The organism is Streptococcus oralis (genome assembly GCF_001578705.1).
In the GTDB taxonomy this organism is placed as follows: domain Bacteria; phylum Bacillota; class Bacilli; order Lactobacillales; family Streptococcaceae; genus Streptococcus; species Streptococcus oralis_J.
Genome location: NZ_KQ969037.1, coordinates 21,100 through 78,770, shown reverse-complemented (window position 1 = coordinate 78,770; position 57,671 = coordinate 21,100). Strand labels below are relative to the sequence as shown.

Genomic DNA, 57,671 nt, shown 5'->3' with positions numbered 1-57,671 from the left:
CTTGTCTCAATGTCGCAACGTTTTTAAAAAGATAGGCATCTAAGCCAGCAGCTTTACCTGCCTCTACATCAATATTTCTGTCACCAATGACCAAACCAGATGTAATATGATATTTATCACGTAAATAAATCATGGACTCAGGATCTGGTTTTCGTTTGAAGCCTGAACTGGCAGTCACTACTTCTGTGAAGTAGTTCGCTATCTGAGTCTTTGCAAGAAGTTCTAGAACTTGGTCATTTCGATGAGAAACTAAGAAATGACGGCCACCCTTGTCATAAATGTCTTTGAGTAGTTCTGGAATTCCCTCAAACAAAACTGGATACTCTAGCTCACGCGCTTCATTTTCTTTGTAGTTTTCTAAAAAATTCTCGATGTCTGGGGCAAACTTCTCAATGGCAAAAGCTGTCGAAACCTTCAAGGCTTCGTAAACACGGTCGTGCTCTTGCTCTATTCCGTATTGGGCTAAGGTTTCTACAAAGGCTGCTGTAGAAGTCTCATAATTATCCAATAGGGTACCACCTAAATCCCATATGTAGTCGTGATATTTCATACCCTTCATTATACCATTTTTTTATGAAAAAAGCGATGATTTCCTAGATTTTTCCAAGCAAAAACGAGAGCCGAACTCTCGTCTTACTGTTGATTTCCAAAGACATCTCGATAGAGCATGCCGACTCGTAAACTTTCAGCATCTCCTCCCAATTGCTCTACCAACTCATAGGCAAAGGCAAGTGCGGTTGACGGTCCTCGGCTAGTTGTTAGATTACCATCTACAACCACTGTTTGCTTTTGATAAATTCCGTCAGTAATTTGCTCCTGAACTCCGTCATAACAAGTAAAGTGCTTGTCTTTCAGGACACCTGCTTGATGGAGGGCGATTGGGGCTGCACAGATGGCAGCAATTTTCTTTTCTGCTTGATCAAAGGTTTTAATCTGTGAAATGAGGGCTTGATTGTCTCGTAGGTGAGCTGAGCCTGGCATGCCACCTGGAAGAACGACCAAGTCATAGTCGGACAAATCGCCATCAAAGATACGGTCGGCTTTTACCTGAATGTCATGCGACCCTGTCACCTGCTCTTCAAATCCTACCATATCACAAGAAATGTTTGCTCGACGCAAGACATCGACTACTGTCAAGGCTTCAATTTCTTCAAAACCCTGGGCTAAAATAACTGCTACTTTTGCCATAGTGGCCTCCTTATTTGATTTGTTTTAGGACGACTTTCTTTCGTTTGAATGGAACTTTTCCACTTTTCTCCTCCGCTAGGTTGGTCTGGTAACTCATAGATAAGAGGAGACCGACACCAATGAGGTTGCTAATAATTGCGGAGCCCCCTTGAGAGATAAAAGGTAGAGGAATCCCTGTCAAAGGAAGTAAGCCTGTCACGGCACCGATATTTTCAAAGATATGGAAGAGCAACATCATGATAAATCCAGTCGAAATGTAGGTGTAGAACTGGTTATTTGACCTGAGAGTAATCTTCAACATCCGATAGATGAGAAGTAAGTACAGGGCAACGACAAAGACCGAACCAATAAAGCCAAAGTCTTCAGCAATTACTGTGAAAATCATATCACTCTCACGTACTGGAATGAGGAGATTGGACACATTGAAACCTTGCCCAAACAAGCCACCACTTCCAATCGCAATTTGTCCCTGCGCCTGTTGGTAAGTCGTTGTTTGCGCGAAGTCAAAGGGATTGAGCCAAGCCAAGATGCGGTTGATCTGGTAAGTTGGCATCCCAATCTGATGTAAGAAGGCACGTCCATCCTTGCTTATAAAGATGGCCATGAAGCCTGCAACTGCAGTCACTCCTGTCGCAAAAACAGGAATGATAATCTTCCATGAAACACCTGAAAGGAGAACCATGCCTGCAAAAATAGCTACAAAGACCAAGGCAGTCCCTAAGTCACTTTGTAGTGCTAAGAGGATCAAGACTGGGATGGTAAAGGCAATCATCCAACCAATCAATAGGAAATCCAAGGGAATAGTTCGTCGCCATTCCTTGTGTTTTTGAGTGAATTGTACGATGACTCGAGCCAACATCAAGATATAGGAAATCTTCATGAACTCCGATGGCTGAAAGAGTGTCGTTCCACCAATTGATACCCAGTTTTTGGCACCTGTAGAAGCTACCAAACTCGGATTGTAGAAAACAAGAGGTAGGACCATCAAAGCTAGCCCTAGACCATAAAGATAGGGAGTCACCTTCCATAAAAACTCGGTATTGAAGAACATGACCACAAAACCAATGACAAGGCCCAAGGAAATCCAGGCAATTTGCTGGCCTAGTATTGGTAACACATTATTTGGATAGTCATGACTAACTGCTATATAAATGGCCACTACTCCAATCACCAGTAAACAAAACACTGGTAGGAGAAGGCTATAATCGACTCGAGAGTCGAAGGAACGTTTCATATTTTTTACCTCTTCTCTTTCTTGGATTTTTCTTTCATTCTATTGCGACGGAATTGGAGAAAATCAGCTACAGCAGGCTCTAGCCGTTCTCTAGAAAGAACCTGAACAGCCCTTTCTTTTGACAAGGCCTGAGCGATTTGTTTGCCGTAACGCTTGCTGACGACACGGCTGTCTAAGATTAGAGCAATCGAACCTTGGTCAGATCGTCTAACAGTACGACCCAGGGCTTGTTTTAACCGAATGATAGCCATCGGCAACTGATAATCATAGAAAGGATTTTTCCCTTCTTGGCGCAGTTCTTGGTTTAATTTTTTGGTTAAAGGTTCTTGGGGATTTTGGAAAGGCAATCTCGGAATTACTTGGATTACAAATGGATGGGTAGAAAAGTCAACTCCTTCCCAGAAACTACCTGTTCCAAGCAAGATTTGGCGTTCACCTTTTTCAAAACGTTTCTTCAGTTGGCTTGGTTCCCCATTTTTATACTGAGCTAGATGCGGTTGGTCGAGCAAGTCTGAAACTGCCAGCAACATCTCTTTTGAGGTAAACAAGACCAGTATGGGTTCTTGAAAGACTTGTAACCTTCGGATAACAGAAGCCACTTCACTAGCATAGTCAACAGGTGAAACTTCTGTCACAAGAGGAAAATCATCGACTAGAAAGACTTCTTGTTGCTCCTGCTTTACTACATCAAGCCTAACAAGTGGAGCATCTGGAAATCCCAATAAATCTGCTAAGGAAACCCGATTGCTGATTTCAAGAGTGGCCGATACTCCTAGGAGCCTGCAATCTTCTGGCAATAAGTCTGCTAGTATAAAGCGGCCTTTTTTACTTGAACAAATCAAGACATCCTTGCTCGATTTCTCTGCTGTAGCAAGCCAAAATTCACGGTCCGAGGTGAAAAAGTTTGCAATCTCTCTATACTCTGGGAGAGCTAACTCCGAAAAATGCTGGCGCAAGTGTTCGAGAGAATCCAACCACTTTCCATTCTTAAGACCTGATTGATACTGCTCCATCAAGTAACGACATTCAAAACCTATACTCTCAAGCAAGCGTTTCTGAATCAAATCTTCTTCTGACTCTATGGACTTATCAAGCTGGGTTACAAGTTCCTCAAGGCGATAAGCCTGCTGGGCCAGATTTTCAAGAGCTAGCAACATTTTTTGAGCTTCATCCAAAATTACCAAACGGTTGTCGACAAACTCTGGATTGTCTTCCAAACGAGTGACCAGATAGGCATGATTGGTTAAGAGAACGCGACTGGTCTTGGCCTTTTCCTGCCCTCGTTTCCAAAAATCCTCTGTAGCAAATAAGCTTTTCTTTGAAAGCTTGCCATCGTGGACTAGTTCTGGCAGAAAGTGTTGATAGCGATAAAGTTGCCCGATTTCGTCCAAGTCACCAGTCTCTGTCTCCGTTAGCCAGATGAGCAGTTGCATTTTAAAGCGTGTGAAAAGACGATTGGACTCAGATCGATGGAAAACTCGGTGAAAGGCATCCAGTTTCAAGTAATTTTGAGGCCCCTTGAGACTATGAATCTCCATATGGAAGACCTCTTTTAGGCGTTGACCTTCTTCTTGCATGATCTGATTTTGAAGAATTTTGGTCGGAACACTCACTAGGATACCTGCTTGACTCTCCAAATTCAAAGCTGGGAGGAGATAACCATAAGTCTTGCCCAGTCCCGTTTGAGCTTGGATAAAGGAAGTCTGGTGTTCTTCCAGTAATTGCTCAATCTTCTCCGCAAATTCCAACTGTTGCGGTCGCTCCTCTAGCCCCAATAAAGAAATATTTTTAGCAAAATCTTTGGATAACTTTCGTGGGACTAAGGCTTTGCTTTCCTTTCTCAGGAAAAGCCCATGAAGTTCCATCAAGTCTGGCGAAGATAAGAGAGATTGTTGCTGATAGACCTCCTCAATCACCAGATAACTTTCATAGAGAAGGTTGTCTGCAAGGTCTAACAAGCTTTCTAAAAGCCCTTTAGGTAGCTCAAAAAGTTTTTGACGCATGTAAAGCAAGAGTTCAGCTGTTGCCTGAGCATCTGACAGGGCAGTATGGGCATGTTCCAGCTCAATGCCCAACTCTTGACAAAGGATACCTAAGTTATACTTTTCAAACTGAGGATACAGAACTTGGGCAAGCTCAACTGTATCCACTCGCGGTGTACGCAATTCATATCCTTCAAAAAAGAGAAATTCTGCAAGAAGGTTAGCATCAAACTGTACATTGTGCGCAACAAAAATACCGTCCTTAACCAATTCAAAAATTTTTCCGGCCACCTGAGAAAATTCTGGTGCCGCAGCCAAACGCTGATCGGTCAGACCCGTTAATTCTTTGATATGAGAATCCAAGGGTTCGTGGGGATTGACATCGGTCGCATACTGATCGATGATGTCACCATCCTCAATCACCACAATGCCTACTTGAATAATTTTTGCCTTGCTTCCGGTGCTGGTCGCCTCTAAATCAACGACCACATACCGATCATTTCTCGCATTCATCATTAAAAATTATATCAAAAAAAGCATGATTTGACACCCCTCAACTTTGATAACAATCTCGCTTTAATTGCGAATTTGAGTAAAAACCAAGACCTTAAAAGTTAGAATTTCAAGCAAGTTCAGCAGTTGGTCGCTGGTTCTGAGGTATTTGAAAACTTTATCAACAAAGCTACATCAACATAAAAAGACAACCAAAATATTAGCTGCCTTTTTGAGATATTTTTTTCATTGCTTTCGAAAGAGCTTTACTAATTTCGGTAGGCAAGACAAGGTAGTTTTCTTGAGCAAGTTCTTGCGCGATAGCTGAATGAAGATGAGTCGCTACCACCACTCTCTCATAGAGACTGACTTGGTGAAACTGACCTGCAAAACCTGCAATCATCCCAGCAAGTGTATCTCCCATCCCACCAGTTGCTTGATAGGGGCCTCCGACTTCTAATTGATAATATTCAGGCTGACCGGCTTGCCAGATACGAGTCGCTGGACCTTTCTCAACTAAAATCGTCCCTTGAGGAAAAGAAGTCAAAGCACTAGCTGTTGTACCTTCGTTTTGTTTTTCAATCGTAATTCCAGACAGTTTTTCCCACTCCTTTTGGTGGGGAGTTAGGATAAGCTGGCTAGAAGGAAATGACAGACTTATCCTAGCGAGAATAGTCAAGGCACCTCCGTCTACAATCAAAATCTGATTCTGTCTTAAGCTAGCAAAGACCTGTTTGACTAGTTCTTCTCCAAAAGTATCGTCTCGTAAACCAGGTCCCAATAAGACAACTTCTGCCCTCTCCAATTGCTCTTTTAACAATTGCTGATCTTGAAGAGAGAAGGCCATAGCCTCAGGTAAATGACTGTATAGAGCAAGGATATTTTCCCTATCTGTTCCAACGGTCACCAATCCTGCACCACTTTTTACAGCTGCCAAGGCAGCCATGATGATGGCTCCACCATAAGGATAGGTCCCACCAAGCAAGAGCAGACGGCCATAGTCTCCTTTATGACTGGTACGAGAACGTTCAATAATGACTTTTTCTAGTAAGGCTTGATCAATCACTTTCATCGTTTTTTCCTCTCTATTCATTATACTATAAAGTTTATTGACCTTGCATCTTAAACATAAATCTCTTCCTTCATATAGAAAAAGAGGGGACAAAGCCCCTCTACGAAATATCTCTTTTTTCAAAGTCAATTAATTTCTTTTTTACTTTTTGCGACAAAGATAGCAGATAGAGCTAGTCCAACACTTGCCAATAAAATAGCTGTTTCTGACTGTTTCTCACCAGTTTCTGGCAATCTCTTGTCTTCTTTGGCAATTTGAACTGGTGCTCCTGGAGTCTGAGTTTTTTCTAACGAACTTAGCTTGAACTCTGGTTTCTCTACTGTCGGTGCTGCCTGGTCGCCTACTGTTGATAAGGGACCTGTGTAAGCTGGGAGCTCATGTTTCAAGGCCATAACGGAGTTGACTCCGCCCTGGAACTCTGGTTTTTCTACTGTAGGTGCGGATTGGTCACCTACTGTTGATAATGGGCCTGTGTACTCTGGAAGCTCATGTACCAAGGCTTCAACTGCATTGACACCACCTTGGAACTCAGGTTTCTCAACTGTCGGTGCCGCTTGGTCTCCGGCTGTTCCAAGTGGGCCTGTGTATTCTGGTACCTCATGCACTGCCGCTTCAACCGCATTGACACCACCTGTGAACTCAGGAACTTCAAGCACGGGTGCTGGTTCTTCACCCTTGCTTGATTGAACAGCTTCTTCCGTTAATTCTTGATAGAAGCTCGCCAATTCATAAAACTCAGCCTTGCCACCTTCCCAGACTAATTTGACGTCTAGAAGAGAGCCACCATTTCGGATAGCGAAGGTTTGGAGACTAGATGTAATGGCACCGAGGTCTGTCCAACTGTCTTGACCATCCTTGAGTGTTCTAGCAAGAACACGTGCCTTAGCTCCTTCAGGAAGACTGGAAACGAGACGAAGGTGGTTGGCATTGGTTGGCTCAGATAAGTGATAAACTAACTCGCCCTTGTCTTTTTCAGACTTGTAGCTGGTCAAGACTTTGCCGTCTACAAGATTATTATAAAGATTGCCTTGGCTTTCGCCACCATTTCCTTCTACAGTTGGATCATTGATTGGTTTGACAAATTCGCCATCGTTGATGACCAATTCTGTAAAGCCTACAAAACGAGCATCATAGTCTGCAGTATAGAGAACACGGAGATAGTTGGCTTTGACTGGTGTCGTCAATTCACCTTCGATGTAACGATTTCCTGGCATCTTAGAATCATGTGTCCAACCATCTGTCAGAGAATCATCGTGTTGGCTGTTGGCCACACCATCTCCCACTGTCACAACATCTGTCCAAGTTTTACCGTCTTGGCTGACTTGGATCTTACCATCACGAAGGTAGTTTTGAGTTCCGTCTTGGATATAGGCTCTGATCTTCTTGATGGTACGTTCGCTACCAAGCTTCAAGGTTACGTGGCCATCTTTATGGGCATAGTCTGAAAACTCAACGAAGTTATTGTAAACACCGTCAAATAGTTGATCTAGGTTGTTTAGTTTACGAACATCATTGCTGCCGTATGTTGGATGAATGCCCATAGTTGTAGATTCTAGTTTGGTTGGTTGCACTTCTTTGGTAGTTACTAGGAGTGAAGTAGATGGAACAGCCTGTTCTTTGTCTGTTTTATTCACAAGACGAACGTAACGTACCAAGTGGGTCGCTACAGATCTATCAGTCAACTGGCTAGCTGGTGTCCATTCTTGCGCATTTACAGAGTATTCTAGGCTGAGTGCTGAGTTAGCCTGACCTTGGAGCTGGATGCTCTTGACTTGATGGATACGATCAAGCTTCATACCTAGATAGCTATGAGCAGGGAGTTTGGTTCCAGCTGGAATTTGAAGCTCGTAACTGCCCAAGCTATCCACTACCGGCGTTTCCTTCAAGGCATCAATGTTGGTGTCTGTTAAGTCAAGATTTGGACTATCGACATCTACTGTAAATTCCGCAATTCTCCACCACTTATTTAAGGTTTGTGTATTGCGAATGCGAACAAAACGAGTTGTAAATTCTTGCACAATATCAGAAGTTCGTTGCCCTGATAAATTTTGAAGCGTTGTCCAATTTGTACCATCTGCAGAATATTCGATGACACCAGATGCTAGTTTGTCTCGTTCCCCTTGCATCAGATGAACTCGTTTTACTTTGTGCAGTCCACCTAAGTCCATTTGTACCCAGGCTTGCGCTGGTGTGACATTGGTCTGATCAACATGTGCCATCATGGATTCTGTGTTTTCTCGACCATCTTGCATCTGAACAACACTTGTTCCATATTTGTAAACAAGGTTTGGACTTAAACTAATAGTGCCCCTAACCTTCTTACTACCCAATTCTAGGGGTCTGTTAACAGCAATTTCACGCATGGCAAGCCAAGCATTATCCTTCTTAGCTGTTGCTATCATACGAACAGCTTGAGCTGTGATATCGAGGTCATTAAATTCCAGAATACGTTCTCTACCAGTATAAGCGGGGCTCGTTATGGCTACCCATTCTCCATGTTCATTTTGATATTCAACAAGAGCATTACTAAAGGTATAATTATCGGCCGTATTAGTACCCGTAGCGAAACCTAATTTGTGTATTTTAATTGCCTTATTAAAGCGCAAGCCTACATAATCGCCTCTCTCAATCACAATGGTTGTTTTGGCAATCACATGTGTATCAAAGTCACCATCTGTGACTTCTTTCAATCCGCCTTCTATTCCAGCACGATTCGTAATAAATGTTGTCACAAATTTATCTGGATTCAACATTGCTTGGATATGTAAGGCTAAGTATTCTTTGAGATTATTGATAAATGGTCGAATATGTTGGACACCAAATTCTGCGTATTCATAATGGTCAACGTAAAAGAAGGCATACTTAACTGACTGGTCATAATGTTTGACTCCGGCCTGATAATACTCCCACACCTTGGCATCATTCTTTTCAGTAAGACCTTCTGTAGCTGTTAGGAAAGCTTCAAGCGCGTTCATTTGATCTACTGTATTCTCTAACCAATAGTGAATTTGTTCGATTAATTTCTGATCACCTTTTTCTTTAAGTAATAGAGCATTGGCTTTCAAACCAGCAAAAATTTCCCTCAACTCTTTTCTTTCAGTATCCAGATTTTGACTAGATTTGAGTTTGTTATAGAATTCTGTCAATTTTGGAGCCAATTCTACAGACTCTTCTAATTTAGTGACATGGGGAGGTCTATTTTGATTGCGCATGTGTTTTCCGAGTTCTCGAAAAGCCTTCGAAACACTGCTTTCTTCAAAATGATCATTAACTACATAGTTAAAGGCCATATCGTTGATTTGTTCTGCTTCTTCTACACTTCTCCATTGTTTCCATCCATACTGAGCCATATCAAAAAGTGCCACTTTAGATGCTTCAGATTGTTGCATTGGATTTAGCATAATTCCTTGTGCAAGTGATAAATCAACATTTGGATGTAAGAATTTTTCACCACCTCCAAGAATTAGGTGGGGTTTTGTATTATCATTACATGGCCAGTTAATCCAGAACTGAATTGGACGGTAAGTCTTACCACCTTCTGTTAAATTTTTCTTTAAGTTCGTTAAGAATGTTTGGTCAACAGCCCCCCAGACCTTTCCACCAGTAAGAGTTAAATGGACATTTTCAGGAAGATGTTCATTCAAGGTTCGAAGTTCAGCTTCAGTTCCTTGCCCCATGTACCAGGCAGGAACAAAAATCATATCTTTACGGAGACCACTGTATGTTGTTTGTTTTTCAGTCAACCAATTTGTGATATCCTTCATCAAGCGAACATAACTATGGTAACCACCAACTGGGCTTGGTGCATCATCTGCAAGCACACCAAATTCACGCACTCCCACGTCCAACAACTGAGTAAACTTAGCCTTTATGGTTGCAAGATCAGCCTGGTAATGCGCTTCATTGCCAAAGCGGATACGATTGTTCATAAATGGATGGATGGTCCAAACATAACGTGTTTTCGTTTGATTACCGACACGTGCAAGTTCTCGGATTTCAGCCAGTTTTTCTTCTGGGTAAAGTTCACGCCATTTCTTATTGTGGTATGGATCATCTTTTGGTGCGAAATAGTATTGAGTTAACTTCAATTCACTTCCATAACGCATCAATTCTTTACGATTTTCATTAGACCATGGATTTCCATAGTAACCTTCGATAAACCCACGGTTCTTGATTTCAGCGTAATCTTCCACTGTCACATTGCGAAGGACTGGCACTTGACTTTCCTTGAGCATATGTTTCAAGGTTGTCAAACCATAAAAGACCGCATCTGTGTCTTTTCCGACGATGGAGATAGAGTTGTCCTTGATGGTCAGAGCATAAGCATCAATTTTGTCAAAGAGACCCGCGGAAACCTTGGACAAGTTTTGTTCTGCTTGTGAACCTTGTCCATGCACTCCAAGATAGATATTAGTTGCGCCAGAAACGGCCGTTTTACTAGTTTTGTAAGATACTTGATTGTCCTGCAAAACGCTCTTCAAGCGATTGCGAGTATAGATATCGAGTTGATCGCCCATTACCAGATTGACTTGCTTACGAAGGGCTGTGACACCTTCTCCATAAGTCACTTTTTGTGGAGTTGGAAAGACCTTGTACTCTTTTTTGAGATAGTCTGAGCTCTTGCTGGCAGCTTCAATACTGGCTTCGCTAGCTGGTTTGCTTGCCGTAAATTGATTGGCCAATTCAACTGTTCCATCACCTGTTTGCTCTACTTTTGGAGTTTCAGGTGTAATTGGTTGACTAGGTTTAGCGATTTCTTTATCATTTTGTCCTCCACTCATGGCTTCAGACGGCTTTGTTTCATTCTCTGGAATTCCAGGTGCTTCAGCTGGTTTAAGATTATTTGTCGAATCAGTAGAACCAATCGTTCCTGTAGTTTCTCCATTTCCAACTGTCGAGCTAGCTTCCTTCCCAGCATTTTCTTCTGCTTTCTTCAAAACTGCTGCAAGTTCATCAGGTAACTTTTCCAATGGCTGAGCTTGAGTTATAGTTCCCTCTTTATCTCCTACACTACCTGTTTCTGCTGCCTCTACTAAATTAACACCAAAGATACTGGCACCAATCATAATAGAAGCTACTCCAATAGCGAATTTACGAATACTGTAATGACAACGTTTATTGAAAAAATTTTTATCCATCTTTATCTTATCTCCTTTCATCCAAACACGAAAGTAAACGATTCCATTTTTACTAGTAAAGACGGAGAGGCCTAATCGGTCCTCTCCATCTCTTCAACTCATTTATCGATGTGATTTTTTATCATCGACCAAGCTATACCAATAGGATAGCATTAGACGCACAAACTAATCCTCTTTTCGTTTTGCAGTTAACAGGGCTGCTGACAAGGCCAAGCTAACACCTGCCAAGAAAATGGCTGTTTCAGATTCTCCCTCACCTGTTTCTGGTAATCTATTTTGCTCTTCTTTTACTACTGAAACATTTGGTTTTATAGTCTGGTCATGAGCTAATAGCTCTACTGGATAATCTGGTTTTTCAAGAACAGGCGCTTCCTCATTTCCTACCGTGGCTAGAACACCATGATACTCTGGAAGTTTATGTTCTAGAGCCATTACAGCATTAACGCCACCCTTAAATTCAGGTTTCTCAACGCTTGGTGCCGCTTGATCTCCTACAGTAGCAAGAGTTCCTGTGTATTCTGGAACTTCGTTTACTGCTGCTTCTACAAAGTTAGCACCTCCTTTGAATTCTGGAACTTCATTGACTGCTGCTTCTACAAAGTTAGCACCTCCTTTGAATTCTGGAACTTCATTGACTGGAGCTGGCTCCTCGCCTTTACTACTTGAAATAGATGCTTTCACTCCTACTTCAACAATGCGATCCTGAGCCTTTCTTTCTTCAGAATGAACAAGATTTCTAGTAGTACCCAAAACTTGAATATAATCAACTTTTTCTCCATCTTGTCCTTCAGAAACGATACGACGTTGACCTTGAGCAAGTTCAGGGTTTTCACGAATAACTTCTTTAAACGGAAGCGGAGTCTTTTCAATTTCCAAACTTGGAGTTTCTGCTACTAAGTTCTTAACGCCTTCTGTTGGTGTTGTTTGGAAGGTAGACTTAAAGTGTAAACGATATTCTTTCACCAGATTTCCATCTTTGGAAACAAGACGAACTAGTGTTGGAAGATTGGCATTTCCAGAATCCACAACTGTAACAACTCCATGTCCACTAGTTGTTGCAGTGACTTTTGGTTTTGAACCCATTGTTGTTAGAGTATAATCTGTCACATTTGGATCAAAGTTTTCCAATGCTTTTCCGTCGATCGAAATAGTCGCTGATGGTGTTTCCACTTCTGATCCCTTGCCTGCAGAGTAGGCTGTAAATTCTACAAGTGCAAGACCATTGGTGGTAGCCTTACGAGTCATGCGCGCACGAATAGCTGTCGTTTGAACCGGTTCAAAGTTAAACTCGATTGGTTTACCAGCTACTAATTCTCCAGAAGCTTTGTAAGAAATTGGTGCCCAATTTTCTGCCTTGTTAAATGGATGATCGGCATTTTCTTCGTAACGAGAAATCGTACTTGGTTCTGTAAAAGCAGGACCAATATATCTTTCTAGAACCATTTTCTCTGGAGCATCTGTGCCACTATCTTTAAAGAACTGAATGGCTACTTTCCCAATAGATTGAGAAGCAATTTTTCCATCCTTCTTAAAGAGTAATCCAACAGAAGTTTCTTGATTTTTCGGAGTACGAGACCAGTTTGTCCAACGTCCATCTTCATTGTATTTTCCATCATTGATATAGAAAATTCGATCATGTGAAGCTGCTTGAGTATCGTTCGTTGTCGAAGCAAAGGCTTTAGAATCAGTTTCATTGTTGCTTGGATTTTCTGAAATGACTTGATTGCCTTTAGAAACAACTGTCACCTGCATTTTAGTCGTTAGATTTGTACCAATGACATGACCGGTAACTTCAAATGTTCCCTCATGCTCTGTCGCATGTTCAGGAATAGCATCCCACTTCACTGCAAGTTTATCTGTAGTCCAATTAGTTGAAGTTGGATAATAAACACTTACTTCTGAAGGAAGTTGAAGATTGTCTCCAACATTCAAGATTTTAGCACTGTTTTCTGCAGCAAGAGGTTGACTAGTTTCTCTCTCATCATTGCGGAAAATTCGATATTCTTTCAACACCGTACCATCTTCTGCTTTCAAGATGAGACGTGTTGCACCTTTTGGACTTGTTGCAGGAACAACTGTTACCAAACCATTATTGCTAGCTGTTGCTATGATTTCTTTGCTAGATTGAGGAATATAGTAATCTGTCTTAGATGGATTAAAATGTTCAAGATCCTTGCCATCTACCTTGATAGAAATCTCTGAACTTGTTTCACTTAAGACCTTGTTTCCAAGCACAGTTAGCTCTGTCAGACCAACACCTGATGTTCCATCTGCTTTCTTCATACGAATACGAACAGCGTAGGTTTCGACCTTGTCAAATGTGAAGTGATTGGTTTGAGTTGCAGACAGCTGACTTGGAGCATGTAAGTTTTCAACTGCTTTCCAATTGTCTGGATTATTAAATGGATGATTGCTATCTCGTTGCGCATGACTGACATCACTTGGTAAATCTGGAATTTCTTTACCTACATAATATTCAACTACATATTCTTTTGGAAGACCAATTGCTCCATCAGTATAGAAATCAACCGACAAATTGTTGACAAAACGCTTCGTCAAGTCTCCTGAATTACCAAATAAGATAGAAGCCCAGTCATTATCAGTATTTGTTCTCCAAGTAGTCCATCTATTTTTAGCATCTGATGGCGTTCTTGATACAGTCAAATCGTTCAAGGTGTTGGCTGTGTCATCTCCTCCTGTATTGGATACAATGGCAGCTGGTAATTGTGAACCTGTCCATTGTTTAGAGATATTATTTCCAGCAACCACTTGACTAGACACTCGAACATGAGCTTTAGTTGTCAGATTGCTACCTACTAAACGACCATTGATTTCATAGACCCCTTCAGTTTGACTAAAGTTGGCTGGAACCTGATCCCAAACAACATCTTTGTAGATAGTTGTTCCGTTAGAATGGTAAGCCCGGACATTAGCTGGCAATTGAACCGTCTCACCCTTAGGTACTGTGAGACTGATTTCCTCAGCAACTTGCAATCCTTCAACCGTTACAGTCGCTTGAGCTTCAATATCTGTGCCTTCCACATGTCCTTTAAGCGTAAAGCTATGATAGTGCCCCAACTCTTTTTCATCTACCTTATCCCAAGCTACAGATACTTTGCGTGGCAAGCCCTTATCAAATTCTGCTCCAACTTCTTTAGGTAGATTCGGTTGCTGATTGATATCTGTAGAAACAGACACAGGATGAAGTTTCACAATCTTCTTGCTGACTTTATTTTCTTTAATCACCACTTCAGTGGTTACAGATTCTGTTTTCTCTGTTTGATTATCGATTCGAGGTGTCAAAGTCACTCTTCCCTTAGTATAGAGCAATAGATTCTGACCATTCACCTCAAGATGTCCCCCATCAGATGATTTAGCTTCTAAGTGAATATCTGAAGCCGAAAACTCTGTTTGCGAACCATCCTCATAACGACCAATGACGTGATAAGTTAATACTTGATCTTCAGTGGCAGTTTCTTTTCCTTCTACAACCACTTCCAAACGTTTCAAAGCAGGAGCTTCCTTCACAAACTGAATTAAGTAAGTTTGAACCAAGTCACCCTTTTGGTCACTCAAGAAGACAGAAGCCTGATAACCATTATCAGCAGAAGCTTGCTGAACAGTTACTTGATATCCGGTAGTCTGAGCTCCAACACTTGGAATAGTTGCAGTGTAAGGAAGGGATACACGGTAATAGGTCTTGCCAGACTCAAAATTCTCAAGAGCTTTATCCCCAACAGTAAGTCCTGTAATGCTACTTGTTGTTTCCTTACTACTTGCGATAAAGGTTGCAGTCACTTCACGGTCATCATCTACCAATTTACCAGTAGCCTCCGTACGTCCACCTTCCTTGTTCAAAGCAGCAGGGTCTTTCAAGGTCCAAGAAACAACATCAGTATCAATCAAGCTACCATCTGTCAGAATAGCTGTGACCGTTTTATCCAAATCAGCCGCATTCGTTCCAACTGGGACTGTAGCAACTTTTGGTAACCATCTATCTAAAGCAATCACTTTAACAAGTGCCTCAGCTTTAGTTTCCAAACCTTCTACACGTCCAGATACTTTTTTCTCACCTGCGCTTGTAAGCAAGTCAGATGGCATTTCCCAAGTTACAGTCTTTTCCTCAACACTACCGTCACTATAAATAGCTGTTACTGTTTGAGGTAATTCAGGATTTGTCGTCACATCAGTTGTTGCTTTTACAGGAGCAAAGGCTACAAAGTGACGATTTTCTTTCTTACCAGACACCGTTGCGACCGTTGCGCTATCAGATGTCAAACCAGCAGAATCTGCATAAAGAGTAAATTTACCTTCTTTTTCTGTTGATTTTACAATGACAACCCCTTTACCATTGAAAGCACGTCTTTGCCATGTTCCATCTGCTTGAGCTTTGTAGCGTTCACGACTAGCTTGTTCTCCATTATCCACACCAACGATTTGTCCCTGACCATGAAGATTGAAATGAACAAGATTGTTAGCTGTAGGAACCACATTACCATCGCCATCAACAATTTCATAATGGATGTAGGATAGGTCCTTTCCATCTGCAGTGATAACATGCTCTTCTTTAGTCAGACGAACTCTTGCTGGCTCCCCAGCAGTTGTCACACTATCACGCGCAATTTCGTTGCCATTTTCATCTCGAGCAATCGCAGTCAGTGTGCCTGGTTGGTATTTCACAAGCCACTCAAGATACAATTCACTTGGTTTAGCTCCCTCATGATATGGACGTCCATCTTCTGTCCTTTTCTTAGTAAATTCCTTTTTACCAAGCGACTCTCCATTTAAGAACAATTCGACGCTTGCAGCATTTGAGAAGGTACGAACCGGAACCTTTCCATCAATCAGCATCTTGCGATCCTTAAGGGTCTCTTCAGTCCAGTTCCAATGTGGTAAAATGCGAACAGTTGGCTTTTCTTTAGCACTATACCATTCACTACGGTAAAGGTAGAAATCATTCTTTGGTAAACCAGCTGTATCAATAATACCAAAGTAAGAGCTCTTGACAGGTGTACTATCTTGGTTATGCCATGGAGTCGGTTCTCCAATATAGTCAATTCCTGTCCAGATAAATTGTCCAGCATAGCCAGCACGATCACGGTCAAAAGTCCATGATTCAGTAGCTGTTCTTCCCCATCCAACACGGTCATTACCATAGTCAGATTGTTCATAGTGACGATTTGGACGATTGTCATGTCCAAGGATTTGAGCAGGGTTATAATAAGAATCACGCGTCCTAGTAGCTGAAGAAGTTTCAGAACCATAAATGAGCCAGTCTGGATGCGCTCTACGAACAGCATCATAATTACGTTCACCATAGTTCATACCGACAGCATCCATAATTTCTGCGAGTTGCAAGAAATCACCTGTCGCCGCACGACTAAATTTGTTTTCCCCCATGGTTACATAACGCTCAGTATCAATCGCTTTGATAACTGCCTTCAAGCGTTTAGCAGTTTCGATAGAACGAGGACTACCATTTGCCTCCTCTACCTCATTTCCAAGAGACCACATGACGATAGACGGATTGTTCTTATCACGTTCTACCATTGTTCTGAGATCAAAATCAGACCACTTCTCACCCTTCTTAGCCTCCGGATGAGTTGCATCTTGATCAAAGAACCGTCCATAGTCGTAAGTCTTCTTGCCACCATACCAAGTATCAAAAGCTTCCTCTTGAACCAAAAGACCTAAACTAGCTGCAGCATCAAGCAACTGAGGACTCGCTGGATTATGGGTTGTTCGAATAGAGTTAACCCCCATATCTTTCAAGAGTTTTAATTTACGATAGGTAGCCTTATAATTCTCTTCTGCCCCCAAGGCTCCATTGTCATGGTGAATACTTACTCCGTGGAATTTCATGCGTTCACCATTCAGAGAGAAACCTTCCTTAGCAGTCCAATTGAAATAACGGTAACCAAATGTATCTTCTGTTACATCAACTAGTTGACCTTCTTTATAAACCTTTGTTTTCAACACATACAGTTGAGGATGATAACTTTTTGTCGTCCAAAGAGTTGGTTTATTAACTAGGATTGTTTGTCTGAAATCTGCAGTTTCATTTTCTGCTAAATTCTTCGTTTCAGAGCGGACTAATTCTGAAACAACCTTACCTTCCTTAGTAAAAATTTGTTGTTCCACAAAGACTTTAGCAGCCTTCTTATCCGTATTTTTAATCTTACTTTGAACCTGTGTTTCAACATTCCCTTCTTTTTGCTCAGCAAGTTTTGGAGTAGTGATATGATTACCATTTTCGGCAACATGGACTTTATCACGATAACTAAGGGTTACATCACGATAAATCCCACTTCCTGAATACCAACGACTACTTGGTTGCTTATTGGTCACTTGAACAGTAATTGAATTTTCACTACCATCCTTGTTTAAAAATTCTGTGATATCATATGAAAAATGATTATAGCCACTTGGATAATGTCCGACAAATTTACCATTTACATAGACCTTTGAATCCATGTAAACCCCATCAAAATTGATACGAACATCCTTATTCTTGTCTGCTTCGTCTAATGTGAAAGTCTTACGATACCAAGCTGTTCCACCATTTAACTGCCCACCTTCATTACGAGCGGGAGACTTGTGATCAAAGTCAAAATAAATACTCCAATCATGAGGAAGATTCAATTTAGACCAATCATGAACATCCACATCTTTTTTTGAAAAATCTCCTTGGGCATTTAGTTTAAAATACCAATCTTTATTAAAATCTTGTTTTCGTTCCGATAATAGCTGTTTTTCCTTTTCAACTTCGGCTTTGTTTGACTCTCTAGACAGCACTTGCGATTTTTCAGAAGAAGGTTTAATCTCTGTGTCTGCTTTCACTTGGTCCTTTTCAGAAGTTTTTTTAGAATCCTCTTTCACTTCTGTTCCAGCTGTTACTGCAGATTCAACAGGCTTTGGATTTGCCTCTTCAGATTTCTGTTTGTTATCAGCCTTGTTTCCTTCTTCTACTTTATTTGGAGTTTCCCCTTTAGGACTAACCAATTCACGACTACTCTCGTTAGTAGGTGTAGTAGGTTCTGTATCCTTAGTCACTTTGTCTTCTGCCGATTCAGCTTTTGGTTTTACAAACTCACGCCCACCATTCTCATCAGCCTTTGCAATAGCAGCTACCACATCATCGGGAAGCTTATCTAAAGGTTGAGCTTGATGAACAGTTGTTTCTTCTGTTTTAGCATTGGATGAAGCCACCTCCTCAGCTTGTACAGCAGAAATACCAAATATACTAGCCCCAATCATTACAGATGCCGCACCTATTGCAAATTTACGAATGCTATAATGACAACGTTTATCAAAAAGTCTTTTGTTCATTAAAATCCTCATTTCTTTTCCTTGATACAAAGTAAGCGTTTACTTTGTTTTAAAAAATAACCTCCTTCTGAATACACAAACAAGTACCAAGTTTTATAATATATTTTATATATTAAATATATCAAAACGCACCTTAAATTGCAATTATTTTCCATTAATTTAACCCAATAAAATGATATATAAGAAGGGGTCATTTAAAAGGAATAGTTGCAATGAAAATAGCTTTCGATTCTAGACTCTTTCTACTACAAATTGAATTCCATTAATATCTTTTTCAAACTTCAAATTTATAGTTTATAGACTGCATTACTCTACATAAAAAGAAGGCGAACCTTGTTCTACCTCCTTCTACACTATTTTCCCTTAAATTCCGCAAAAGTCTGTAAGATTTTGGCTGCTACTGCTGGAGAAGGAGCTCCTTTTAGCTCTAACGTTTCATCTGCATATGGAGTAAGGCCAGCAAAGTCTCCTATCTGAACTGAATAAAGAGATGTCTTAAACAGTTCAATATCGTTTTGATCATTTCCAAAGGCGATGAAGTTTTCCCCACATAACGTTTCAACTGTTGTAGCCTTGTGAGTATCTAAGGGGTTGACATAAAGACACTTTTCATGCGCATGATAAGACAGATGAGCCTGCCCCAGTCTTTCTAACTGACCAAGAAGATCATCAAGCAAATCCTCGTGGTCGCCCATATAAACGACTATCTTAATCGGAGTCCCTAAGTCCTCGAGTTTCTGATGACGAGCTACCTTTAGGGGGTCCACACTGGAGAAAAATGGAATCTTCTCCACAATCTGACCACTATAGTCAAAGCAATCATCTACAAAGAAAGGGAGATTATAAGTCTGGCAATAATCCACTAGCGCCTGATAAACTTTAGCATCGAGATTCCTTTCGAAGATAGCCTTCCCCAGATGATAGGCTACGCCTCCATTCAACCCTATGACCAAGCGCTGACTGAGTTCGGAACCTAATAAACCCAAACAATCCCGATAAGAGCGAGCTGAGGCAAACACAAGCTCATGACCATAATCTTCAGCCTTTAAAAGAACCTGCTGAATCTCATCGTCTATGGTCATGTAGTCAAAAGATAGCGTTCCATCCAGATCAAATACGAATTTCATTTTCCTAGTCCTTGTTTAGTGTTCGAAACGCTGACTGATAGGTTTGCTCCATTAGCATGGTAATCGTCATAGGACCAACTCCACCAGGTACAGGTGTGATGTGACTAGCCAGTGGTGCAACAGCATCATAATCAACATCTCCACAAAGCTTGCCATTTTCATCTCGGTTCATCCCAACGTCAATGACAACCGCTCCTGGCTTGACAAAGTCAGCAGTCACAAACTTAGCGCGACCGATTGCAACCACAAGAATATCTGCCTTAGCAGCCACCTTGGCAAGATGATGGGTGCGTGAGTGGGTCAAGGTCACTGTTGCATTCTTAGCCAAAAGTAGCTGAGCCATCGGTTTTCCAACGATATTTGAACGACCGATAACAACCGCATTTTTACCTTCCAGGTCAATCCCATACTCATGAAACATCTCCATAATTCCTGCAGGTGTCGAAGGAATCATAACTGGATGACCAGACCAGAGGCGTCCCATGTTTAGGGGATGGAAACCATCCACGTCTTTTTCCGGGTCAATGGCTAATAAAACTGCCTCTTCATCGATATGTTTGGGTAAAGGTAACTGAACCAAAATCCCATGCCAAGCTGAATCTTGATTGTATTTAGCAATCAAGTCCAACAATTCCGCTTGGGTAATAGTCTCTGGAACTCGCACAACTTCACTACGGAAACCAGCAGCGAGAGCTGACCGTTCCTTGTTGCGAACGTAGACTTGGCTGGCAGGATTGTCCCCCACCAAAATCACCACCAATCCTGGAACTAGACCTGTTTCTTCTTTTAGTTTAGCAGTCTTTTCAGCCAACTGTCCTTGTAACTTAGCTGCAAGAGCCTTCCCATCAATAATCTGTGCCATATTTCTTCTCTTTTCTATCAAATATCTTCTATTATATCAAAAAATACCTTGCCATTCTAACACTTCTTGACTAATAGACCTTATAGTTTGAAACTATAAGAAAAAGCTCTTATCGAGCTTTTAGCGCCTATTTATCTTAAGCAAGTCTATCATGATTTCTTTTTGACCTTGGGAGCAGGCAAAACTTCGTACATATCCTTGATTAGTCTCGCTAGAAATGACTTGTCTTCAAGGTCTTCTAGTAAAATCATCTCCTTGGCTCCTTCATAAGGACGTTCAAGTCTTGTCTGGCCCAGTTGATCCATGATCACCTTCACAGGCTTCAATAACAAACGATTATCATAGATTCCCCCAATAATCTTCCCACGATAATAAAGGATATACTCTCCCATCATTGGACGATAACTTATCTCCCCTAGTTCCGATAGCTGTTCAAGAATAAAATCTAAATATTCTTTACTGGAAGCCATGATGCCTACTCCATTTCTTCTAAAAATGAGGTCTTACAAAACCTTACTCAAAAATCCTTGGTCCGTTGTTCTTGGGTTTGGTCAAAAATCTCCTCTGGCCTTCCATCTTCAACAACAACCCCATCCGCCATAAAGATAACACGGTCTGCTACCTCACGCGCAAAGCCCATTTCATGCGTCACAATCACCATAGTCATCCCTGACTTAGCGAGGTCTTGCATAACAGCTAGAACTTCTCCAACCATCTCAGGGTCTAGAGCTGAAGTCGGCTCATCAAAGAGCAAAACATCTGGCTCCATTGCCAGTCCACGCGCAATAGCAATCCGTTGTTGCTGGCCACCTGACAAACTCTGTGGATAGGCCGTTGCCTTATCTGGCAAGCCAACTTTTTCTAAAAGTTCCTGTGCTCTCTTTTCCGCAACTTCCTTGCTTTCACCTTTGGTCTTGATCGGAGACAAGGTGATATTTTCCAGCACTGTCATATTGGGAAAGAGGTTGAATTGTTGGAATACCATGCCCATCTTTTCACGCATAGCAAAAAGGTCATTTTTCTTATCAGTGATATCAACTCCTTCAAAGATAACCTTACCTTTACTCGCTTCTTCGAGAAGATTCATCGAGCGAAGGAGGGTTGATTTTCCGCTACCCGACGGACCAATAATCACCACGACTTCCCCTCTTTTGATCTCAAGGTCAATCCCTTTCAAGACTTCATTCTTCCCAAAAGACTTATGCAAGCCTTCGATTTTTATCAAGGTTTCTGTCATTATTTCTTGTCTCCTTGTCCAATGTAATTTTCAAATGCTTTCAAGGCTACTGTCAAAACAGAAGTCATAATCAAGTAATAAAAGGCTGCAAATAAAAGGGGAGTCAACGGTAAATAAGTTGTTGTTGCTACTGTCGTTGCTCCATTCCAAAGTTCCATGACTCCGATTGTTGACAAAAGCGAACTATCCTTGATAATGGTAATAAATTCATTTCCCAATGCTGGCAAAATATTTTTGATAGCCTGTGGCAAAATGACATAACGCATGGCATTTTTCGGACGAATACCAAGAGAGTAAGCGGCCTCTAACTGACCTTTAGGAACCGCATTGATCCCCGCACGAACAGTTTCTGAAACGTAAGCTCCACTGTTCATCGAGATAATCAGAATACCAGGAATCAAACGAGAAAGATCAACTCCTAAAATTCCCACTTGAATAGTGGGCGCATCGATATGCATGAGGGCAAATGCAATCATAATTTGCACCATCATCGGTGTTCCTCGGAAAATCCATACATAGACATTTGCAAACCAGACAAGAGGCTTAAAACGTGAGCGTTGAGCAAAGGCCAATAAGACACCTAGAATGGTACCGAAAAAGACTACCAGAATTGAAATCACTACAGTGATAAGAGCTCCGTAATTAAAATAAGGTAAATACTTTGGTAAAAAGGAAAAATTCATATAAACTCAGCTTTCTAAACATTAGATTGTATGATTATAACATAATCTGAATTAAAATACAAACCTTATTTCCTTTTTCCAACAAATATTTTTAAGGAAATGATAAATAGCAATAAATCTTAGTTTTTTCTAGTCAACTTCCCGTGGTTTATGGTAAAATAGTAACGATAAGAAATGGAGGAGAATCATAATGGAATCACATTTGGTTAGAATCATTAACCGCCTAGAAGCTATGACAAAAGATGGCGGAAATCTAAAACGTAATTTTGAACGTGAAGGTGTTGTTGTCGCAGAAGTTGCATACAGCTATGACGAAGAAAATGGATCACTCTTCACCCTTCGCGATGTTGAAGCGCGTGAAACCTATACCTTTGATAGCATTGACTTGATTGCAATGGAGATCTACGAACTCCTTTACTAATAAAAAAGCAGCAGGGAAAACCTGACTGATGAACGAGAATCCTTTTTGTCCCTGCAAATGGGATTTTTTCTTACCCTCATAAGCAAAGATTTTCTTAGAGAACTTCTCTCGAAATCTCCCTAACCCAATCTTTTTACTTGCTTTACACCTTAATCATGCTATAATGAGAGTATAAAACTTTGACTATTCTTGACCTTTTTCTTAGGCCAAGAATAAGAATGAAATGAGGTAGATGTATGCTCTGTCAAAACTGTAAAATAAACGACTCAACAATTCATCTGTATACCAATATCAATGGACAGCAAAAGCAAATTGATCTTTGTCAAAACTGCTATAAAATTATCAAAACAGATCCAAATAATACCCTCTTTAAAGGAATGACTGACTTAAACAATCGTGACTTTGATCCTTTCGGAGACTTTTTCAATGATTTGAACAATTTCAGACCTTCTTCTAATAACATCCCTCCCACTCAATCAGGTGGAGGAGATGGGGACAATGGGGGCTACGGGCCTCAAAACCGCGGTCCACTTCAAACACCTCCTAGCCAAGAAAGAGGACTCCTAGAGGAATATGGTATCAACATTACTGAGATTGCTCGTAGAGGAGATATTGACCCTGTTATCGGTCGAGATGAGGAGATTATCCGTGTTATCGAAATCCTCAACCGTCGAACCAAGAACAATCCTGTCCTTATCGGAGAACCGGGTGTCGGTAAAACTGCCGTTGTTGAAGGTCTAGCTCAAAAAATTGTCGATGGCGATGTTCCCCATAAACTCCAAGGCAAGCAGGTCATCCGTCTGGATGTGGTCAGTCTAGTTCAAGGAACAGGTATTCGAGGCCAATTTGAAGAGCGTATGCAAAAGCTCATGGAAGAAATCCGCAAACGCGAGGACATCATTCTCTTTATCGATGAAATCCATGAAATTGTTGGTGCAGGATCTGCTGGCGATGGCAATATGGATGCAGGAAATATCCTCAAACCTGCCCTTGCCCGTGGTGAATTGCAACTGGTCGGTGCCACTACTCTCAATGAATACCGTATCATTGAAAAAGATGCTGCTCTAGAGCGCCGTATGCAGCCTGTTAAGGTAGATGAACCAACTGTCGAAGAAACCATTACCATCCTCAAAGGGGTTCAAAAAAAATACGAAGACTACCATCACGTCAAGTATACTGATGCTGCTATCGAAGCTGCTGCAAATCTTTCCAACCGCTACATCCAAGACCGTTTCTTACCAGACAAGGCTATTGACCTGTTGGATGAAGCTGGTTCTAAGATGAATCTGACACTGAACTTTGTTGATCCCAAAGTGATTGACCAGCGTTTAATTGAAGCTGAGAATCTCAAAGCTCAAGCTACACGAGAGGAAGACTTTGAAAAAGCCGCCTACTTCCGTGATCAGATTGCCAAGTACAAGGAAATGCAGAAGAACAAGGTGACCGATCAGGATACTCCAATCATCAGCGAGAAAACCATTGAACATATCATTGAGCAGAAAACCAATATTCCTGTTGGAGAACTCAAAGAAAAAGAACAGTCTCAGCTCATCCATCTTGCAGAAGACCTCAAGGCCCATGTTATCGGACAAGACGAGGCTGTCGATAAGATTGCCAAAGCCATTCGTCGTAATCGTGTTGGACTTGGTACTCCAAACCGTCCAATCGGAAGTTTCCTCTTTGTCGGACCAACTGGAGTCGGTAAGACGGAACTTTCCAAACAACTAGCCATTGAACTTTTTGGTTCTGCTGATAGCATGATTCGCTTTGATATGAGTGAATATATGGAAAAACACAGCGTGGCTAAATTGGTCGGAGCCCCTCCAGGCTATGTCGGCTACGATGAAGCTGGTCAGTTAACGGAAAAAGTTCGTCGCAATCCCTACTCTCTCATCCTTCTCGATGAAGTTGAAAAAGCCCACCCAGATGTGATGCACATGTTCCTTCAAGTCTTAGACGATGGCCGTTTGACAGACGGGCAAGGACGTACAGTTAGCTTTAAGGATGCCATCATCATCATGACCTCAAATGCTGGGACCGGTAAGGCCGAAGCCAGCGTTGGTTTTGGAGCTACTCGTGAAGGTCGAACCAACTCTGTTCTCGGTGAACTCGGCAATTTCTTTAGCCCAGAATTTATGAACCGTTTTGACGGCATCATCGAGTTCAAAGCTCTCAGCAAGGACAACCTCCTCCAAATCGTCGAACTCATGCTAGCAGATGTTAACAAACGTCTTTCTAGCAACGACATCCACCTCGAAGTGACGGATAAAGTCAAAGAAAAATTAGTTGATCTAGGTTATGATCCAAAAATGGGGGCACGGCCACTCCGTCGTACCATTCAAGACCATATCGAGGACGCCATCACTGACTTCTACCTTGAAAATCCAAGCGAGAAAGACCTCAAGGCAGTCATGACAAGCAACGGCAAGATTCAAATCAAATCTACCAAAAAGACTGAAAAAACAGAAGAGGTTACTTCTGAAAAAGAAGATTAAAACGATCTAACAGGTGCAGGAAGTCTATCAATTTCTGCACCTTTTTTACTAAAATAACTGTAAATTCTTGACAGCTTGCCCCTCGTCCATTATGATAATAATAAAGATACTAGAGAATGAGGACAGTTCAATGGCAAACCCAACTTTTGGTGAAAAAAAAGAGAATGTGACCTACCAGCCTCGCTATGGTGTTTACGCAGTTATTCCTGATCCAGAAAAAAAACAAATTGTCTTAGTTCAAGCTCCCAATGGGGCTTGGTTCTTGCCAGGCGGAGAGATTGAAGCAGGCGAAGACCATCAAGAGGCACTGAAGAGAGAACTAATCGAAGAACTTGGCTTTACAGCTGAAATCGGAACCTATTATGGGCAAGCTGATGAGTATTTTTACTCTCGCCACCGTGATACCTACTACTACAATCCAGCTTATCTCTACGAAGCTATTTCTTTCGAAGAAGTACAAAAACCTTTAGAAAACTTTAATCATATTGCTTGGTTTTCTATTGACGAGGCAATAGAAAAACTCAAACGTGGTAGCCACAAATGGGGAATTGAAGCTTGGAAAATCCAGCATAGAATTGACTAAAATACACGATTTTATCCAAAAAGTGCTATAATAGAGTTAGAAAATCGGAGGAACTATTATGAAGCTTATCAACACGACTAATTCACACTCGCAACTTGTTAAAAGCCAATTAGAAAGTACTGACGCAACCCTTGTTGAGGTCTATTCTGCTGGAAACACAGATGTGATTTTCACACAAGCTCCGCTTCACTATGAAATCCTCATTTCCAACAAGCACCGCGCTATTCGTGAACCCGAAATTGAAACCATTCAAGATTTCTTCATGAAACGCAAAATCGATAAAGATAAGATCGATGAAGCCAATATCAAGACGCTTTATTCAGATAAATTGATTGAAATTTCTATTCCTACAAAATAAGAAAGCCAGCCTAGAGCTGGTTCTCTTTTGCAAAAAGCTTGGTAATATTACCAAGCTTTTTCATTTTATTTCACAGCTTCTTTCAATGCATCTACCTTATCCAAACGTTCCCATGGAAGGTCAATATCTGTACGTCCCATGTGTCCATAAGCCGCTGTTTGACGGTAAATTGGACGTTTGAGGTCCAACATTTGGATAATTCCTGCAGGGCGAAGGTCAAAAATTTGACGCGCCGCTTTTTCAAGCTTGCTTTCAGCTACTGTTCCAGTACCGAAAGTATCGATACGGACAGAAACAGGTTGCGCAACACCGATAGCGTAAGCTAATTGCACTTCTGCCTTCTTAGCAAGATCTGCTGCAACGATATTTTTAGCAATATAACGTGCCGCATATGAGGCTGAGCGGTCCACCTTAGTCGCATCCTTACCAGAGAAGGCACCTCCACCGTGACGAGAATAGCCACCATAAGTATCCACGATAATCTTACGGCCAGTCAAACCGGAGTCTCCTTGAGGTCCACCGATGACAAAGCGACCAGTTGGATTGATGAAGAATTTTGTTTGCTCATCCAAGTAAGAAGCCGGAATAACCTCTTTGATAACCTTGCTAATCACATCATTGTGAATTTGTTCATTGCTAACTTCTGGATCGTGCTGAGTTGAAATAACGACTGTGTCCACACGTACTGGACGGTCATTTTCATCATACTCAACTGTAACTTGCGATTTGGCATCTGGACGCAGATAGCTGATTTCACCCGACTTACGAAGTTCTGCCAAGCGACGAACCAGTTTGTGGCTGAGTGAGATTGGCAATGGCATGAGTTCTTCTGTCTCATCCACCGCAAATCCAAACATAAGACCTTGGTCACCAGCACCAATCAAGTCCAGTGGATCTTGATCTGCATTCCCACGAACCTCCAAGGCTTCGTTAACACCTTGGGCGATATCTGGTGACTGCTCAACAAGTGACGGATGAACTCCCACCGTCTCCGCAGAAAAACCATATTCTGTATTGGTATAACCAATCTCTGCAATGGTATCACGAACCACACGGTTAATATCCACATAAGCATTTGTAGAAATTTCACCAAAAACATGGACGGAACCAGTATATACAGCTGTCTCTGCAGCAACGTGCGCCTCTGGATCCTTGGCTAAAATAGCATCCAAAATCGCATCTGAAATTTGGTCTGCAATCTTATCTGGATGCCCCTCAGATACAGATTCAGACGTGAATAATTTACGTTCTGACATAAAAATGTCCCCCCTTAAAAAATATTGTTATAGAGTTACAAAGTACTGATAGGAAGACGATTAACAACGTGACCCACCACCTTATCGGGACTATATAACCTTATCATTATACCACTTTTTACGTTTTTTTGCATTATTTTCTCTAAATCAAAAAAAGGAGCCTTTCGGCTCCGATTTTTAGCTTAGAAAGTTTGGCGTTTGGCTTTGCGTTCTGCACGTCCTCGCGCACGATTCTCAGCACGCTTGGTTTTACGACGTTTTTCATCCACCGCCCATTTGATTTTCTTCTTATAGCCTGGTTTAACTTTTTTCTTTTTCTTTTTAACCAAACCAATCATCTCCGTATCAAGCTTGTCTTGCTTCTTTTCACGATTGGCACGACGATCACGGTCATAGGTATCTTGAAATTCCCCGTCTTTGACCATCTTAGGAGTAAACTTGATCCCTAATTTCTCCAACTCACGGATATCCGAGTCATCACTTGGCTGGTAAAGGGTAATAGCTGTACCAGGTAGACCGTTGCGTCCAGTCCGTCCAACTCGGTGAACAAAGAAGGACAAGTCTTGCGGAATGGCATCATTGATAACATGGCTGACACCTTCAATGTCAATTCCACGCGCTGCCAAGTCTGTTGCGACAATGTACTCAAAATCAAGATTTTTCACCTGATTCATGATCCGCTTGCGCTCACGAGGAGCAATATCTCCATGAATCTTTGCCACCCTCAATCCTTGAACAGTCAGATAAGAATGCAATTCATCTGCACGTGTTTTAGTGTTGACAAAAATCATTGCCAAATAAGGCTGCATCAACTGAGTCAACTCATAAATCTGAGCATTCTTGTCGCGGCCCTTGGTCGAAATCAACCAGTTATCAATCGTATCTGAGATGACTGTCTTGGTCTTGATTTTCTCCATGACAGGATTTGACAAGTATTTTTTCAAGAACGGTTGCAACTTTTGTGGAATGGTCGCCGAAAAAACCATGAATTGCAAGTCTTTTGGAAGGCTCCCTGCAATCTTATCGACTGTCTCCAAGAATCCCATATCCAAGGTCATATCGGCTTCATCGACGACAAAGGTCTTGGCCTTGTGAATAGCCAAATCACCAGATTTGACCAAGTCATAGATGCGACCTGGCGTTCCGATAACGATATGTGGTTGGTTGCTGGCAAGTTTTTCAATCTGACGCGCCTTATCCGTACCACCCACATAATTAACCACACGAACTTCGATATCTGAGTGGGCTGCAATCTGACGTGCTGCTTGGTAGATCTGAGTAGCTAACTCACGACTTGGAGCAGTAATCACTGCTTGCACACTATCACTCTTTTCATCCAATTGTTGGAAAATGGGCAGCAAGAAAGTGTGGGTTTTTCCTGAACCTGTTTTTGATTCACCGACCAAATCTCGACCTGCCAAGACAATAGGAATTAACTTATCTTGAACCTCTGTTGGAGTTGTAAATTTCAACTCCTCCAAAGCCTTTTCTATATAGTTTTTAAACTGAAATTTCGTAAATGACATACTATCCTCGATTCTATTCATTTAACCATTATACCATATTTTATCCTATTGCAGTAGCCTCATTTGAATCTCAGTCTTGTAGTAAATCTTCGAGTTGCATAAAAGGTTGGAACCTCTGATTCCAACCTCTTTCATTATTTCCAGGTCAATACAGCATTCAAACCATAATGATCGCTGACTTGTGGACTATTTTGTCCATCAAAGACCACATACAAACTTTCAACTTCTAACTCTTTTGTCGTAAAGACATAGTCAATTCGGAGTGGCTCAACAGTGCCTTTCCAGCCATCAATTTCTGGTGGAACAGTATAGCTGCCGCTTCTTTCTTTCGCAACTTCAAAAGCATCTTGTAATCCTAATGGACTAGCTAAAATAGCTTGGTAACCCTCCTGACCAGCTGGATTGTTGAAATCGCCTGCTAAGATTAGAGGTTTATTCAAATCTTTCAGTACAGCCTCAAATCGCGCCCATTCTTCTTGAAATCCCTTGTCCCACCAAGAAAGATGAACGCTAGCAAGAGCCAGCTCTTTTCCTCCAACCTCTGTCTCCGCTAAGGCGACACGGCGAGTATGGTAGTCCGTTGGATCATCTACATCTGATACTAAAATTTCACGCACCTTAATAGGTGTTTTGGATAAGATAGCTACACCTTCATGGTAGCGGTCATAGCCGATATGATTATAAGCCCAAGTCCAGTAGTAGGTCTTCTCCTTCTCAGCCAACTTTTCAACCAAAAGTCTCACATAGTGGTCTTGATGAATGGGTTCTGCCGCTGGTAAAGCTTGATAAAGATGATCAACCTCCACTTCTGGAGAAGTAATTTCTTGATTGATTTCTTGGAAACAAATCAAATCATAGTCTTTTTCAAGAATATCTTGGAGCAAGAGCTGGAATTTTTCCTCTGCTTCCTTCTCCATCCAACTGTGGGTATTGAGTGTTAAAAATTTCATGCTTTTCTCCTAAAACAAGAGGTTGGAAAACAGCTTCCAACCTCAAGTATATTACAATTCTACTTTAGCAACTGCTGTTTTAGCTGCAAGAGAACCAGTTTGTTCTAATTTAACAGATTTGAGAACATCTCCATTTGTGAAGACAACCACTGTTGAAGTTTCACGACCTGCTGCACGGATAGCATCCAAGTCAGCTGTGACAAGAAGATCACCAGCAGCAACTTTTTGTCCTTCAGCAACATGAACGGTAAATGGTTTACCCTCAAGACTTACAGTATCCAAACCGATGTGAACAAGTACCTCAAGACCTGCTTCAGTGACAAGACCAAGAGCGTGTTTTGTTGGGAAGATACTTGATACAGTACCTGTAACTGGAGATACAATATTTCCATTTGCTGGTTCTACTGCAAACCCATCACCCATCATTTTTTGAGCAAAGACTGGATCTTTCACTTGTTCCAAGGCAATGACTTGACCGTCAGCTACTGAACATACTTCCTCAGTTACACCTTTGAAATGGATAGTATTTTGTTGAGCTTCTGTCATTTGGCTTGGAAGAGTTTCAGGAATAACTTCACCGGAGTCAAGAATATCTTGGATATCAGATTTCAACACGTCGGCTTTTGGTCCGTAGATAGCTTGGACACCTTGTCCTTTCATGACAAGACCCATAGCACCTTCAGCTTTCCATTGTTCCTCAGTACCAACACGATCTGCGTCCTTAACAGTTACACGAAGACGAGTCATGCAGGCATCTACATCCACGATATTTGCACGCCCACCAAGAAGGTTAATAATATTGACTGCTTGAGAAGCTGCTACAACTGTTGTTTCCCCTTTAGCTGTATCCTCTGATGCTCCTTCAGTAGTTTCATAGTTCCCGTTACGTCCTGGAGTTGCATAGTTGAATTTTTGAATCATAAAGTTGGCGATGAAGTACATGATAACTGCAAAGAGAACTGTTACCCAGATGAAGTTAATGATATCCATACCAAGACCAGCATTGATAGCTAGCGGAGTACGAGTCAAGAATTCAATTGAACCGAATGAGTGCATACGAAGATGAACAATATCTGCCATAGCAAAGGCAGCACCTTGAACAAGAGCATACACTAGGTAAAGAGGTGTTGCGATAAACATAAACATATACTCGATAGGTTCAGTAACCCCTGTCAAGAATGTTGCAAGGGCTGTCGCAATCATCATCCCCTTGTATTGGTGTTTTTTGTCTGCATCTACATTACGGTAGATGGCAACGATAATCCCCATCAAGATACCGAATGAACCAATCATTTGCCCAACTTTGAAACGAGCTGGTGTAATGGTTGCAAGGAGATGTTGGTATTGATCTGCATTTGAACCTTTAAGGTTAACAAGGTCTGTTACCCATGCAAGCCAAAGCGGGTCTTGCCCAAATACCTGAGTACCTTTTGCTGCACCAGTAAGAATTTCATATGTTCCACCAAGAGCTGTATAGTTCATTGGGATTGTTAGCATATGGTGAAGACCAAATGGTAAAAGCAAGCGCTCCAAGGTACCATACAAGAATGGTGCAAGGATTGGTGCTGTTTCTTGAGAGTTGGCAATCCAGATACCAAAGTTGTTGATACCTGTTTGAACAAGAGGCCAGAAAGCTGCAAGCGCAATGGCTGCAATTGTTGAGCGGAGAATAACGACGAATGGTACAAAACGTTTTCCGTTAAAGAATGAAAGCGCATCAGGAAGTTTACGGAAATTGTAGTACTTGTTATAGGCTGTTGCTCCTACAAAACCTGAGATAATCCCTACAAAGACACCCATGTTAAGGGCTGGCGCCTCAAGAACACTGATAAAGTAATCCGCAACCTTGATAGAACCGCCAAATAGTGTTGAAACCATGGCATTTGGATCTTTCAACATGTCACTTGTAACTCCAAAGATGGTACCAGTGATACGGTTAATCAAGATGAAGGCAAGACCGGCAGCAAAAGCTCCACCTGCACGTTCCTTAGCCCAACTCCCCCCGATAGCTAGGGCAAATAAAATATGAAGGTTACCAATAACCCCCCAACCAATTTGCTCAAGGATACCACCTGTAATCACTAGAGGAGCAAGATTTGGGTCAATCATCACGATTGATTTACCTATTGAGATCATCAATCCAGCCGCTGGCATAACGGCGATAACCACCATTAGAGCCTTACCGAATTTCTGCCAAAACTCGAAAGACAAGACATTTTTGAATGTAGCTTTCATCATTCAAATCTCCTTTATTTTATTTAGGCAAACGTTTTACGAAAACGTTTGCACTTGTTTATAATTTAATTATACCACTTTATTTTTTTTGTAAAGGCTTTTATAAAAAAATTTCCCGTTTTTCTTAAATTTTTATACAAGTGCTAAAAGAAAAAAGAGAAGCTCAAGAAAACTTCTCTTTTAAAATTGTATTATTTCTGATTTGGTCTGCAAGTTGCATTTATATCCAACTAGATTTTCAAGAATCGACGCATTGAAATTCCTGATCCGATTGATCCAATGAAGATTCCGATGACAAATAATAGGACTGTCATCAGAGGGATAAACACATCTGGTGTAATCATTGACAAGTTTTGCCCCACCAAGGATTTATTGACAGATTGATAAACCATATTATAAACAAAGAATACAAGGACTGAAGGAATCGCTGCACCTAGTAAGCCGATAAAGGCACCTTCTAGCAAGAATGGACCACGAATATAGCCATTTTTAGCTCCTACTAGACGCATGATCTGAATCTCACGACTACGAGAAATAATGGTAATACGAATGGTATTGGAAATGAGGAAGACTGCAATAAAAATCAAGAGCCCTGCAATAACTAATCCCCAAACACGGATAAAGGAAGCCAGTTCAAAAAGTCGTTGAGTGTTGGCACCACCGTCTTGAACCTCAGATACCCCTTCAATTTTCTTGGCTTCTTCTGCTACTTTAGGAACATCACTCGGACTATTGGTATCAACGATATAGGCATCATAGAGAGGATTAGCGTCTCCTTCAAAGACCTTCCAATCGTCTCCCATCGTTTCAGTCAATTTTTGATACTGCTCTTCCTTGCTTGAAAAAGTGACATTCTTAACACCTTGCATGGCTTTTAAGGCATCATAAACCTTGTGATAGTCATTATTGGTAACTGTCTGACCTTCTTTTTCAATCGTTTCACTATTATCCGCTACATCTTTACGAATGTAAACCATGACACGAACGTTGTTTTCAATATCGGTAGCCAGCTTGGCTGTATTAAAAATTACAGATGCAAACAGGGCAACCAGAGTCAAGGTAATCATAACCGAGCTCACTGCTGCTACTGTCATCCAGCCATTTCGTTTTAAACTTTTTAATGATTCAAATAAATGGCGAAAAAATCTACTAATCATCGTATCCATATTCTCCTTTAGCTTCGTCACGAACGACACGGCCATTTTCAATGGCAATGACACGGTGGCGCAAGGTATTTACAATCTGGCTATTGTGGGTCGCCATCAAGACAGTAGTACCTTGGAGATTGATGCGTTCCAACAGATTCATAATTTCCCAAGAATTATCTGGGTCCAAGTTTCCTGTCGGCTCATCGGCAATCAAGACCTTAGGATTGTTCACAATCGCACGAGCAATCGCAATCCGTTGCTGCTCTCCACCTGAGAGTTCGTTAGGGAAAGAGCGAACCTTGTGTTTCAAACCGACCAAGTCCAAGACTTCCATAACCCGTTTCTTAATATTGCGGCGGTTCTCTCCGATAACTTCCATTGCGTAAGCAATATTTTCATAAACGGTTTTCTTTGGCAAGAGTTTGTAATCTTGAAAGACTACCCCAACACTGCGACGGAGCAGAGGGATATCTTTCTTCTTGATTTTAACCAAATTAAAGCCTGCAACTGTTAGGCTCCCTTTTTCAATCTTTACTTCTCGATATAAAGCTCGAATAAAGGTTGACTTCCCTGCTCCAGAAGGCCCAACGATATAGGCAAATTCTCCTGGTTCAATACTAAGAGAGACTCCACGAAGAGCAGTCGTTCCGTTATCGTATTTTTTGACAACATCTCGCATTTCAATGATTGACATGTGAGTTCCTTTCTATTCTTAGCTAATTCGCCACTTAAGATAAGCATCAATGAAACCATCAAGATCTCCATCCATGACCTTATCTACCTGAGCGACTTCAAAGCTCGTACGGTGATCTTTTACCATGGTATAAGGTGTGAAGACATAAGAACGAATCTGACTTCCCCAAGTGATTTCTTTTTTCTCACCTTTGAGGGAATCGACTTCCGCAGCTTTCTTTTCTTGCTCCATTTGATAGAGCTTGGCTTGCAACATCTTCATAGCACGATCTCTATTTCCATACTGGGTACGATCGACCGTTGATTGGACGACAGTTCCTGTAGGAATGTGTGTCAAACGCACACCTGTTGAAACTTTATTGACGTTTTGTCCACCAGCACCACCTGAACGGAAGGTATCCATTTTGATATCATCTTCACGAATCTCCACTTCGATGGTATCATCCAACTCGGGCATGACTTCCACGGAAGTAAATGAAGTATGGCGACGTTTGGCAGAGTCAAATGGTGAAATACGGACCAAACGGTGAACACCCATTTCTGACTTGAGAAGACCGTAGGCATTTGGACCTTCAAAGGACAAGGTCACAGACTTGATGCCCGCTTCATCACCTGCTTGGTAATCCAAGACTTCTACTTTAAAACCTTTGGCATTTCCATAACGAGTGTACATACGGAGCAACATATCACCCCAGTCTTGAGCCTCTGTCCCGCCAGAACCTGGATGGATTTCCAAGATTGCATTATTATGGTCATAAGGTTCTGACAAGAGAAGCGTCATTTCGTAACTGGTCATCATCTTATCCAGTTCTGTCAACTGTTCAACCAGTTCATCACGTACAGACTCGTCTTCTACTAAAAAGTCCAATAAAATTTCAACTTCATCCTGCAACTCTTCCATCTTACGGAAGGTGTTGTAGGTGTTTTTTAATTCATTTAATTCTTGCGACGTTTTTTGGGCCGCGATATTATCGTTCCAAAAATCAGGTTCCGTCATCTTGTTTTCCAAGATGGCAATCTCTTCCTCTAGTCCTTCGAGGTCAAAGAGACCCCCTGAAAGAAGCTAATTTTTCACGATTTGCATCAATTTTTTGACGAATTTCTGAAATGTCCATAAATACTCCTTTATTCACATCGTTTCATTATACCACATTCTCTCATTTCTTTCCATATTTTACTTGTTATTTCAAATTGTATACAAAAAAGAGGGCTTTCACCCTCCATTTTATAACTTTTTAGCAGATGTTCGAGCAATCTCCTCTACTTGGATACCTTGCGCTTCAAATTTCTCCTTCAGGAAGGTTAAATCAATCGTCCCATCAATTTGAACCTCAATCACGACCTTGCCATCCTTGCGCGGAATATTAACTGTATGAGAAATATTTAGATTTTCCTCTGCAATCAAGGCCACAATCTTCCCCAAAACCCCAACTTCATTTTCCGTAATAAACCGAACACGAACCCCTTCTTCTCCATAACCAGCAATTTCCAAAAAGGCTTGGAAAACATCACGATCTGTAATCACACCATAAACCTGTTGATTGTCCACAACTGGAAGAATACCGATTTTATTCTTTAACATGAGATAAGTCGCATCCTCTAAACTAGCATAACCTGACACAGTGATGACATCCCGAATCATAACATCTTTGACTTTAGTCTTATTGAGAAGATAATTCATCTCATAGATAGAGAGGCTGGTTGCTTTAGACGGACTGGCTTCAGCAATGGTTCCTTCTGTTACAAGACCAACCAATTGATCATTTTCGATAACAGGTAAACGGTGCAAACCTTGCTCGCGCATCAAATCTGCTGCATGTGCTACAGTCGTATCTGGACTGATATAAACTACCTTGCGGGTCATAAAATCTTTAACTGCCATGAGACTTCTCCTTCTTTATTGCTACTATAATTATACACTTTCTTACAAAAACTATCAAACGCTTTCATCTCTTTCTCAAGATTTTGTAACATTCAATCACAAAAAAGAGAGAAATAGCCTTCTCTCTTAAACTTAAATCGTAACGGAATCTCTATCCTTAATCATATAGCGTTTTAAAGAAGTTAAGCTAGCTAGCCAGTACAATAGACCACCAAAGATCGCAGTAAAGCCACTACCAGTTGTGAGTAGGAACACAGAACTCTGGATATGCTTTGTTATAGGGTTGTAAACAAATAGTACCGCAACTAACAAAGAAATGATTACACAAGATAATCCTACCAGATTAAAGCCATTTGTAAACTCATAGGCGTCATGTCCTTCAAGGAAATAGGCTGAATGCAAATCAAGTTTTCGTTTTCTTAAGATAAAGTAGTCTACAACGATCATTCCGATAATGGGGCCTTGAATATAGGCAGCCAGCGAGATGAAGGAACCGAAGTATTCATCCACTCCTCCCCAAATCGTAAGTAGGCTCACATAAACCATCGCAATCCAAACCATTAGTTTATAGCTCACTTTGGGCATCCCGCTTTTTACAATCATACAGTTCACGTACGATCCTGTACCCTGGGTTCCAATATTAGCAAAAGCTACCAGTAGTAAACTTAAAAGGGCAAAGGCTGGTGTACTTAGAGTGGAAAGCATCGTCGTTGGATCACTTTCATAGACACCTGTTTTGACAAACATAGCCAAAGCCATCACCCCACCTGTCGCAGCAAAGAATGGCGCAACAACCCCGTATGACAAGGCTGTAGCCCAATAGCCACTGCGTTCTGATTTTGCCAAACGTGGTAAGACAAAGGCTTGTGTAGACCAAGAAAAGGCTACGGCCACATTTCCTTCCCCCGACATCATAAAACGTTCAATCGGTGTCAAATTTTCTTGGATGGCAGGCTGGACATTCATAATATCCCTAATCGGAACGGCTACAAAACAGATCCCAACGATGATTAGCCCAACAAATAACAAGGCTACCACCAGAAAGCGATTAGTACCTTTAATCACCTCTGGACCTCCAAGAGCAATCAGCGTTCCAAGGAGAACACAGAGGGTGCCTAGAATCGGTGCCCATACTCCCTTGTCTAAACCAAGTCCAAAATTATTTGCCAAATGAATCATGGAGCTGGCAAAAAGATTAGCAGTAACGGCATACCAACCAAAATTTGCCAGACTAATCACGGTTGATAGAACAGCCACCCCTTTTCTACCTAGAACGGCTCTCAACCAAATCCATAAATCAATTCCATATTTAACTGCAAACAAGATTGGGAGACATTCGATAAAAACCCAGATAATGTTGAAACTAAAAATATTAATCAACATTTGATTAAAGGTCAAATATTGAGCCACATAGGCTCCTTGGGTATAACACCAAGTTGCGATAGCAAAACCACTTGTTGATAAGAAGAGATCCCAGAAAGAATACTGACGATCCTTGTTGGTCATGGGAACGATTCCCGTTATGGTCTCCTGTTGAATAAAGTCATTCATCTTGGACATTTTATTGAATATCTCCTGTCATAGCAAAAATAATCAGAATGAGGTTAACTAAGTTCATGTCAATTACTAATGTAAAATTAACTTTCAAAAAAGAGGAAGCAAATAGATATAGATTAAGGCTTTCATTTATCCTTAAATCGTAACAGAGTCCCGATCCTTGATCATATAGCGTTTTAACGGAGTTAAGCTAGCTAACCAGTACAATAAACCTCCAAAAATCGCAGTAAAGCCACTACCCGTTGTGATTAAAAAGATTGGGCTTTGAATCTGTGCTGTTACAGGGTTATAAACAAATAGTACTGCAACCAATAAAGAGATAAATACGCAAGACAAGCCAACCAAGTTAAATCCTTTGGTAAACTCGTAAGCATCGTGTCCTTCAAGGAAATAAGCTGAACGCAAATCAAGTTTTCGTTTTCTTAAGATAAAGTAGTCAACAACGATCATACCAATAATTGGTCCCTGAATATAAGCGGCTAGTGAGATGAAGGAACCGAAGTACTCTTCTACCCCTCCCCAGATGGTGAGTAGGCTTACATAAATCATAGCAATCCAAACCATTAGTTTATAGCTTACTTTTGGCATCCCGCTTTTGACAATCATACAGTTCACGTACGATCCTGTCCCTTGGGTTCCAATATTGGCAAAGGCTACTAGTAGTAGACTTAAGAGGGCAAAGGCTGGTGTGCTTAGAGTTGATAGCATGGTTGTTGGATCACTTTCATAAACACCTGTTTTAACAAACATGGCTAGAGCCATGACTCCACCTGTCGCAACGAAGAAGGGCGCAACAACTCCGTATGATAAGGCTGTAGCCCAATAGCCACTACGTTCTGATTTTGCCAAACGTGGCAAGACCAATGCTTGTGTAGACCAAGAGAAGGCAAAAGCAACATTTCCTTCCCCAGAAAGCATGAAGCGTTCTAATGGCGTTAAATCTCCTTGGGTAGCTGGTTGAATATTCATAATATCAGTTATAGGCACAGCTACAAAACAGATTCCAACGATAATGAGACCGACAATCAACAAGGCGATGACCAAGAATCTATTGGTCCATTTGATCACTTCTGGACCTCCAAGGGCAATCAGCGTTCCAAGGAGAACACAGAGAGTACCTAAAATCGGTGCCCATACTCCCTTGTCTAAACCAAGTCCAAAATTATTTGCCAAGTGGATCATAGAATTAGCAAAAAGATTAGCCGCAACGGCGTACCAGCCAAAGTTAGCCAAGCTAATAATGGTTGATAGCAAGGCCACCCCTTTTTTTCCTAGGACAGCCCTCAACCAAATCCACAAATCAATCCCATATTTAACCGCAAACAGAATTGGGAGACACTCAATAAAGACCCAGATAATGTTGAAACTAAAAATATTAATCAACATTTGATTAAAGGTCAAATATTGAGCCACATAGGCTCCTTGGGTATAACACCAAGTTGCAATGGCAAAACCACTTGTCGACAGGAAGAGATCCCAGAAAGAATACTGACGATCCTTGTTGGTCATGGGAACAATTCCCGTTATCGTCTCCTGTTGAATAAAGTCATTCATCTTGGACATTTTATTGAATACCTCCTGTCATGGCTAGGATAATCAGAATAAGGTTAATTAGAACTAAGCCAACGACTATAATAAAATCACTTTTTAGAAATGGCTGAGCAAACACATAGTTTGGTGATTCCATTTCTTCTAGCCTTCTTTTCGTTTCATTTGCTACTAATTCTTCAATTTCAGATGTCGGTTTCATCTCAATTCTCCTCTAAGTATAAATATAATGCAAGTTTTCCATACTGCTTGGTATAACGATACCAGATATAAAGAAATTCACCTACTGGTTTTCCAACGCTTTCTTGGAACAGGGCCCACAAAAACCAATAATACGAAGTCACTGATACATAGGCAAAATAGTGACGTTTGGTTTTCTTGTCCGGAACTTCTTGTAGATAGATTTCAAGTACCTTTTCAGCTTCTTCTACTGTATAATTTGAACACCCGATAAAGGTTCCTAAATCTCCTGCTGGATCTCCCATACCAGAATATTCCCAATCAATCAAGCTCATTTCGCCAGCTTCATTCAACAAGAAATTCGGGCTATAAGAATCTCCGTGGCAGAGAACCTTTTTCGCTTGATCTTCTTGTAAAAGCTTCTCGAGAACTGAGACATTCTTATCCAACTCTTCAAGTCCATCAAACTCAAAACGATTGCTAGCCTTTAATTTTCGTCTAAAATCATCAATTCCCTCAAATTGATCAAAAGAATGATCCGTTTTTTCTCCAGATTTGTGCAAGCGTCTCAAGAGCTCCATTGCTTTTGCTACATCATCCCAATTATCATAATCTAGTTGCTTGGCATTAGGGATAAATTCTGAAATTTTCCAGCCCTCATCCTTGTTCATAGCGACAAAGGTACGGTCAATCTTCAATTTTGCAGCAATTTCCATGGAAGCCGCTTCACTAGCACGATCGATATAATTCTCCGTTCCTCTACCTGGATGGCGGTAAACATATTTCTTCCCTAGGCAGTCAAATGAAAACGAAGTGTTGGTTAGACCATCTTTTAGAGGTTTGATATTGACAATATCTGAAGCTATACATCCTAATGTCTTACAGATGTTATCAATGATTTCCGAATTCGTATTCACCAAATAGTGTTCATCAAACTGACGCAACTCATCTAGTGAATCAAACTCCTTAACAATGTCTGCTGAATAATGCCGAGCTTCCAAAGGAAGTTCCTTGACGTGACGACTATAATAATCTTCCCAGAGTTGTTCGCGATATGGTTCGTGCTTAAATTCAGTTTCTAAAATATCTACGAATTTTTCACTAAATGCACGATCAAAATAAACATGCCCCACCATAGCCCAAGTATTCGTCCCACCGATTTGAATATCGATAATCGTGTGATTGGAATCTTCCTTAGAGCAGTATTCGTCCGTGTCCCCTTCTGCAAATATTGTAGAATAGTAACCTCTGTAAATGTATCGTTCAAACGGATTTTCTACAAAATAATTATCCGATGAACAGATATAAGTGTTGGAAAGTTGATCTCTGACTAGCATGAGAGAAGAACAGTTGTTGTACTTGTAGTAATCATTATTCACAACGATTTTAACGCCAAATTTTTCTGCCAGATAGAACATTTTTTCTTGCAGATATCCTACAATAACTGTAATGTCCTCTATCCCAGCTTCTTGCAATTGCTTGATTTCTCTCTCAATCAAACGCTCACCTTTAACTTGAAGCAATCCTTTAGGTAGCTCATAAGACAAAGGAGCAAAGCGGCTACTCATACCTGCAGCCATGATAATGGCATTCTTCACCTGATACGGAGCCAAAGCCTCCTCACCTAAGTCAGTTAAGTTATTTTCCTCACTGATCCACTTCTCTTCTTTACATTCCTTGAGAAGATTATTTACCGTCCCCAAAGCGATATCTAGCTGTTCAGCCAATTGTCTCTGCGTAAAGTTTTCATCTTTGTGGGTCAACAAAAAACGTAAAAGTTTAAATTGTTTTTCTGATAGCATATCTTCAGCCTCTTTGTTCAATATTTTTGTTTATTTAATTATATGATGAACACGTGCTTTTGTCAAGTTAGATTCTATATTAAGAAAACGGGGGCTCAAATCAGGCCCATCAAAATAGGGACCAAACGAAAAAAGAGCCCCAAATTTGGAGCTCTTCAAATTCATCTACAAAATAATCCACTAAATTAGATAATTGCTTACGCAATCTCCATCTGCAACCTAAACTAGTCTCCCAGACTAGAGGAGAATTGCTTGGGCAATTCTTATCCGCCGACTAAAACAATCCACTGAATCGGATGATTACTTACGTAATCCTTATCTGCCGACTAAAAAGGTCCCCCAGACTAGAGGAGAATTGCTTGGGCAATTCTTATCCACCGACTAAAACAATCCAGTGGATTGGATGATTGCTTGCGCAATCCTTATCTGCCGACTAAAAAGGTCCCCCGGACTATGGGGAAATTGCTTGCGCAATCTCCATCCACAACCTAAACTAGTCTCCCAGACCAGAGGAGAATTGCTTGCGCAATCCTTATCCGCCGACTAAAACAATCCACTGGATTGTTTTAGCCACCTAGATATGCTTTTCTGACTTCGTCTGATGCTGCGAGTTCTTTTCCTGTTCCTGATAGGACAATCTTACCTGTTTCAAGCACATAACCTCGGTCAGAAATAGCAAGGGCCTTGTTAGCGTTCTGTTCAATTAGGAGAACCGTTGTTCCTTGCTTCTGAATATCTTGAATGATATCAAAAATTTCTTGGATAAAGATAGGAGCAAGTCCCATTGACGGCTCGTCCAAGAGAAGAAGCTTAGGCGTAGACATGAGAGCGCGTCCCATAGCCAGCATCTGCTGTTCACCACCTGAAAGGGTCGCCGCATCTTGGTTTTTGCGTTCTTCAAGACGTGGGAAGCGTGAGAAAACTTTTTTCAAGTTAGCTTGATTTTCTTCACGATTTTTCTTCAAGAAAGCTCCCATTTCTAGATTTTCCATAACAGTCAAGCCTGGGAAAACATGGCGTCCCTCAGGAACTTGTGAAAGGCCACCTGCCACGATTTTTTGCGCTGGCATCTTTTGAATTTCTTTTCCTAAAAACTGAATTTTACCAGCACTTGGACGAACCAAACCTGAAAGGGTACGAAGAATGGTTGTTTTACCAGCACCATTGGCACCAATCAAGGAAACAACTTCACCTTCATTAACCTCGAAACTTACATCACGAACTGCTTGGATCATACCGTAATGTACAGAGAGGTTTTCAACTTTTAACATAGACATTAGGCTTCACCTCCTAGATAAGCTTCGATAACGCGTTTGTTGTTCTTGATCTCATCCGGAGTACCATGAGCAATCAAACGACCATATTCGAGAACATATATACGCTCAGTGACTTCCATAACCAAATTCATGTCGTGTTCGATGAGCATGATGGTAATTTTAAATTCATCTTTGATACGGCGGATCAATTCTGTCAATTCAGCCGTTTCTTGTGGATTCATCCCAGCTGCAGGTTCATCCAAAAAGAGGATCTTAGGTTCGGTTGCCAGAGCACGAACAATCTCTAATCGACGTTGTTGACCATAGGCCAGATTTTTAGCAAGTGTATCTGCGTCACCATCCAAATCAAAAATCTTCAGCAAGTCCAAAGCTTTGCTTTTTAATTCTTCCTCATTCTTATAAAAAGCTGGTAGACGTAGAAAGCTCGCAAGGACATGTTGTTTATGATGATTGCTAAAAGCAATCAAAACATTTTCCAAAACTGTCAAGTCCTTGAACAAACGAATATTTTGGAAAGTACGACTGAGACCAAGTGAGGCAATCTTATAGGGAGTTTTCCCATTTAGGAGATGTCCATCTAGTGTCACAGTACCTTCGCTTGGTTCATAAACGCCGGTCAAGAGATTGAAAAGGGTTGTTTTACCAGCCCCGTTTGGTCCAATCAGACCAACCAATTCTCCCTCGTTCAATTCAAGAGTGACATCTCCAACAGCTGTTAGACCGCCAAAATGTTTGGTTAACTGTTTAACTTCAAGTAATGCCATTAGTTTTGTCCCTCCTTCTTAGATTTTTTAAAGAAACGTGATAGACTCAATTCCCATGTCCCAAGAAGTCCACCTGGTCTGAAAATCATGACCAATACAAGAGCCAAGGCGTAGATAATCATACGTACGCTAGCAACATCTTGAAGGAGCATATTTAAAATTCCTAAAACAATCGCTGAAACGATGGTACCAGTAATAGACCCAAGTCCACCAAATACAACGATAATCAATACGTTGATGGAATTAATAAAGGTGTAATCTTTTGGGACAACAGATCCGATAAAACCAGCCTGAAGTGAACCAGCAATACTTGCTGTAATGGCACCAAAGACAAAAGCGATAATCTTGATCTTTGTAGTGTTTACCCCAACGGACTCTGCAGCAATCTCATCCTCACGCACAGATAGAGTAGAGCGTCCGATTGGACTACGTAGGAAGTTGAGGGTTGCAATAGTTGTGATAATTATAAAAAGATAAACCATTTGCCAGTTGGTAAAGTTTGGAATACCCAAGATACCAGCAGCACCGTTGGTCAAACTTCCACCATTAATGATAAAGATACGAATGATTTCTGAAACACCTAGTGTTGCAACAGCCAGATAGTCCCCCTTCAAGCGTAGAGTTGGAATCCCAACAAGCAAAGCTACTGCACCAGAAATCAAGGCACCCAAGACCATTGCTCCAAAGAAGGCACCATAGGTTGGTGATTTTGAGCCAATAATCGCTGCTGCATAAGCCCCAATCGCCATAAAACCTGCATGACCGAGTGAGAATTGTCCTGAAAAACCAACGATTAAGTTCAAACCTACTGCAAGGATGATATTAATCCCAATTTGTTCTAAAATTTGGACATGGAATAGATTGAGAACACCAGCAGAAACAAGTACACTAATCAGCCCATAACCTGCTAACAGAAGGAATAACCAGAGAATATTTACTTTAAGATTTGTCTTCATTTGTTTACACCTTCTCTTTCACATTCTTACCAAGGATACCTGCAGGTCGAACAATCAGAATCAAAAGCAAGATTCCATATACGATAGCATCACGGAAATCAGACATACCAAAGGCAGTAGCAAATGTTTCCAACAAGCCAATCACAAATCCCCCTAGAGCTGCACCAGGAATAATCCCGATACCACCGAGTACGGCCGCAACGAAAGATTTAAGACCTGGAGTCACGCCCATTAACGGTTCAAGAGAGTTGTAGTAAAGCGCAATGAGGACACCTGCTGCACCAGCAAGGGCTGAACCCAAAGCAAAGGTAAAGCTGATTGTACGATTTACATTAATTCCCATCAATTGAGCTGCATCACTATCAACTGATACCGCACGCATGGCTTTCCCCATTTTTGTTTTTTGAACAATCACTTGCAATAAAATCATCAGGAGTAAGGAAACTGCTAGAATCATCAACTGAACATTTGTCAAGCTGATTGGCCCCAAATCATAGCGAACTGTTTGAATGGCTTGAGGAAAGGCGCGAGTATTGGCACCGACTAAGTAAACCATCCCGTATTCCAGTAGGAAAGACACTCCGATGGCAGTAATCAATACAGCAATACGTGTAGAGTGTCGCAAAGGACGGTAGGCAAGAAATTCAATCACAACACCAAGTAGTGCGGTTCCTACCATTGAAATAATTAAAGCTAAAAAGAAATCCATTTGGAAAGAATTAATCAAAAAGTAACCAATAAAGGCTCCCATCATATAAATATCACCGTGGGCGAAGTTGATGAGTTTGATAATTCCATAAACCATGGTGTAACCCAGGGCCAAAAGTGCATAAACACTACCCAGAATTAAACCATTCACAAGTTGTTGGAGCATAGCATTCACTCTTTTCTATCGTTATTTTTTAGAAATTTCTCAATTTTCACAAGTTCATAAACACCGAAACAGGGAGTGAGTCAAAGGCTCATTCCCTATTTCAACTACTATTCTAATGTTATGGTTTTACAACTTCTGCTGCTTCCACTTTACCATTGTTCATGGTCATCATGTAAGCAGTTTTCACTGTGTTGTGATCTGCATCAAAGCTCGTTTGACCAGTTACACCATCAAAATCTTTGGTTTTAGCAAGGTTGTCCTTGATTTCACCTGAGTTTTTAGCACCTTTTGCAGCATTAGCTACTAGGTAAACTGAGTCATAGGCCAAAGCTGAGAATGTTGAAGGTTCTTCATTGTATTTAGCACGGTAAGCTTCAAGGAAAGCTTTAGCTTTTGCAGAAACATCAACTGTAGTTGAGAATCCTGAGATGAAGTAAATGTTTGATGCTCTTTCAGCAGTTGCTTGTTGAACAAATTCTTCACCGTTAAAGCCGTCACCACCAACGATTGGTTTATCAATTCCCATACCACGTGCTTGGTTTACGATTTTACCTGCTTCTGTGTAGTAACCTGGAACAACGATAGCGTCAAACTCTTTCCCTTTCATTTTAGTAAGGGCTGCTTGGAAGTCTGTATCACCTGCCACAAACGTTTCATCTGCTACAATCTCACCCTTGTAGGCTTCGCGGAAAGATTTAGCAATACCTTTAGCATAGTCACTAGCATTGTCCGTATAAAGAACAACCTTCTTAGCGTTCAATTTGTTTGTCACATAGTTTGAAATGATCTTCCCTTGGAAGCTATCTTGGAAAGTTCCGATAAATAGATATTCTTGACCTTTGGTCAATCCATCTTGAGTCGCACTTGGTGAGATTAATGGCACTCCTGCTTGAGTAGCGTTGGCTACAGCTGCAGCAGTTGCACCAGATGTCGCAGGTCCTACGATAGCTGTAACTTTTGATTGGGTAACTAGGTTAGTTGTAACAGAGGCAGCCTCAGCAGTTTCAGATTTGTTATCTTTATCCACAACTTCGATTTGTTTTCCATCGATACCACCTGCAGCATTGATTTCATCAACAGCAAGTTGGGCACCTTTTTGTTCAGAAGTACCATAGGCAGCTACAGCACCTGTTTCTTCAAAGTTAAAACCGATTTTGATAGTCTTTTCGTCTACTGGGTTACCAGTTGTATTTGACGCTCCTGACTTGACCTCTCCACAGGCAGCGAGAAGAGCTACGCTAGCAAGAGCCACAAAAGATAGGGCAAATTTTTTCTTCATTTTTAATCTCCTTATAGTTGTTTCAAAAATAGTATGTTAAGAATATACCGAATTATCAGAAAATTGTCAATACTTTTGCTCGACTTTTTTAAATGATAACGTTTTCTTCATTTCGATAAAGATTGCCAACAAAGGGAGTCTCTAACTCTTGAATGTGACACCGTCTAATTTTCTTGATAAATCTTTCCTTACCTAATCTCTCAATTAAGTCATCTAGCTCCTCAGTTGGAACATAGAGCTGCAAGTAGCGATGCTGTTTAGAATGATAGAAAATATCACCATATTCCTGAAGTTTTTTTGCATCTCGATTATAGTAGAGATAGATGATTAATCCTGATCGATTTGTTTTTTCAAACATGAGGGATCCTCTTTCTAAGAAATCTTCTCCTATTATACCAAAAAAAGCAAACTCCGTCGAGTTTGCTTTCTAGGTTGCTTAGCTTAAAGAATTGTTGGTCATGATTTCATCAATAAAGCCATATTCAAGCGTTTCTTGGGCACTCATCCAGTAATCACGTTCCGCATCTGCATGAATTTGCTCGACTGATTTACCAGAGTTATCTGCAAGAATTTGCTCCAATGTCTTACGTGTTTTGAGCAAGTGTTCTGCAGCGATTGCCATATCTGTTTGTTGGGTACCGCCACCTGTTCCACCCATTGGTTGGTGAATCATATACTCTGCATTTGGAAGCATGAAGCGTTTGCCTTTTGCGCCACTTGATGCAATGACAGTCCCCATAGATGCAGCCATTCCCATAACGATGGTTTGAACATCTGCCTTGATAAAGTTCATGGTATCAACGATTGCCAAACCAGCTGACACAGAACCTCCAGGTGTATTGACATAAAGGTAAATATCCTTTGTACTATCTTGGGCATCCAAGAAAAGTAATTGGGCGATAACGGAGTTGGCCATGTTGTCTTCGACTGGCCCAGTTAGCATGATGATGCGGTCTTTCAGAAGACGAGAGTAAATGTCATAGGAACGTTCTCCACGGCTTGTTTGTTCAATAACTACAGGAATCATTCATTTCTCCTTTTAATGTTGAATTTTCTTAGTCATGCGACTCAATACAGAACTATTATATCTTTTTGGTCAAAAAAGGTCAAATTTTTGCTCTATACTATCGACAGAATCAAAAATTCAACCTCCTCGCGAAATTAGAAACATCCTCCAATTTCATCTTTAAGACTCTATCTGAGTCTTATTTCGTACCGAACAAGCGGTCTCCAGCATCTCCGAGACCTGGAACAATATAGCCATGTTCATTCAAGTGTTCGTCCAGAGCTGCTGTAAAGATTTCGACATTTGGGTGAGCTGCTTGAAGAGCTTTCACTCCTTCTGGAGCAGCTACTAGGCAGACAAACTTGATATTTGATGCGCCACGTTTTTTAAGCGAGTCAACGGCCAAGATAGCTGATCCACCTGTTGCAAGCATTGGATCGACGACAAAGATTTGACGTTGGTCAATGTCCTCAGGCAATTTCACCAAGTATTCAACTGGTTGAAGGGTTTCTTCATCACGGTACATACCGATGTGTCCAACTTTTGCTGCCGGAACCAAGCTCAAGAGCCCATCTACCATTCCGATGCCTGCACGCAAGATTGGGACAATCGCTAATTTTTTACCAGCCAATTGTTTTTGAACGGTCTTTGTGATTGGTGTTTCGATTTCCACATCTTCAAGTGGAAGATCACGAAGTACTTCATATCCCATCAACATTGCAATCTCATCTACTAGCTCACGAAAAGCTTTTGTAGAAGTGTCTGTACGACGCAAGATTGACAATTTATGCTGAATGAGTGGATGATTAATGACTTCAATTTTTCCCATTTTCTGAATTCCTTCTTTCAATTTATTCTTCTTATTATATCAAAAAACGGTTTAAAAAGCTTTCTAAACCATTTATTTTTATTAATTTTTAAATCAAATCTGCCTCTTGGAGAGCTGTCTGAACCGTCTCCAATGGTAAATGGGTCAACTCAGTGCCTTTTTCGTGATAAAGGTACTGGGCATAGTCATCCATTCGGTACTGGTTGATATAAACCACGCGCTTGCAACCAACTTGTAGCAGTTGTTTGGTGCAGTTCAGACAAGGAAAATGCGTCACATAGGCTGTAAAACCTCTTGGAACGCCTCGTTCAGCCCCTTGCAAGATAGCATTAACCTCCGCGTGAAGAGTTCGAACACAATGCCCTTCAATGACCAGACATTCGTGGTCAATACAGTGCTCAGTTCCTGATACGGAACCATTGTAGCCTGTTGAAATGACCTTATTATCCTTGACTAGGACAGCACCTACTTTGGCGCGTTTACAAGTAGATCGATTGGCAATCAGTAAGGCTTGTGCTGCAAAGTACTCATCCCAAGCCAGTCTTTTTTCTGTCATAAGTCTTCTCCTCCTTTATTTTTTGAAAAATGGCAAGCGTAAATCTGCAATCTTTTCAGCTGGAATCTTCATGCCATCCTTGATCCATTTGAGCAGAACCGATACGATGGCAGAACTCCAAAACGAATGCAGATAGCTGCTGACACCTTTTGATTTTCCGTGGTATTTTTCCAGAAATTCCTGCATAGCTTGAACAAAAATCTTTTCCAAGTGGTAGTCCAGAGCAAGTTGGATAACCTTAGCTTCTTTCTTTGCTGCTCGGAAAAGGCGAACCCAGACTAGATAAAGATCCGTTTTGACATCGTAGTGGCTCAACTGTTCCATGATGTTATGGACACTGCGTTTAAAGACGCTTTCCAAAATCTCTTCTTTAGAATCATAATTTCGATAGAAGGCAGCACGAGAAACGCCCGCCCGCTTGACCAACTCTGAAATACTAATCTTAGCCAAGTCTTTTCTTTCCAGAAGTTGCAAAAGTGCAGTCTCAATCGCTTCTCTGGTCAAGAAATTAGATTCTTGATTTGATTTTCTGAGATTTTCAAGAGATTTTTCAGATATTTTACGTTCAGACATAACAATTTCTTTCTACTTGTGACAACAGAGAGGTGGTACTTTTGTTTCAAGGGCTTTCATGATATAATTGTAAAAAAAGACAGAACCTTTGTCAATGTATAAGTGACAAAGATGGAGAATTTCTATGACTTGGAAGATTGTAGCTGACTCTGGTTGTGATTATCGTCAATTGGTAACTCCCGCTATCGATACTGAATTTGTCAGTGTTCCTTTAACTATTCAAGTGGCTGATCAGGTCTTTATTGATGATGCCAATCTCGACATTGACTACATGATGAAAACCATGTATGCGACTTCTGAGGCTTCAAAATCAGCTTGCCCTAGCCCTGATGATTACTTGCGTGCATTTGAAGGTGCTAAGCATATCTTTGTCGTTACCATCACTGGTACTCTTTCTGGTAGCCATAACAGTGCACAGCTCGCTAAAAACATCTACCTCGAAGAACACCCTGACACTCAGATTCATGTGATTGATAGTTTATCTGCAGGTGGGGAGGTTGACTTGATTGTCGAAAAAATCAATGACTTGATTGACCAAGGACTTTCTCATGAGGAAATTGTTGAAGCTATCACAGCTTACCAAGAAAAAACAAAATTGCTCTTTGTCCTCGCTAAGGTTGATAACTTGGTAAAAAATGGCCGTTTAAGTAAGCTTATCGGTACAGTCGTTGGTCTTCTCAACATCCGTATGGTCGGGGAAGCAAGTGAAACTGGAACCTTAGAGCTTCTTCAAAAGGCTCGTGGTGCTAAAAAGTCTCTTCAAGCAGCCTATGAAGAACTCATCAAGGCTGGCTATGCTGGTGGTCGTATCGTCATTGCTCATCGCAGCAATGAAAAATTCTGTCAGCAATTGTCAGAACGCTTGCTGGAAACATTCCCACAAGCCAATATCAAAATCCTCCCAACATCTGGTCTCTGCAGTTTTTATGCAGAAGATGGCGGTTTGTTAATGGGATATGAAATTAACTAAGATCATCCGTAACAAGAGATGCCAAGCATCTCTTGTTTTTTGTGGTACAATAGAGCTATGAAACATTTTGATACTATTGTTATCGGTGGAGGGCCTGCTGGCATGATGGCTACGATTTCCAGTAGCTTTTATGGTCAGAAAACTCTTCTCATCGAAAAAAATCGCAAACTTGGAAAAAAATTAGCTGGAACTGGTGGTGGTCGTTGTAATGTAACCAACAATGGAACTCTAGACGACCTACTGGCTGGCATCCCTGGGAATGGGCGCTTTCTATATAGTGTCTTCTCTCAGTTTAATAACCATGATATCATCAACTTTTTTACGGAAAATGGAGTCAAACTTAAGGTCGAGGACCACGGACGCGTCTTTCCTGCTAGCGACAAGTCTCAGACCATTATCGAAGCTTTGGAGAAGAAAATCACTGAACTCAGTGGTCAAGTCGCTACCCAAACAGAGATTGTTTCGGTTAAAAAGGTGGATAACCAGTTTGTCCTCAAGTCCGCAGACCAAACCTTCACTTGTGATAAACTGATTGTCACAACTGGTGGTAAATCTTATCCTTCTACAGGCTCGACTGGTTTTGGTCATGAGATTGCCCGTCATTTTAAACATACGATTACCGAGCTTGAAGCCGCTGAAAGTCCATTGTTGACAGATCTTCCTCACAAAGCGCTTCAGGGGATTTCGCTGGACGATGTGGCCTTAAGTTATGGCAAGCATGTCATCACTCATGATCTGCTCTTTACCCACTTTGGTTTATCTGGCCCTGCTGCCCTGCGCATGTCTAGTTTTGTCAAAGGTGGGGAGGTTATTTCACTGGATGTTTTGCCTCAAATGAGTCAGCAGGATTTGGCAAACTTTTTAGAAGAACATCGGGAAAAATCTTTAAAAAATGCTTTAAAAACCTTGCTTCCAGAACGCTTGGCAGAATTTTTGGTTCAAGGCTATCCTGAAAAAGTCAAACAGCTAACTGAAAAAGAACGGGAACAACTTCTCCAGTCCATCAAAGCACTCAAAATCCCTGTGATTGGAAAAATGTCTCTTGCCAAGTCCTTTGTCACCAAAGGTGGTGTCAGTCTCAAGGAAATCAATCCCAAAACTCTGGAAAGTAAGCTCGTTCCCGGCCTCCACTTTGCAGGCGAGGTACTGGATATCAATGCCCACACGGGTGGCTTTAACATCACTTCTGCCCTCTGTACCGGCTGGGTGGCAGGCTCCAATCCAATAAATACCAAGTAAGAAAGGAAGTTCTTTGGAACATATTATTTTACTGAGAGGCATTACTCCTAATGGAAAAAATGCTATCCCGAAAATGTCTTATTTGATAGATATTTTAACAGAAGCTGGGTTTCAGCACGTTCGAACCTATATTCAAAGTGGGAATATCATTCTTGAAAGTGACTTAGATTTAGAAGAAATACGAGAACGTGTTCATACTCTGATAAAGGAAAAAATTGGGGCCGACTTAAAAATGGTTATCAAGAATAAGAATGATTTTGAAAAGATTGTTCATGAGAATCCGTTTAGAGAAGACTATCTTCATGATCGTGTGCATGTGATCCTTTATCAGGGATTTATCCAAAGTCTGCCATTAGAAAATTTGAAAGCTGACTACGGTGAGGAAGAAATTTGTGTAGGCGATCACTGTCTCTACCTCTATCTCCCTAGAACTGCAAAACGAAAAAAGCTCAATACCAACTATCTTGAAAAACTGTTTGGCGTGGATCTGACCATGAGAAAGCTAAATGTAGTGGAAAAGTTACTAACAAAATAGGAGAACAAGATGAACAGACGCGAAACAGTCGAATTTGTCAACATGTGCATGATTAAAAACGGAGATAAGGTTCTGGTTCAAGATCGAGTTAGTCCCGACTGGCCCGGTATTACCTTTCCCGGTGGTCATGTAGAGCGTGGGGAATCTTTTACCGAGGCAGTTATCAGAGAAGTCAAAGAAGAAACTGGACTGACCATATCCAAACCTCAACTTTGTGGTATCAAAGACTGGTACGATGACGGGGATTATCGGTATGTCGTCCTTTTTTACAAGACAGAACACTTTACTGGTGAACTCCAATCTTCAGATGAAGGTACTGTTTGGTGGGAAGAATTTGAAAATCTGTCTCATCTGAAACTTGCAACTGAGGATATGTCAGACATGCTGCGTGTTTTTTTAGAAGACGATCTCAGTGAATTCTTTTACTACAAAGACGGTGACGACTGGCTTTATGAGTTAAAATAAAAGAGCAGAAAAAAATGACCTGAGCTTCAAAAGTTAAATTTTGAAGCTCAGGTCATTTCTTAGTCCTTTTTAATCTGATAATAAATAAGGTCCGCAACGTAGTCTTTTCTCTCCACACCATTGGTAATGGTTTTTAGATAAGACATTCCCGCTTTTTCCATCACACGGCCTGAAGCTGGGTTGAGACTGGCATATCGTGCTCTGACTTTTTGAAAACCTGCTTGAGTAAAACAAAAGTCTAACACAGCTTTCAAGGCCTCTGTCATCATACCTCGGCCCCAATAGTTTTTTCCTAAAACATACCCAATTTCACAATAAGAATCATTCTCATCTATTTCAACGATACTGATATCTCCTATCACATGCTCAGGATCTTCTTTGAGACAAATGGCCCATTTGAAATAGTGGAGATTGGCATAGGAGGCAACCCAATTTCGAATCGAATTCCGAGTCACCTCTACATCAGGATGGGGATCCCAGGTAAGATAGGTCAGATTCTCAGCAGATGAAGCCCAATTTTGAAACATGGCTTCCGCATCATTCTCCACAAATCTTCTCAAAATCAAACGTTCTGTCTGTAATATTTGCGTACCGATTGCTTTCATAATGTTACCTCGCTTTCTCAGCTTAAGGCAAGGAGCTAAAAAAGTCCACTGGACCTTCTTCGCTTTCTCATTTCTAGGCTCAGGGTAAAAACCTCCACTGGAGGTTATTCTTGCTCTCGAGTTTCAAGGCAAGAAGCTAAAAAGGTCCCCCGGACCTTTTTACTCCCAAAAGTCATCAAATACGGTGATTGGTAGGTGGCGTTTGTGTTGGCCTTTGTGCCACCAGTTTTCGATAGTCTCTTGAGCTTCTGGGCTAACCTGTTTGCCTTCGAGGTAATCATCAATTTCATTGTAAGTGACTCCAAGTGCGATTTCGTCTGCAATACCTGGTTTTTCTTCTTCCAAATCTGCTGTTGGGATTTTTTCATAAAGGGCTGGGTCTGCACCAAGCTCCTTCAAGAGTTGTTTTCCTTGACGTTTATTGAGGCGGTAAAGAGGAAGAATATCCGCACCACCATCACCAAACTTGGTAAAAAAGCCTGTGATATTTTCTGCAGCATGGTCTGTCCCAATAACCGCTCCGCTATGGGCACCTGCAAGCGCATATTGAGCAATCATACGACTACGAGCCTTAATATTGCCCTTATTAAAGTCTGAAACAGGACTTCCTGTCGCTTCAACTGCAGCTGTCATGGCATCAGCTGATTCCTTGATATTCACAACCAAGCTAATATCTGGCTGGATGAAAGCGAGAGCTTTTTGAGCATCTGCTTCATCAGCTTGCACTCCATATGGCAGGCGAACAGCGATAAATTGGTATCTGTCATCTCCTGTCTCTGCTCGCATTTCTTCCATCGCTAATTGCGCCAAGCGCCCTGCTAAGGTTGAGTCTTGTCCTCCAGAAATACCTAGTACAAAAGTTTTAAGGAAGGGGTGTTTTTTCAAGTATCTCTTTAAGAAGTCAATCGAACGACGAATTTCTTCCTGGGCATCAATCACTGGTTTGACACCCAGTTGCTGGATAATGGTCTCTTGCAAACTCATTCTTCCTCTCCTTCACCAAGGGCTTCCTTGCGCATCTTATCAATCAAGTCCATCTTGTCTTGCCAAATATCACGCGCCAAGTCCACTGGATAATGTTGCGGATTGAGTACCCGTTTATACTCATCCCAAAGCTTGTCAAATTCCTTACGTGCATAGGCCTGAATCTCAGTCAAACTAGGCAAGTTGTAAACTAATGTTCCTGCTTTGAAAATATCCACCAAGAGAGGAACAGCGTCAAAATTACGAACGGTTTTTTTGATATAGGTATAGGTCGGATGGAACATTTTGATTTCTGTCATGCCGCTCACATCCACACCATCATAAGTAATGTAGTCACCTTCTGACTTGCCTTTTTCACGACTGGTGATGCGCCATACCTGCTTCTTACCTGGGGTCGATACTTTTTCAGCATTGCTTGAAAGCTTGATGGTATTGCGCATCTTACCAGTTTCATCTTCGATAGCTACAATCTTATAAACTGCCCCAAGAGCTGGCTGATCATAGGCTGTAATCAGCTTGGTACCCACCCCCCAAACGTCAATCTTAGCGTGTTGCATTTTGAGGTTAAGGATGGTATTTTCATCGAGGTCATTGGAAGCGTAAATTTTGGCATCTGGATATCCAGCCTCATCTAACTGTTGGCGAACTTTCTTGGAAATATAGGCTATATCCCCAGAGTCGATACGAACGCCTTTAAAATTGATCTTATCACCCAACTCACGCGCTACCTGAATGGCAGCTGGCACACCGATACGCAACGTATCATAAGTATCTACTAGAAAGACACAGTCACGATGGGTTGAAGCATAGGCCTTGAAGGCTTCATAGTCGTTTCCATAAACCTGTACCAAGGCATGAGCATGAGTCCCCAATACTGGAATACCAAAGAGCTTCCCTGCTCGCACATTGCTAGTCCCGTTGGCTCCACCAATCACCGCTGCGCGTGTTCCCCAGATAGCTGCATCCATTTCTTGCGCACGACGTGTCCCGAACTCCATCAAGGGTTCATCTTCAATGACCGAACGAATACGTGCTGCCTTAGTCGCTATCAAGGTTTGAAAGTTAACGATGTTCAAGAGAGCCGTTTCGACCAATTGACATTGGGCTAGAGGACCTTCCACCTGTACAATCGGTTCATTAGCAAAAACCAAGTCCCCTTCCTGAGCAGAACGAACCGTCAACTCCAACTTGAGATTGCGGAGGTAATCCAAGAATTCTCCATGATACCCAAGCGACTCCAAGTAGTCAATATCGCTATCTGAAAAGCGTAAGTCTTCAAGATAATGTACAATTCTTTCCAAACCAGCAAAAACAGCATAGCCGTTATTAAACGGTTGCTGGCGGAAATAAACTTCAAAGACCGCCTTCTTATTGTGAATTCCTTGGTCAAAGTAAACTTGCATCATGTTAATCTGGTACAAGTCCGTGTGCAATGTCAAACTATCATCTGGATACATCTGTTTTCCTTCTTCCTACTTTACAAAGGTATGAACGTATTCTACCACTTTCACACCATCCGATAAATTAGTACTATTATAACACATTTTACCGAGATTGATAAAAAGCTAACAAGCTATTCTCCATTCTCCAGTTCATCCATATCTTGCTCAAACTTTTTTTGAGCCCATTCACCATAACTTTTAAGGCCGAGATTGCCGATAAAAACCCAAGGAAGGTAAATCAGATAAGTAATGACCCAAGCAGACAAGTATTTAACGTTCAAAGGATTGTGCTGATAAATTTCGATATTGAATTGATAATTCTCCAACATCAAGAGAGTCGTAATAGCGAGAGTTACCAGCAAACACCCTACAATCGTAAAATGAAAACGACTATAGTAGGTCACTCCAAGTTGTCGTGCACGATTGAAAAAGAAGAAAATTCCTAAAAGAAGGGTAACCAGAAGAATATTAGAATTAAAAAGAGCAGGTGCTAATACAGCCACCAAATAACTTAGCAGAATGAGCCCGATAAACACATTAAAAGACTCTGTCCCAGCTTTGTTAATCAGTTGTTCTTCTCTTTCGTCTAATAATTGATAATAAAAAAATCTATTTTTCATCTTCTTCCTCCCAAAATAATTGATCCAAAGTTTTGCCTAAGCATCTGCAAATAGACTGGCAAAGGAAAAGACTAGGATTGTATTTCCCTGCTTCTATCAAGCCTATAGTCTGCCTAGTAACACCCACAGCCTCTGCCAAATCCCCTTGTGTTAAATCACGCTCCACCCGAGCTAATTTTAATTTTAAGTTTTTAGCCACTAGCATCCTCCTTCACATTTTTAAAAAGTTGCGCTTCTTTTAAAAACATTATACTATATATCTAACTTAATGCAATATATAAATGTCATTTTGTAAGATTTTTCTAACAAAAAACTCTCTATCACAAAAAATAGAGAGTGTTATCTTTAAATATAGGATTTCAAAATATCGATGACATCACTTCTTTTCTTGACCTGATAGGTCTTGATTCCTAGACTTTCAAGCTAGAGCTTAGTCATAGTTCTTGTAGTCCATTTGACATAACTTTTATATAAAAATCCACCATATTTAAAACTACGGCTTATCTTTAAAATTCAAAATTACTTTTCTTTATCTAAACCAGAAATATATAGTAAACCCAATAACAATTTAATTTCTTGAGTTTTTTTCATCGCTTCTACCTTATTAATTATTCTAGGCCCTCCATGAGTTGATAAATTCAAAAACGCTACAAAACCTTCACGTTCTTCTTTACTATTAATTGAAGAGAGCAACGCTGACAGTACTCTTTTATCCGCATCATCTAATGAGCTATCTTTAATGAGAGTATTACCCACTTCAATAACTTTATTATAGTTTTTCAACAAGCTTTCTGTCTTATCAATGTTTTGATTATCTAAAATATCGTTAACAACTATTTCTATCAATGTCCTATAAGATACGACTGGTACAAAACTATAATCTTCAATTTTAAAAATTTGATTAATCTCTCTTATAAAGCTAGCAATATCTACTCTGAAGTTGACTTCTTTACTGATTGGCATCGTAACTAAATCAGCTTCAGCCATACTTTTTGGAATATCAAAGCTATCTTCCTCTACTTTAAATGTAAAATCAGCTTCATGAATTTTTTTAGTCTTCTTGTCAGATATCTTGATTGATATTGTGTTTTCATTCACACGTCCAAAATTAATTATTCCTTTGCCTTTGTTAAAATTAATTGTAGAATTATTTTTGGTATCAATTTCAAAAATTAATCCCTCATCTTCCTTACCAAAACTATTTGTAAAAGTAAAAAGATTATCAAGATTATAGTCCATCCCTCTTTTCAAAATACTTTGCTTTTGGACAATTTTAGGCTGGTTGGTATCTTTTAAGATTAGATGCAGAGTTTCAATAACGTTTTCTGTCTCTGTAACGATTTTCCACTGACCTTCAATTTCCTTATTAAAAGATTTTTGTTCTTTACCATCTAATACTATTTTCGTTGAATTTTTTAACAAATCATCAAAATCCGTTATTTGCTCACTGAGATTATCTATTCCAATCCATGATTCAACAGTCCCTAAATTATCTTCGTGTTTAACCTTAGGGATAATGGTGAGAATTTTTTTATTGCCAAATAAAGTACAGTTTATTTGATTTGCTGTTAAATCCTTTTGGAATTCAATAAACCGCTTTAACTTGAAATCTTCTTTGATGTACTTCTGAAGGTTATCAAGATTCGAAGTTTCTGCTTCGGGAATTTGTTTTTGAATGAATGCATCCAAGTCTCTTAATTCATTTTTTAACGAACTACC

46 protein-coding genes and 3 pseudogenes (1 of these 49 running past the window's edge) are annotated in these 57,671 nt (G+C 40.8%); 8 read left to right on the top strand and 41 right to left on the bottom strand.

Annotation, left to right across the window (positions count from 1 at the left end):
- The 13 genes and pseudogenes from SORDD05_RS00325 to SORDD05_RS00270 form a co-directional block, all read right to left on the bottom strand.
- On the bottom strand, positions 1 to 550 hold the 5' portion of the coding sequence (locus SORDD05_RS00325) for an HAD-IA family hydrolase (protein ID WP_061417764.1). The gene continues 14 nt to the left of window position 1, outside the view; only the first 550 of its 564 coding nucleotides appear in the window; the start codon lies at positions 548 to 550; its stop codon lies off the left edge, out of view.
- Positions 551 to 633: 83 nt separating this feature from the next.
- Entirely contained in the window at positions 634 to 1,188 is a 555-nt protein-coding gene (locus SORDD05_RS00320; RefSeq protein ID WP_061416477.1) for a DJ-1 family glyoxalase III, read from the bottom strand.
- 10 nt (positions 1,189 to 1,198) lie between these two features.
- Positions 1,199 to 2,422: an FtsW/RodA/SpoVE family cell cycle protein gene (locus SORDD05_RS00315; protein WP_007517506.1), complete on the bottom strand. Its 1,224-nt coding sequence runs from the start codon at positions 2,420 to 2,422 to the stop codon at positions 1,199 to 1,201.
- 5 nt (positions 2,423 to 2,427) lie between these two features.
- The gene (locus SORDD05_RS00310) at positions 2,428 to 4,917 is read right to left on the bottom strand and encodes a bifunctional DnaQ family exonuclease/ATP-dependent helicase (protein WP_061417761.1); all 2,490 of its coding nucleotides are present in this window, start codon (positions 4,915 to 4,917) and stop codon (positions 2,428 to 2,430) included.
- Between the two features lie 199 nt (positions 4,918 to 5,116).
- Complete coding sequence (locus SORDD05_RS00305; RefSeq protein ID WP_061416475.1) at positions 5,117 to 5,968, bottom strand: NAD(P)H-hydrate dehydratase; 852 nt, start codon at positions 5,966 to 5,968, stop codon at positions 5,117 to 5,119.
- Positions 5,969 to 6,093: 125 nt separating this feature from the next.
- Positions 6,094 to 10,719 (bottom strand): annotated as a pseudogene (locus tag SORDD05_RS00300) (SIALI-17 repeat-containing surface protein); the annotation flags it as partial.
- Between the two features lie 279 nt (positions 10,720 to 10,998).
- Positions 10,999 to 11,106: pseudogene (locus tag SORDD05_RS10320) on the bottom strand (YSIRK-type signal peptide-containing protein); the annotation flags it as partial.
- 165 nt (positions 11,107 to 11,271) lie between these two features.
- Positions 11,272 to 18,435 carry an SIALI-17 repeat-containing surface protein gene (locus SORDD05_RS00295; protein ID WP_061416473.1) on the bottom strand — a complete coding sequence of 2,388 codons (7,164 nt, stop codon included), beginning with the start codon at positions 18,433 to 18,435 and terminating at the stop codon, positions 11,272 to 11,274.
- 353 nt (positions 18,436 to 18,788) lie between these two features.
- Positions 18,789 to 19,562: an HAD hydrolase family protein gene (locus SORDD05_RS00290; protein ID WP_061416471.1), complete on the bottom strand. Its 774-nt coding sequence runs from the start codon at positions 19,560 to 19,562 to the stop codon at positions 18,789 to 18,791.
- A 4-nt stretch (positions 19,563 to 19,566) separates the two neighbouring features.
- Complete coding sequence (locus SORDD05_RS00285) at positions 19,567 to 20,424, bottom strand: bifunctional methylenetetrahydrofolate dehydrogenase/methenyltetrahydrofolate cyclohydrolase (protein ID WP_061416469.1); 858 nt, start codon at positions 20,422 to 20,424, stop codon at positions 19,567 to 19,569.
- A gap of 149 nt (positions 20,425 to 20,573) precedes the next feature.
- Positions 20,574 to 20,894, bottom strand: a complete 321-nt coding sequence (locus SORDD05_RS00280; RefSeq protein ID WP_061416467.1) for a TfoX/Sxy family protein — start codon at positions 20,892 to 20,894, stop codon at positions 20,574 to 20,576.
- A 47-nt stretch (positions 20,895 to 20,941) separates the two neighbouring features.
- On the bottom strand, positions 20,942 to 21,661 hold the full coding sequence (locus SORDD05_RS00275) for an amino acid ABC transporter ATP-binding protein (protein WP_061416465.1): 720 nt from the start codon (positions 21,659 to 21,661) through the stop codon (positions 20,942 to 20,944).
- Positions 21,661 to 22,344, bottom strand: a complete 684-nt coding sequence (locus SORDD05_RS00270; RefSeq protein ID WP_001011625.1) for an amino acid ABC transporter permease — start codon at positions 22,342 to 22,344, stop codon at positions 21,661 to 21,663. Before SORDD05_RS00270 ends, SORDD05_RS00275 begins: the two co-directional genes overlap by 1 nt.
- A gap of 190 nt (positions 22,345 to 22,534) precedes the next feature.
- Between SORDD05_RS00270 and SORDD05_RS00265 the strand changes: the two genes are divergently transcribed.
- The 4 genes from SORDD05_RS00265 to SORDD05_RS00250 all read left to right on the top strand — a co-directional run bounded on the left by SORDD05_RS00265 (position 22,535) and on the right by SORDD05_RS00250 (position 26,201).
- Positions 22,535 to 22,765, top strand: a complete 231-nt coding sequence (locus tag SORDD05_RS00265) for a DUF1797 family protein (protein ID WP_000443579.1) — start codon at positions 22,535 to 22,537, stop codon at positions 22,763 to 22,765.
- Between the two features lie 236 nt (positions 22,766 to 23,001).
- Positions 23,002 to 25,260, top strand: a complete 2,259-nt coding sequence (locus SORDD05_RS00260; protein WP_061416463.1) for an ATP-dependent Clp protease ATP-binding subunit — start codon at positions 23,002 to 23,004, stop codon at positions 25,258 to 25,260.
- Positions 25,261 to 25,390: 130 nt separating this feature from the next.
- A complete protein-coding gene (locus SORDD05_RS00255; protein WP_061416461.1) occupies positions 25,391 to 25,843 on the top strand; it encodes an NUDIX hydrolase in 453 nt (150 codons plus the stop codon).
- A 58-nt stretch (positions 25,844 to 25,901) separates the two neighbouring features.
- Positions 25,902 to 26,201 carry a DUF1827 family protein gene (locus SORDD05_RS00250; protein ID WP_000767190.1) on the top strand — a complete coding sequence of 100 codons (300 nt, stop codon included), beginning with the start codon at positions 25,902 to 25,904 and terminating at the stop codon, positions 26,199 to 26,201.
- Positions 26,202 to 26,266: 65 nt separating this feature from the next.
- Here SORDD05_RS00250 and metK read toward each other — a convergent pair whose 3' ends face one another.
- From metK to SORDD05_RS00140, 22 genes are all read right to left on the bottom strand, one after another.
- Entirely contained in the window at positions 26,267 to 27,457 is a 1,191-nt protein-coding gene (gene metK / locus SORDD05_RS00245; protein ID WP_061416459.1) for a methionine adenosyltransferase, read from the bottom strand.
- A 182-nt stretch (positions 27,458 to 27,639) separates the two neighbouring features.
- Positions 27,640 to 28,983, bottom strand: a complete 1,344-nt coding sequence (locus SORDD05_RS00240) for a DEAD/DEAH box helicase (RefSeq protein ID WP_061416457.1) — start codon at positions 28,981 to 28,983, stop codon at positions 27,640 to 27,642.
- Positions 28,984 to 29,117: 134 nt separating this feature from the next.
- Entirely contained in the window at positions 29,118 to 29,933 is an 816-nt protein-coding gene (locus SORDD05_RS00235; RefSeq protein WP_061416454.1) for an endonuclease/exonuclease/phosphatase family protein, read from the bottom strand.
- A 51-nt stretch (positions 29,934 to 29,984) separates the two neighbouring features.
- Positions 29,985 to 32,171 (bottom strand): PTS transporter subunit IIBC, encoded by a 2,187-nt coding sequence (locus SORDD05_RS00230; RefSeq protein ID WP_155718796.1) that lies wholly within the window; start codon positions 32,169 to 32,171, stop codon positions 29,985 to 29,987.
- A 227-nt stretch (positions 32,172 to 32,398) separates the two neighbouring features.
- Positions 32,399 to 33,325: a permease-like cell division protein FtsX gene (gene ftsX / locus SORDD05_RS00225; protein ID WP_061416451.1), complete on the bottom strand. Its 927-nt coding sequence runs from the start codon at positions 33,323 to 33,325 to the stop codon at positions 32,399 to 32,401.
- Complete coding sequence (gene ftsE / locus SORDD05_RS00220) at positions 33,318 to 34,010, bottom strand: cell division ATP-binding protein FtsE (RefSeq protein ID WP_000022257.1); 693 nt, start codon at positions 34,008 to 34,010, stop codon at positions 33,318 to 33,320. The genes ftsX and ftsE overlap by 8 nt, the downstream gene beginning before the upstream one ends.
- A gap of 18 nt (positions 34,011 to 34,028) precedes the next feature.
- Positions 34,029 to 35,124 (bottom strand): peptide chain release factor 2 gene (prfB, locus tag SORDD05_RS00215; RefSeq protein WP_125449940.1). Its coding sequence is split into 2 segments (ribosomal slippage): positions 34,029 to 35,051 and positions 35,053 to 35,124, totalling 1,095 coding nucleotides; the frame shifts between segments, so codons are not numbered across the junction.
- A 110-nt stretch (positions 35,125 to 35,234) separates the two neighbouring features.
- A complete protein-coding gene (locus SORDD05_RS00210) occupies positions 35,235 to 35,891 on the bottom strand; it encodes a CBS domain-containing protein (RefSeq protein WP_061416448.1) in 657 nt (218 codons plus the stop codon).
- Positions 35,892 to 36,023: 132 nt separating this feature from the next.
- Positions 36,024 to 37,451 (bottom strand): cytosine permease, encoded by a 1,428-nt coding sequence (locus SORDD05_RS00205; protein ID WP_061416445.1) that lies wholly within the window; start codon positions 37,449 to 37,451, stop codon positions 36,024 to 36,026.
- Between the two features lie 132 nt (positions 37,452 to 37,583).
- A complete protein-coding gene (locus tag SORDD05_RS00200; RefSeq protein WP_061416441.1) occupies positions 37,584 to 39,011 on the bottom strand; it encodes a cytosine permease in 1,428 nt (475 codons plus the stop codon).
- Between the two features lies 1 nt (position 39,012).
- The gene (locus tag SORDD05_RS00195) at positions 39,013 to 39,198 is read right to left on the bottom strand and encodes a hypothetical protein (protein ID WP_061416438.1); all 186 of its coding nucleotides are present in this window, start codon (positions 39,196 to 39,198) and stop codon (positions 39,013 to 39,015) included.
- Between the two features lies 1 nt (position 39,199).
- Complete coding sequence (locus SORDD05_RS00190; protein ID WP_061416435.1) at positions 39,200 to 40,978, bottom strand: phosphotransferase; 1,779 nt, start codon at positions 40,976 to 40,978, stop codon at positions 39,200 to 39,202.
- A gap of 566 nt (positions 40,979 to 41,544) precedes the next feature.
- Complete coding sequence (locus SORDD05_RS00185; protein ID WP_000062210.1) at positions 41,545 to 42,255, bottom strand: ABC transporter ATP-binding protein; 711 nt, start codon at positions 42,253 to 42,255, stop codon at positions 41,545 to 41,547.
- Positions 42,255 to 43,019: an ABC transporter ATP-binding protein gene (locus tag SORDD05_RS00180; protein WP_001186014.1), complete on the bottom strand. Its 765-nt coding sequence runs from the start codon at positions 43,017 to 43,019 to the stop codon at positions 42,255 to 42,257. Before SORDD05_RS00180 ends, SORDD05_RS00185 begins: the two co-directional genes overlap by 1 nt.
- Positions 43,019 to 43,975 (bottom strand): branched-chain amino acid ABC transporter permease, encoded by a 957-nt coding sequence (locus SORDD05_RS00175; RefSeq protein ID WP_061416431.1) that lies wholly within the window; start codon positions 43,973 to 43,975, stop codon positions 43,019 to 43,021. The genes SORDD05_RS00180 and SORDD05_RS00175 overlap by 1 nt, the downstream gene beginning before the upstream one ends.
- Before the next feature lie 4 nt (positions 43,976 to 43,979).
- Entirely contained in the window at positions 43,980 to 44,849 is an 870-nt protein-coding gene (locus SORDD05_RS00170) for a branched-chain amino acid ABC transporter permease (protein ID WP_061416428.1), read from the bottom strand.
- Positions 44,850 to 44,967: 118 nt separating this feature from the next.
- The gene (locus SORDD05_RS00165) at positions 44,968 to 46,128 is read right to left on the bottom strand and encodes an ABC transporter substrate-binding protein (protein WP_000726138.1); all 1,161 of its coding nucleotides are present in this window, start codon (positions 46,126 to 46,128) and stop codon (positions 44,968 to 44,970) included.
- An 88-nt stretch (positions 46,129 to 46,216) separates the two neighbouring features.
- Complete coding sequence (locus tag SORDD05_RS00160; protein WP_061416425.1) at positions 46,217 to 46,486, bottom strand: YlbG family protein; 270 nt, start codon at positions 46,484 to 46,486, stop codon at positions 46,217 to 46,219.
- Positions 46,487 to 46,564: 78 nt separating this feature from the next.
- Positions 46,565 to 47,155 (bottom strand): ATP-dependent Clp protease proteolytic subunit ClpP, encoded by a 591-nt coding sequence (gene clpP, locus SORDD05_RS00155; protein WP_061416422.1) that lies wholly within the window; start codon positions 47,153 to 47,155, stop codon positions 46,565 to 46,567.
- A 178-nt stretch (positions 47,156 to 47,333) separates the two neighbouring features.
- Positions 47,334 to 47,963, bottom strand: coding sequence for a uracil phosphoribosyltransferase (gene upp / locus SORDD05_RS00150; protein WP_061417751.1), 630 nt, complete (start codon positions 47,961 to 47,963; stop codon positions 47,334 to 47,336).
- A gap of 88 nt (positions 47,964 to 48,051) precedes the next feature.
- Positions 48,052 to 48,519: a deoxycytidylate deaminase gene (locus SORDD05_RS00145; protein WP_000136990.1), complete on the bottom strand. Its 468-nt coding sequence runs from the start codon at positions 48,517 to 48,519 to the stop codon at positions 48,052 to 48,054.
- A gap of 15 nt (positions 48,520 to 48,534) precedes the next feature.
- Positions 48,535 to 49,092, bottom strand: coding sequence for a TetR/AcrR family transcriptional regulator (locus tag SORDD05_RS00140; protein ID WP_061416419.1), 558 nt, complete (start codon positions 49,090 to 49,092; stop codon positions 48,535 to 48,537).
- 124 nt (positions 49,093 to 49,216) lie between these two features.
- On the opposite strand from SORDD05_RS00140, the gene SORDD05_RS00135 reads away from it, so the two are divergent.
- Genes SORDD05_RS00135 through SORDD05_RS00120 form a run of 4 tightly spaced genes read left to right on the top strand, consistent with a single transcriptional unit; the run spans position 49,217 to position 52,301 of the window.
- Positions 49,217 to 50,062, top strand: coding sequence for a DegV family protein (locus tag SORDD05_RS00135; RefSeq protein WP_061416416.1), 846 nt, complete (start codon positions 49,217 to 49,219; stop codon positions 50,060 to 50,062).
- Positions 50,063 to 50,119: 57 nt separating this feature from the next.
- Positions 50,120 to 51,301, top strand: a complete 1,182-nt coding sequence (locus tag SORDD05_RS00130; protein ID WP_004246837.1) for an aminoacetone oxidase — start codon at positions 50,120 to 50,122, stop codon at positions 51,299 to 51,301.
- 13 nt (positions 51,302 to 51,314) lie between these two features.
- On the top strand, positions 51,315 to 51,836 hold the full coding sequence (locus tag SORDD05_RS00125) for a DUF1697 domain-containing protein (RefSeq protein WP_000400041.1): 522 nt from the start codon (positions 51,315 to 51,317) through the stop codon (positions 51,834 to 51,836).
- Positions 51,837 to 51,845: 9 nt separating this feature from the next.
- Positions 51,846 to 52,301 (top strand): 8-oxo-dGTP diphosphatase, encoded by a 456-nt coding sequence (locus SORDD05_RS00120; protein ID WP_001081773.1) that lies wholly within the window; start codon positions 51,846 to 51,848, stop codon positions 52,299 to 52,301.
- Between the two features lie 59 nt (positions 52,302 to 52,360).
- On the opposite strand, the gene SORDD05_RS00115 is transcribed toward SORDD05_RS00120, so the two are convergent.
- The 6 genes and pseudogenes from SORDD05_RS00115 to SORDD05_RS00090 form a co-directional block, all read right to left on the bottom strand.
- A complete protein-coding gene (locus tag SORDD05_RS00115; RefSeq protein ID WP_000643814.1) occupies positions 52,361 to 52,906 on the bottom strand; it encodes a GNAT family N-acetyltransferase in 546 nt (181 codons plus the stop codon).
- Positions 52,907 to 53,065: 159 nt separating this feature from the next.
- The gene (gene nadE, locus SORDD05_RS00110) at positions 53,066 to 53,890 is read right to left on the bottom strand and encodes an ammonia-dependent NAD(+) synthetase (RefSeq protein ID WP_061416413.1); all 825 of its coding nucleotides are present in this window, start codon (positions 53,888 to 53,890) and stop codon (positions 53,066 to 53,068) included.
- Entirely contained in the window at positions 53,887 to 55,347 is a 1,461-nt protein-coding gene (locus SORDD05_RS00105) for a nicotinate phosphoribosyltransferase (protein WP_061416409.1), read from the bottom strand. The genes nadE and SORDD05_RS00105 overlap by 4 nt, the downstream gene beginning before the upstream one ends.
- Positions 55,348 to 55,463: 116 nt before the next feature.
- Positions 55,464 to 55,952, bottom strand: a complete 489-nt coding sequence (locus SORDD05_RS00100) for a DUF6773 family protein (RefSeq protein WP_061416407.1) — start codon at positions 55,950 to 55,952, stop codon at positions 55,464 to 55,466.
- The gene (locus SORDD05_RS00095) at positions 55,942 to 56,151 is read right to left on the bottom strand and encodes a helix-turn-helix transcriptional regulator (RefSeq protein WP_013670190.1); all 210 of its coding nucleotides are present in this window, start codon (positions 56,149 to 56,151) and stop codon (positions 55,942 to 55,944) included. Before SORDD05_RS00095 ends, SORDD05_RS00100 begins: the two co-directional genes overlap by 11 nt.
- A 320-nt stretch (positions 56,152 to 56,471) precedes the next feature.
- Positions 56,472 to 57,671, bottom strand: a pseudogene (locus SORDD05_RS00090) (ATP-binding protein); the annotation flags it as partial.

What these genes read in the sequence shown, in the direction of transcription:
- SORDD05_RS00320 (WP_061416477.1), bottom strand. Translation starts at nt 1,188, where the DNA reads ATGGCAAAAGTAGCAGTTATTTTAGCCCAGGGTTTTGAAGAAATTGAA.
- SORDD05_RS00315 (WP_007517506.1), bottom strand. Translation starts at nt 2,422, where the DNA reads ATGAAACGTTCCTTCGACTCTCGAGTCGATTATAGCCTTCTCCTACCA.
- SORDD05_RS00310 (WP_061417761.1), bottom strand. Translation starts at nt 4,917, where the DNA reads ATGAATGCGAGAAATGATCGGTATGTGGTCGTTGATTTAGAGGCGACC.
- SORDD05_RS00305 (WP_061416475.1), bottom strand. Translation starts at nt 5,968, where the DNA reads ATGAAAGTGATTGATCAAGCCTTACTAGAAAAAGTCATTATTGAACGT.
- SORDD05_RS00295 (WP_061416473.1), bottom strand. Translation starts at nt 18,435, where the DNA reads ATGAACAAAAGACTTTTTGATAAACGTTGTCATTATAGCATTCGTAAA.
- SORDD05_RS00290 (WP_061416471.1), bottom strand. Translation starts at nt 19,562, where the DNA reads ATGAAATTCGTATTTGATCTGGATGGAACGCTATCTTTTGACTACATG.
- SORDD05_RS00285 (WP_061416469.1), bottom strand. Translation starts at nt 20,424, where the DNA reads ATGGCACAGATTATTGATGGGAAGGCTCTTGCAGCTAAGTTACAAGGA.
- SORDD05_RS00280 (WP_061416467.1), bottom strand. Translation starts at nt 20,894, where the DNA reads ATGGCTTCCAGTAAAGAATATTTAGATTTTATTCTTGAACAGCTATCG.
- SORDD05_RS00275 (WP_061416465.1), bottom strand. Translation starts at nt 21,661, where the DNA reads ATGACAGAAACCTTGATAAAAATCGAAGGCTTGCATAAGTCTTTTGGG.
- SORDD05_RS00270 (WP_001011625.1), bottom strand. Translation starts at nt 22,344, where the DNA reads ATGAATTTTTCCTTTTTACCAAAGTATTTACCTTATTTTAATTACGGA.
- SORDD05_RS00265 (WP_000443579.1), top strand. Translation starts at nt 22,535, where the DNA reads ATGGAATCACATTTGGTTAGAATCATTAACCGCCTAGAAGCTATGACA.
- SORDD05_RS00260 (WP_061416463.1), top strand. Translation starts at nt 23,002, where the DNA reads ATGCTCTGTCAAAACTGTAAAATAAACGACTCAACAATTCATCTGTAT.
- SORDD05_RS00255 (WP_061416461.1), top strand. Translation starts at nt 25,391, where the DNA reads ATGGCAAACCCAACTTTTGGTGAAAAAAAAGAGAATGTGACCTACCAG.
- SORDD05_RS00250 (WP_000767190.1), top strand. Translation starts at nt 25,902, where the DNA reads ATGAAGCTTATCAACACGACTAATTCACACTCGCAACTTGTTAAAAGC.
- metK (WP_061416459.1), bottom strand. Translation starts at nt 27,457, where the DNA reads ATGTCAGAACGTAAATTATTCACGTCTGAATCTGTATCTGAGGGGCAT.
- SORDD05_RS00240 (WP_061416457.1), bottom strand. Translation starts at nt 28,983, where the DNA reads ATGTCATTTACGAAATTTCAGTTTAAAAACTATATAGAAAAGGCTTTG.
- SORDD05_RS00235 (WP_061416454.1), bottom strand. Translation starts at nt 29,933, where the DNA reads ATGAAATTTTTAACACTCAATACCCACAGTTGGATGGAGAAGGAAGCA.
- SORDD05_RS00230 (WP_155718796.1), bottom strand. Translation starts at nt 32,171, where the DNA reads ATGATGAAAGCTACATTCAAAAATGTCTTGTCTTTCGAGTTTTGGCAG.
- ftsX (WP_061416451.1), bottom strand. Translation starts at nt 33,325, where the DNA reads ATGATTAGTAGATTTTTTCGCCATTTATTTGAATCATTAAAAAGTTTA.
- ftsE (WP_000022257.1), bottom strand. Translation starts at nt 34,010, where the DNA reads ATGTCAATCATTGAAATGCGAGATGTTGTCAAAAAATACGATAACGGA.
- SORDD05_RS00210 (WP_061416448.1), bottom strand. Translation starts at nt 35,891, where the DNA reads ATGGCAGTTAAAGATTTTATGACCCGCAAGGTAGTTTATATCAGTCCA.
- SORDD05_RS00205 (WP_061416445.1), bottom strand. Translation starts at nt 37,451, where the DNA reads ATGTCCAAGATGAATGACTTTATTCAACAGGAGACCATAACGGGAATC.
- SORDD05_RS00200 (WP_061416441.1), bottom strand. Translation starts at nt 39,011, where the DNA reads ATGTCCAAGATGAATGACTTTATTCAACAGGAGACGATAACGGGAATT.
- SORDD05_RS00195 (WP_061416438.1), bottom strand. Translation starts at nt 39,198, where the DNA reads ATGAAACCGACATCTGAAATTGAAGAATTAGTAGCAAATGAAACGAAA.
- SORDD05_RS00190 (WP_061416435.1), bottom strand. Translation starts at nt 40,978, where the DNA reads ATGCTATCAGAAAAACAATTTAAACTTTTACGTTTTTTGTTGACCCAC.
- SORDD05_RS00185 (WP_000062210.1), bottom strand. Translation starts at nt 42,255, where the DNA reads ATGTCTATGTTAAAAGTTGAAAACCTCTCTGTACATTACGGTATGATC.
- SORDD05_RS00180 (WP_001186014.1), bottom strand. Translation starts at nt 43,019, where the DNA reads ATGGCATTACTTGAAGTTAAACAGTTAACCAAACATTTTGGCGGTCTA.
- SORDD05_RS00175 (WP_061416431.1), bottom strand. Translation starts at nt 43,975, where the DNA reads ATGAAGACAAATCTTAAAGTAAATATTCTCTGGTTATTCCTTCTGTTA.
- SORDD05_RS00170 (WP_061416428.1), bottom strand. Translation starts at nt 44,849, where the DNA reads ATGCTCCAACAACTTGTGAATGGTTTAATTCTGGGTAGTGTTTATGCA.
- SORDD05_RS00165 (WP_000726138.1), bottom strand. Translation starts at nt 46,128, where the DNA reads ATGAAGAAAAAATTTGCCCTATCTTTTGTGGCTCTTGCTAGCGTAGCT.
- SORDD05_RS00160 (WP_061416425.1), bottom strand. Translation starts at nt 46,486, where the DNA reads ATGTTTGAAAAAACAAATCGATCAGGATTAATCATCTATCTCTACTAT.
- clpP (WP_061416422.1), bottom strand. Translation starts at nt 47,155, where the DNA reads ATGATTCCTGTAGTTATTGAACAAACAAGCCGTGGAGAACGTTCCTAT.
- upp (WP_061417751.1), bottom strand. Translation starts at nt 47,963, where the DNA reads ATGGGAAAAATTGAAGTCATTAATCATCCACTCATTCAGCATAAATTG.
- SORDD05_RS00145 (WP_000136990.1), bottom strand. Translation starts at nt 48,519, where the DNA reads ATGACAGAAAAAAGACTGGCTTGGGATGAGTACTTTGCAGCACAAGCC.
- SORDD05_RS00140 (WP_061416419.1), bottom strand. Translation starts at nt 49,092, where the DNA reads ATGTCTGAACGTAAAATATCTGAAAAATCTCTTGAAAATCTCAGAAAA.
- SORDD05_RS00135 (WP_061416416.1), top strand. Translation starts at nt 49,217, where the DNA reads ATGACTTGGAAGATTGTAGCTGACTCTGGTTGTGATTATCGTCAATTG.
- SORDD05_RS00130 (WP_004246837.1), top strand. Translation starts at nt 50,120, where the DNA reads ATGAAACATTTTGATACTATTGTTATCGGTGGAGGGCCTGCTGGCATG.
- SORDD05_RS00120 (WP_001081773.1), top strand. Translation starts at nt 51,846, where the DNA reads ATGAACAGACGCGAAACAGTCGAATTTGTCAACATGTGCATGATTAAA.
- SORDD05_RS00115 (WP_000643814.1), bottom strand. Translation starts at nt 52,906, where the DNA reads ATGAAAGCAATCGGTACGCAAATATTACAGACAGAACGTTTGATTTTG.
- nadE (WP_061416413.1), bottom strand. Translation starts at nt 53,890, where the DNA reads ATGAGTTTGCAAGAGACCATTATCCAGCAACTGGGTGTCAAACCAGTG.
- SORDD05_RS00105 (WP_061416409.1), bottom strand. Translation starts at nt 55,347, where the DNA reads ATGTATCCAGATGATAGTTTGACATTGCACACGGACTTGTACCAGATT.
- SORDD05_RS00100 (WP_061416407.1), bottom strand. Translation starts at nt 55,952, where the DNA reads ATGAAAAATAGATTTTTTTATTATCAATTATTAGACGAAAGAGAAGAA.